Annotated in this window: 44 protein-coding genes and 1 tRNA gene (1 of these 45 only partly in view); 31 read left to right on the forward strand and 14 right to left on the reverse strand. The window is 32.2% G+C overall.

Going from position 1 to position 57671, the window contains the following annotated elements:
• The 9 genes from J8L88_RS01750 to J8L88_RS01790 form a co-directional block, all read left to right on the forward strand.
• A protein-coding gene (locus tag J8L88_RS01750) for a TonB-dependent receptor domain-containing protein (protein ID WP_211059789.1) crosses the window boundary here: on the forward strand, positions 1-1911 show its 3' portion. The gene continues 483 nt to the left of window position 1, outside the view; only the last 1911 of its 2394 coding nucleotides appear in the window; its start codon lies off the left edge, out of view; its stop codon occupies positions 1909-1911.
• Between the two features lie 11 nt (positions 1912-1922).
• Entirely contained in the window at positions 1923-2495 is a 573-nt protein-coding gene (locus J8L88_RS01755) for a type 1 periplasmic binding fold superfamily protein (RefSeq protein ID WP_108804690.1), read from the forward strand.
• A gap of 913 nt (positions 2496-3408) precedes the next feature.
• Positions 3409-5052 carry a helix-turn-helix domain-containing protein gene (locus tag J8L88_RS01760; protein ID WP_211059790.1) on the forward strand — a complete coding sequence of 548 codons (1644 nt, stop codon included), beginning with the start codon at positions 3409-3411 and terminating at the stop codon, positions 5050-5052.
• Positions 5053-5228: 176 nt separating this feature from the next.
• On the forward strand, positions 5229-5960 hold the full coding sequence (locus J8L88_RS01765) for a hypothetical protein (RefSeq protein WP_027394600.1): 732 nt from the start codon (positions 5229-5231) through the stop codon (positions 5958-5960).
• Positions 5961-5999: 39 nt separating this feature from the next.
• On the forward strand, positions 6000-6302 hold the full coding sequence (locus J8L88_RS01770; protein ID WP_118388209.1) for a hypothetical protein: 303 nt from the start codon (positions 6000-6002) through the stop codon (positions 6300-6302).
• Positions 6303-6432: 130 nt separating this feature from the next.
• On the forward strand, positions 6433-6990 hold the full coding sequence (locus tag J8L88_RS01775; RefSeq protein ID WP_027394602.1) for a hypothetical protein: 558 nt from the start codon (positions 6433-6435) through the stop codon (positions 6988-6990).
• Between the two features lie 230 nt (positions 6991-7220).
• Positions 7221-8714: a xylulokinase gene (locus tag J8L88_RS01780; protein WP_211059791.1), complete on the forward strand. Its 1494-nt coding sequence runs from the start codon at positions 7221-7223 to the stop codon at positions 8712-8714.
• Complete coding sequence (gene xylA, locus J8L88_RS01785; protein ID WP_211059792.1) at positions 8711-10036, forward strand: xylose isomerase; 1326 nt, start codon at positions 8711-8713, stop codon at positions 10034-10036. The genes J8L88_RS01780 and xylA overlap by 4 nt, the downstream gene beginning before the upstream one ends.
• A gap of 42 nt (positions 10037-10078) precedes the next feature.
• Entirely contained in the window at positions 10079-11101 is a 1023-nt protein-coding gene (locus J8L88_RS01790) for an aldose epimerase family protein (protein ID WP_081415661.1), read from the forward strand.
• Between the two features lie 23 nt (positions 11102-11124).
• Here the strand turns inward: J8L88_RS01790 and J8L88_RS01795 are convergent, their stop codons facing one another.
• Positions 11125-12156 carry a LacI family DNA-binding transcriptional regulator gene (locus J8L88_RS01795; protein ID WP_027394606.1) on the reverse strand — a complete coding sequence of 344 codons (1032 nt, stop codon included), beginning with the start codon at positions 12154-12156 and terminating at the stop codon, positions 11125-11127.
• A 514-nt stretch (positions 12157-12670) separates the two neighbouring features.
• On the opposite strand from J8L88_RS01795, the gene J8L88_RS01800 reads away from it, so the two are divergent.
• The 10 genes from J8L88_RS01800 (at position 12671) to J8L88_RS01845 (ending at position 34876) form a co-directional block, all read left to right on the forward strand.
• Entirely contained in the window at positions 12671-13393 is a 723-nt protein-coding gene (locus J8L88_RS01800; RefSeq protein ID WP_118388203.1) for a glycoside hydrolase family 11 protein, read from the forward strand.
• A 113-nt stretch (positions 13394-13506) separates the two neighbouring features.
• Positions 13507-14355 (forward strand): formylglycine-generating enzyme family protein, encoded by an 849-nt coding sequence (locus J8L88_RS01805; RefSeq protein ID WP_118388201.1) that lies wholly within the window; start codon positions 13507-13509, stop codon positions 14353-14355.
• 365 nt (positions 14356-14720) lie between these two features.
• Positions 14721-16337, forward strand: a complete 1617-nt coding sequence (locus J8L88_RS01810) for a sodium:solute symporter (RefSeq protein WP_027394608.1) — start codon at positions 14721-14723, stop codon at positions 16335-16337.
• A 101-nt stretch (positions 16338-16438) separates the two neighbouring features.
• On the forward strand, positions 16439-20596 hold the full coding sequence (locus tag J8L88_RS01815) for a hybrid sensor histidine kinase/response regulator transcription factor (RefSeq protein ID WP_118388199.1): 4158 nt from the start codon (positions 16439-16441) through the stop codon (positions 20594-20596).
• Positions 20597-21164: 568 nt separating this feature from the next.
• The gene (locus J8L88_RS01820) at positions 21165-23834 is read left to right on the forward strand and encodes a glycoside hydrolase family 3 protein (protein ID WP_211059793.1); all 2670 of its coding nucleotides are present in this window, start codon (positions 21165-21167) and stop codon (positions 23832-23834) included.
• Between the two features lie 127 nt (positions 23835-23961).
• Positions 23962-27111, forward strand: coding sequence for a TonB-dependent receptor (locus J8L88_RS01825; RefSeq protein WP_118388195.1), 3150 nt, complete (start codon positions 23962-23964; stop codon positions 27109-27111).
• 27 nt (positions 27112-27138) lie between these two features.
• Positions 27139-28689, forward strand: coding sequence for a RagB/SusD family nutrient uptake outer membrane protein (locus J8L88_RS01830; protein WP_158594441.1), 1551 nt, complete (start codon positions 27139-27141; stop codon positions 28687-28689).
• A gap of 13 nt (positions 28690-28702) precedes the next feature.
• On the forward strand, positions 28703-29905 hold the full coding sequence (locus J8L88_RS01835) for a hypothetical protein (protein ID WP_027394613.1): 1203 nt from the start codon (positions 28703-28705) through the stop codon (positions 29903-29905).
• A gap of 102 nt (positions 29906-30007) precedes the next feature.
• Positions 30008-31387: an endo-1,4-beta-xylanase gene (locus tag J8L88_RS01840; RefSeq protein ID WP_118388191.1), complete on the forward strand. Its 1380-nt coding sequence runs from the start codon at positions 30008-30010 to the stop codon at positions 31385-31387.
• 423 nt (positions 31388-31810) lie between these two features.
• Positions 31811-34876, forward strand: coding sequence for a glycosyl hydrolase family 8 (locus J8L88_RS01845; RefSeq protein ID WP_211059794.1), 3066 nt, complete (start codon positions 31811-31813; stop codon positions 34874-34876).
• Between the two features lie 71 nt (positions 34877-34947).
• Here the strand turns inward: J8L88_RS01845 and J8L88_RS01850 are convergent.
• Both J8L88_RS01850 and J8L88_RS01855 read right to left on the reverse strand, forming a co-directional pair.
• Positions 34948-35021 (reverse strand) — tRNA-Ala (locus tag J8L88_RS01850).
• A gap of 10 nt (positions 35022-35031) precedes the next feature.
• Positions 35032-35838 (reverse strand): universal stress protein, encoded by an 807-nt coding sequence (locus J8L88_RS01855; RefSeq protein ID WP_211059795.1) that lies wholly within the window; start codon positions 35836-35838, stop codon positions 35032-35034.
• 188 nt (positions 35839-36026) lie between these two features.
• Here J8L88_RS01855 and J8L88_RS01860 point away from each other — a divergent pair, with 188 nt between their 5' ends.
• From J8L88_RS01860 to J8L88_RS01870, 3 genes are all read left to right on the forward strand, one after another.
• A complete protein-coding gene (locus J8L88_RS01860) occupies positions 36027-36527 on the forward strand; it encodes a GNAT family N-acetyltransferase (protein ID WP_118388129.1) in 501 nt (166 codons plus the stop codon).
• Positions 36524-37855 (forward strand): MATE family efflux transporter, encoded by a 1332-nt coding sequence (locus J8L88_RS01865; protein ID WP_211059796.1) that lies wholly within the window; start codon positions 36524-36526, stop codon positions 37853-37855. Before J8L88_RS01860 ends, J8L88_RS01865 begins: the two co-directional genes overlap by 4 nt.
• Before the next feature lie 214 nt (positions 37856-38069).
• The gene (locus J8L88_RS01870) at positions 38070-38837 is read left to right on the forward strand and encodes an enoyl-CoA hydratase/isomerase family protein (RefSeq protein WP_027394657.1); all 768 of its coding nucleotides are present in this window, start codon (positions 38070-38072) and stop codon (positions 38835-38837) included.
• Between the two features lie 145 nt (positions 38838-38982).
• On the opposite strand, the gene J8L88_RS01875 is transcribed toward J8L88_RS01870, so the two are convergent.
• Positions 38983-39828 (reverse strand): NmrA family NAD(P)-binding protein, encoded by an 846-nt coding sequence (locus J8L88_RS01875; protein WP_211059797.1) that lies wholly within the window; start codon positions 39826-39828, stop codon positions 38983-38985.
• A gap of 124 nt (positions 39829-39952) precedes the next feature.
• On the opposite strand from J8L88_RS01875, the gene J8L88_RS01880 reads away from it, so the two are divergent.
• The 3 genes from J8L88_RS01880 to J8L88_RS01890 all read left to right on the forward strand — a co-directional run bounded on the left by J8L88_RS01880 (position 39953) and on the right by J8L88_RS01890 (position 41640).
• Positions 39953-40303, forward strand: coding sequence for a helix-turn-helix domain-containing protein (locus J8L88_RS01880; protein WP_247666395.1), 351 nt, complete (start codon positions 39953-39955; stop codon positions 40301-40303).
• A 70-nt stretch (positions 40304-40373) separates the two neighbouring features.
• Complete coding sequence (locus J8L88_RS01885; protein ID WP_027394659.1) at positions 40374-40829, forward strand: 6-carboxytetrahydropterin synthase; 456 nt, start codon at positions 40374-40376, stop codon at positions 40827-40829.
• Positions 40830-40866: 37 nt separating this feature from the next.
• Positions 40867-41640, forward strand: coding sequence for a UDP-2,3-diacylglucosamine diphosphatase (locus J8L88_RS01890; RefSeq protein ID WP_247666396.1), 774 nt, complete (start codon positions 40867-40869; stop codon positions 41638-41640).
• Positions 41641-41699: 59 nt separating this feature from the next.
• Here the strand turns inward: J8L88_RS01890 and J8L88_RS01895 are convergent, their stop codons facing one another.
• From J8L88_RS01895 to J8L88_RS01910, 4 genes are all read right to left on the reverse strand, one after another.
• Positions 41700-43241, reverse strand: coding sequence for an Ig-like domain-containing protein (locus J8L88_RS01895; RefSeq protein ID WP_027394661.1), 1542 nt, complete (start codon positions 43239-43241; stop codon positions 41700-41702).
• Between the two features lie 209 nt (positions 43242-43450).
• Complete coding sequence (locus J8L88_RS01900; protein ID WP_118388119.1) at positions 43451-44428, reverse strand: ABC transporter ATP-binding protein; 978 nt, start codon at positions 44426-44428, stop codon at positions 43451-43453.
• 78 nt (positions 44429-44506) lie between these two features.
• On the reverse strand, positions 44507-46675 hold the full coding sequence (locus J8L88_RS01905; RefSeq protein ID WP_211059798.1) for a prolyl oligopeptidase family protein: 2169 nt from the start codon (positions 46673-46675) through the stop codon (positions 44507-44509).
• Between the two features lie 296 nt (positions 46676-46971).
• The gene (locus J8L88_RS01910; RefSeq protein ID WP_118388115.1) at positions 46972-47346 is read right to left on the reverse strand and encodes a DoxX family membrane protein; all 375 of its coding nucleotides are present in this window, start codon (positions 47344-47346) and stop codon (positions 46972-46974) included.
• A 144-nt stretch (positions 47347-47490) separates the two neighbouring features.
• Between J8L88_RS01910 and J8L88_RS01915 the strand changes: the two genes are divergently transcribed.
• The gene (locus J8L88_RS01915) at positions 47491-50037 is read left to right on the forward strand and encodes a M14 metallopeptidase family protein (protein ID WP_118388113.1); all 2547 of its coding nucleotides are present in this window, start codon (positions 47491-47493) and stop codon (positions 50035-50037) included.
• An 83-nt stretch (positions 50038-50120) separates the two neighbouring features.
• Here the strand turns inward: J8L88_RS01915 and J8L88_RS01920 are convergent, their stop codons facing one another.
• The 4 genes from J8L88_RS01920 to J8L88_RS01935 all read right to left on the reverse strand — a co-directional run bounded on the left by J8L88_RS01920 (position 50121) and on the right by J8L88_RS01935 (position 53615).
• Entirely contained in the window at positions 50121-51113 is a 993-nt protein-coding gene (locus J8L88_RS01920) for an aspartate-semialdehyde dehydrogenase (RefSeq protein ID WP_027394666.1), read from the reverse strand.
• Between the two features lie 239 nt (positions 51114-51352).
• The gene (mscL, locus tag J8L88_RS01925; protein WP_027394667.1) at positions 51353-51760 is read right to left on the reverse strand and encodes a large conductance mechanosensitive channel protein MscL; all 408 of its coding nucleotides are present in this window, start codon (positions 51758-51760) and stop codon (positions 51353-51355) included.
• A gap of 102 nt (positions 51761-51862) precedes the next feature.
• Positions 51863-52975 (reverse strand): alanine racemase, encoded by a 1113-nt coding sequence (alr, locus tag J8L88_RS01930; RefSeq protein ID WP_027394668.1) that lies wholly within the window; start codon positions 52973-52975, stop codon positions 51863-51865.
• Positions 52968-53615, reverse strand: coding sequence for a thymidine kinase (locus tag J8L88_RS01935; RefSeq protein WP_027394669.1), 648 nt, complete (start codon positions 53613-53615; stop codon positions 52968-52970). The genes alr and J8L88_RS01935 overlap by 8 nt, the downstream gene beginning before the upstream one ends.
• Before the next feature lie 173 nt (positions 53616-53788).
• Between J8L88_RS01935 and J8L88_RS01940 the strand changes: the two genes are divergently transcribed.
• From J8L88_RS01940 to J8L88_RS01955, 4 genes are read left to right on the forward strand one after another with little or no spacing between them, the layout of a single operon-like run.
• Positions 53789-54592 (forward strand): hypothetical protein, encoded by an 804-nt coding sequence (locus J8L88_RS01940; RefSeq protein ID WP_118388111.1) that lies wholly within the window; start codon positions 53789-53791, stop codon positions 54590-54592.
• A gap of 56 nt (positions 54593-54648) precedes the next feature.
• Positions 54649-54996, forward strand: a complete 348-nt coding sequence (locus tag J8L88_RS01945) for a DoxX family protein (RefSeq protein ID WP_211059799.1) — start codon at positions 54649-54651, stop codon at positions 54994-54996.
• A 3-nt stretch (positions 54997-54999) separates the two neighbouring features.
• Complete coding sequence (gene rsmI / locus J8L88_RS01950) at positions 55000-55671, forward strand: 16S rRNA (cytidine(1402)-2'-O)-methyltransferase (protein ID WP_027394672.1); 672 nt, start codon at positions 55000-55002, stop codon at positions 55669-55671.
• Positions 55672-55674: 3 nt separating this feature from the next.
• Positions 55675-56022, forward strand: a complete 348-nt coding sequence (locus tag J8L88_RS01955; protein WP_211059800.1) for a HopJ type III effector protein — start codon at positions 55675-55677, stop codon at positions 56020-56022.
• A 6-nt stretch (positions 56023-56028) separates the two neighbouring features.
• Here J8L88_RS01955 and J8L88_RS01960 read toward each other — a convergent pair whose 3' ends face one another.
• A complete protein-coding gene (locus tag J8L88_RS01960; protein ID WP_211059801.1) occupies positions 56029-56346 on the reverse strand; it encodes a hypothetical protein in 318 nt (105 codons plus the stop codon).
• Positions 56347-56458: 112 nt separating this feature from the next.
• Here J8L88_RS01960 and J8L88_RS01965 point away from each other — a divergent pair, with 112 nt between their 5' ends.
• Complete coding sequence (locus J8L88_RS01965; protein WP_371813601.1) at positions 56459-57124, forward strand: M50 family metallopeptidase; 666 nt, start codon at positions 56459-56461, stop codon at positions 57122-57124.
• Positions 57125-57201: 77 nt separating this feature from the next.
• Here the strand turns inward: J8L88_RS01965 and J8L88_RS01970 are convergent, their stop codons facing one another.
• Positions 57202-57534 (reverse strand): hypothetical protein, encoded by a 333-nt coding sequence (locus tag J8L88_RS01970; protein WP_027394676.1) that lies wholly within the window; start codon positions 57532-57534, stop codon positions 57202-57204.
• Between the last annotated feature and the right edge of the window lie 137 nt (positions 57535-57671).

Below are 57671 nucleotides of genomic sequence, written 5' to 3' on the forward strand. Positions count from 1 at the left end.
ATTCAAGGTTTAAGTGGAAGTAGAGTATTAATTATGAACAACGGTGTACGTATGCAGGATATGGAGTGGGGAGATGAACATGCACCTAATGTAGATATTAATACTGCTGGTAGTGTAACTGTTGTTAAAGGAGCAGCAGCACTACGTTATGGTGGAGATGCTATTGGAGGAGTCATTGTTATGGAACCTAACAAGGTTCCGGCAAAAGATACATTGTTTGGAAAAACTGTCGTTACAGGAGCTTCTAATGGCCGAGGTGGAACGATTTCTTCCGAAATAATAAAAGGATATGAATCTGGTTGGTTTTGGAAAGCCCAAGGAACCCTAAAAAGATTTGGTGATGTAGAAGCACCTGATTATATCCTGTCTAATACTGGTATTTTTGAAAGAGGCGGATCTTTGTCCTTTGGAAATAATAAATTTACACAAGGTTGGGACGTTTATTATTCATACTACCAAAATGAAATAGGAGTTCTAGCTGCATCCCATATTGGAAATGCAGATGACCTTATTGAATCTATTAATAGTGGAGAACCATCTGTTATAGAAAATTTCACATATACTATCGATAATCCAAAACAAGATGTTACACATCATCTAGGTAGATTACGTTACTTTAAGAGATTCGAGAAATTAGGTAAATGGACTACTCAATACGATTTCCAACATAACCAACGTTTTGAATTTGATATTAGACAAACAGAAGAGTTAAGAAAAATTCCAAGTTTAGATTTGGAACTTACAACACATACACTGACTTCGGATTTTGTTCTAGATGCTAAATTTGATTATAATTTAGATTTTGGAATAGTAATGCGCTATCAGGATAATTTTGCTGACCCTAGTACAAGAGCAAGAAGATTGATTCCAGATTATGATAAATATGATGCGGGATTATTTATTTCTGGTAAATATGATATCAATGATAATGTAACAATTGATGCGGGTGTTCGATATGATTATAACCAAATTGATGCAAAGAAGTTTTATATAAAAACTAGATGGGAAGAACGAGGGTATGATCAAGAATTTAACGATCTTATTATTGCGGACGAAGGTACGCAATGGCTTACAAATCCTAAGTTTGATTATCATAGTATTTCGGCGACTACAGGATTTAATTATGTTTTCGGAGATAGTTATGAATTAAGAGGTAATTATGCATTAGCTCAGAGAGCGCCAAACCCTTCAGAATTATTTAGTGATGGGTTACACCATTCAGCATCTAGAATCGAACTTGGAGATCTAAGGATTGATCAAGAAACATCCCATAAAGTTTCATTTTCTTTTCAGAAAAATGATGATAATTTGAGTTGGGAAATAGCGCCATATGCTAACTTTATTAATGATTACATACTATTAGAGCCTACGGATGTTGAACTTTCTATAAGAGGAGCATTCCCAGTTTGGGAATATCGACAAACTAATGCGAGATTATTAGGTGTCGATGCTAAACTTACTAAGAAATGGTTTGCCAATTGGCAAACTAATCATAGATTCTCATTGGTTAAAGGAAAAGATACTGAGACTGAAATACCTCTTATCAATATTCCAGCAGCTAATTTTAGCAATAGTATTGTTTTTCAAAAAGAGGAGTGGATGGGTTTAGTGATGAGTCTTGAAAGCGATTATACTTTTAGACAAAATGAATTTCCTGATAATATCATTGTTTTTTCACCTCAAGAACAAGAAGACGTTCTTTTAGATATTAATACACCACCTGGTGATTATCATCTTTTACATATGAATGCAGATATTTCGGTTCCTTTTTTTAAACAAAATGAGTTGAATATTGGGATGACCGTTAATAATATTACAAATAAAAAATATAGAAATTATTTGAACCGTCAACGCTATTTTGCAGATGAAGTGGGACGAAACTTTTTATTAAGATTAACTTTTAACTATTAAATTTTAAAATGATGAACACACGTAAATTTTTATCAATGTTAGCAATTGCAAGTGTATTAATGTATTCTTGTTCTGACGATGATGATAACCCTGTAGTAGTAAATGAAGAAGAAGTTATAACTACTATGACTGTTACCCTAACTAATGGAACAGATGTAGTTACTTTAGTATCTCGCGACTTGGATGGACCTGATGGACCTAATGCGCCTGTGATTACTGTATCTGGATCGCTATCAGCGAATACAACATATGCTGGAGAGGTAGAATTACTTAATGAGAGTGAAACACCAGCAGAAAATGTAAACGAAGAAATTGAAGAAGAAGCTGATGAGCACCAATTCTTTTTTGAAGCAGCGGGTACTTTAAATGCAACAACAATGTATACGGATACAGAAGCAGATTATCCTCCTAATACTGGAACTAACCCAGTTGGGATTACTTTTGATCTAACGACAACAGATGCTAGTACAGGAAGTTTCACTGTAACACTACGTCATGAGCCTACAAAGCCTAATGATGGAACCTTAGCTGATGCTGGTGGAGACACAGATATTGCACAGTCATTTGATTTAACTATCGAGTAAAACTATAAGAAGTATAAAAGTAAGTTGAGTTTGTTTTTATAAAACAAACGTTTTTTCAAGACAAGGCTCTTGAGAAGTAGTTACCTCAAGAGCCCTGTATTTTGATTGCCAGCAAAAGAAATACATAATAGTATAACATAAAATATGTCATAATTGAAGCAGCCATAAATCATAGTATAATAATAAGTTGAGTTTGTGTATTTTATTATTAGTACAGATTTGTTTCAATTTAGACCCTTGGAGTATTTTATTCCAAGGGTTATTTTATGCTCTTATTTGGCTTAACACTCTTTGATTTTTTTTATCGTTGTAAAATACAAAAAAAGATAATAAAAAGTTCAATGGATTCTCGAGGTTAATTCCAAAGATATTTTTTGTCTCAAAATTTTAACCATAAAATATTAAGTTCGGTACGAACTTTGATTAATTCTTGTCAAATATTTATTAAAATATTCGCTTTAAGATTAAAAATAGCTAATAATATGGTAACAAATTAGTGAGAAAAGACACTAATATATAGTAAAGGTTGATTTTTAGTGGTTTAATCTCAAAGATTTTAATGAGATATTATGACATCGTTAAATATGTATTACCACTCAAAATTCGTAATGAAATTTGAAGATTAGAGCTTATATTCGCGGCGTAAAAACCTAACCAAAAAAACAGCAAAATTGAAACAATCATAATTATGTATAAGTTGAGTTTGTGTTAAATATTATAATTTAGTTTCAATTCAGACCCTCAGGAAGTAGTTAGCCTGAGGGTTGTTTTTTTAGGTATATGTTCAAATCTATATAATTTAGGTTGTTGGATTGACAGAAAGAAGTGCACTACTTGAAATTATTTCCTAAAAACATATATTCACCCTACATTTGTTTAGAACCTCAGTTTATCACCATTTGATTCTTAATAAATGCGCATCCTTTTTTATCTCACATTTTTTTTAGCCCCACTTTCTTTATTTGCTCAAAATGAATTGGATACAATTGCTATTATTAAGGAAGTTCAGTTCAGTTTATCTGTAGATAGTATTGCTAAATATCAACAGTTATCTGTAAAAGCCCATCAAAAAGGAGATTTTGAAACTTATAAGGAATACTGTGAGGCTATTTTAAAAATTGCTGACACCCACGAATTAGATGATTTAAGGAATCAAGCATTAGTTAATTTGGGAATATATTATAGCAATGTAGAGCAGTTAGATAAAGCGATCGAAAAATACTTAATGGTCTTGGATAACCTAAGTAAACTTCCACAAAATAAAAGAGCTGAACTTACAGTTTTAGCGAATTTAGGTAATTTATATAACAAAATAAATGAGTACGATAAGACGATTGAGACAATGAATCGAGTGATTGCTATTGCTTCAACAATCGATCAGTCTGATGTATATTTATTGACCGCCTATAATGCCTTAGGAAACGCTAGTTCTAGTAAAAAAGAATATTGCCAATCAGTAGAATATAGCCTAAGGGCAAAAGATCTGGCAGTAAAATTAAATCGAAAGAGCTCAATTATAAGTATTCTTTTAAATTTGAGTGATAACTTTTTGGCGCTCCAAGAATATGATAAGGTAGTTTTTTATTGTAAAGAGGTATTATCCGCTATAACCGAAGAAGATTCTAAGAAGCAACAGGCTAATGCTCTGATACTAATTGGGGATGCTTTGGTTCGTGATAATGAGCCATTAGAAGCTTTTCCATATTTAGTAGAAGCAAGAGACCTTTCTATAGCAGGAAATTTTTTTAAAATACGAAGGGACAGCCATAAATTACTTGCTAAAGTATATGAAGTGAAAGGAGATTTTGAAAAATCTTTGGAAGAGCAGAAGTATTATACAGAAGCTAATGAAGAATATCTCAATACACTTTCTAGAGCACAGAAAAAACAATTAGAACTAGAATCAGAAGAAAAGACTGAGCTATTAACTGAACAGACAGAAGAATTAGAATTACTTGCTAAAGAAAAGCAGCTGTATTTGTTTTTAGGATTTTTATTAGTTATTCTGTTGATAGGCTCTTTTATTATATATAAAAAAAGAAGAAAGAAACTTATTTTCGAATCTCTGAGACTAAAGGCAGATAAAGAACTTTTGACGAATGAGAACGAAGCGTTACAGGTGAAGCTAAAAAGGATTGCTAAAAACACGAAAAAAGAAAAAGACACCAACACTACCTCCTACCAGAATTCTTCACTTAATTTAGAAGATAGAAAATTATATATGCAACAAATTTTGGATTATATGGATACTAAAAAACCATATTTAAATCATGAAATTAAACAATCTGATATTGCAAGTGATTTGTCTATGAGTGTTCATCTTTTTTCTGAGGTGTTAAATGTATGCTTTCTTCGAAATTTCAATAGCTTTATTAATTTATATAGAGTAAGTGAAGCAAAGTCACTGATGAAAAACCCTAAATATAAACAGTATAAAATTTTATCTATTGGGTATGAGGCAGGGTTTTCTAGTAAAACTTCATTTAATCGAGTTTTTAAAAATCTTGTTGGATCAACACCTTCTGAGTATCAAAACACACACGCTACGTTGGATTAAGATTTAGGAGGTTATCCGGTTATTCTTTCTTTGTTCGTTAAAGCAAGCCTAACATATACAGGTTTCAAATTATAAAATGGAACCATTTTTACAGTATTTCTTTTTAAAATTGACTTAGCATAATGATGTGATTAAAAGTATGCATTTTGATCAGGTTAAAAAAGAAGAATACCCTAATGTTAGGAAGGAAAGAGAATATAGAACTATATAAAAGTTTTGAAAGTAAGTTTGTCTCTCCATATAACCAAGTAAGAGAGTTGATAAAAGTGCAATTATATAAACGAATTGTATCTTCTAAGATATCTGTGAATGTTAAAAAGAAGCCTTTAGTAGTTTTTTACTTTGCGTCCAATGGTATAGACTTGCCTGAAGAGGATTGGACATATGAAATGAAGCAAAGTGCCAGACAGTATGCGATAGACTATCCGGTTCCTGGTGCTGAAAAGAAATACTCCAATTATGGGAAGACTATGCGATTTTTATCAGTAGTAACAGCGATATCAATCAGTGTAATTATTTTATATATATATAATATAAATGCAATTGAACTTGAGAATGATTGTATTGAATTTACGAGTTTACCTAAAATAGAAGATAAATACTATGGTTTGCTGATTCAGCCAGTATCTGATTCGGATTTGCCCGAAAAAAGTTATGGTTGGATAAAAATAATAGATGTGAACCCAGCAGATAGTATTGTTAGTTATAGAATAAGCTTTGACTTAGGAACGGTTACCGTTAACACTTTAGATACTGATTATACGAATTTTGAATTCATAATTTTCGAAGGTAAGTTTGGAGTTATAGGAGATCGTGAAATAAAGATTGTGTCACCAGATAAAAAAATGAAATTCAAATCTCAAATGATTCAAGATGAAATTAGAAATTATAAAATTTCTGCTAATTAGTAATAAGATGTTAACTTGTAAAGTGAAATAGATTAACTTATGAAAGTTCCATTTTATGTTTTTTTGGTCTTTACTTTGCTCTTGCTAGGTTTGTTTATCTATAATGCATTTTTTGCATATCACGGAGCGGATGGTTTGAGTGGTTTTTTTGAAGGTATAATACTTGGAGGAGGTTTTATAATTTGTATGATTATTACAATATCATTTGGCAGTGTTATGTTTCTTCCTAAAATTTCGGCATTAAAGCGCTTTGGTATCGTAACAGGTCTTTCTGTTTTAGGCATTGTATTTTTTTATCAGCTTTTTTATTGTAATAACTGTGGATTAATATCTGTTCGGTAAATCCGTTTAAAGATTGTAAGAACTAATATCTATAGGATAACATTGAATAAAATGTGTAATAAAAGATCTTTAGAAGTAAAAGAAAGGTATTTAGATTTGAGGTAAACAATATGTAATTAATTTAGGTCTCATGAAATTGAAAACATTAGGAATATTAAAGCAGGATATTGGTAATTGGCCTTTAGAAAACGATTGGATAACTACACAACCAATTGCAACTCCTTTCTTTGATCAAAAAGAAGTATTATATCGATTGGATTTTACCGAGGTCTCGGAAATGGATCCAATTAGAGTAGACCAAGTTCTTTTCAATTTTATGAATATTGATGAATCTGTTAAAATAGAAGCGACTAAAAAAGCATTTGATGATTGGATAACATTTAATGATGCCGTAGGTTATCTGGATACAATAGAAACCTATCAAATGGCATCTAATAAACCAGGATGGATGATTAGTGCATTGAAACGAATGTTACCACTTTTAGATCTTACAGAACCTAATAAAGTTTGGGATCATATAACACCAATAGAAATTATTATTACCAAAGATCGACATGAGAGAAATGAAAACATTTACGTTCAAATCTTGTGTAATTGTCTATGGCAAGAAGAACATGGTTTACAATTTGTATTAAAAGAAGGAAACGAGCTAATTAGAGTTAGTGATCAAGACGGGGATTTATTTTAGAAGTTTTATACCCTAATATATTAAGCTTTCTGGCTTAATCCTTGAAAAATAGCAGCCAGAACTTTTTTGGAATATACCTGTATTAATTAGTTCTTTTATTACGAAGGTAATTGTTGTTCTATTTATTGTTTTTACGAAAATTTAACTACAAGTTTTCGTTTATATCCATAATTTATCCATTCTAATCAACATAGATTTTAGATTTTTATATCCAATAACGAAAATGCTACATGTATTATATAGGATTCGATATAGGAAGTTCATCGGTTAAAGCTGCATTGATTGATGCAGATAACGGTAAAAGTATAGCCTCAATAAATGAACCAAAAAATGAGATGGACATTATCTCAGTAAATAGTGATTGGGCAGAACAAAATCCTGATTTTTGGTGGGATAATGTTTGTAAAGCTTGTAAACGGTTATTAAAGGAAAATGCAGTCGCTTCAGAATTAGTTCTAGGAATAGGTATATCTTATCAGATGCATGGACTTGTTTTGATTGATGCTAATGGCGAACTATTACGAAATTCTATTATTTGGTGTGATAGCAGAGCGGTTCAAATCGGAAATAAAGCTTTTAAAGAATTAGGAGAAGAAAAATGTAAAGAAAACCTCCTTAATTCTCCAGCAAATTTTACTACATCCAAACTAAAATGGGTACGAGATAATGAACCGGATATTTATAAAAAAGCGTATAAATTTATGCTACCAGGAGATTATATAGCATATAGGTTTACTGATCAAATTAACACTACAAAATCTGGACTTTCTGAGGGAATTTTATGGGATTACAAAAAACAAGAACCCGCTAAATGGTTGTTAGAATATTATGATATTGATACAAGTCTTATTCCGGATATTGTTGATACATTTTCTAATCAAGGAGAACTTAGTAGTAAAGGAGCAGAAGAAAGTGGTTTAAAAGTAGGAACCCCCATTTTTTATAGAGCAGGTGACCAACCTAATAATGCACTATCTCTTAATGTTTTTAATCCAGGAGAAGTGGCGCTTACCGGTGGTACATCTGGAGTAATTTATGCTGTAACCGATAATTTATCAGGTAAAGAACCTGTAAAGTATAATAATTTTGCTCACGTCAATTACAGTGAACAAAAACCTGTAATCGGTAAATTGTTGTGTGTGAATGGAGCAGGTATCCAATATAGATGGTTAAAAAACAACCTTAATCTGGAGACAAGCTCATATCAAACTATGAATTCACTTGCTTCAAAAATACCCGTTGGGTCAGATAATCTGCAGTTAATACCTTTTGGTAATGGAGCAGAAAGAATGTTCGATAATAAAACAATAGGAACCCAGATCTGTAATATCAATTTAAATAAACATACGAGATCCCATATATGCAGGGCGGCTTTAGAAGGAATAGCATTTTCTTTTGTTTATGGGATGGAGATTTTAAGAAAAGATGGTGCCAATATAGAAGTAATACGAGCTGGAAATGATAATTTATTCAGGTCAGAAATATTTTCTAATACGGTTTCTACTTTAATCGACCAAGAAATTGAAATTTATAACACCACTGGCGCAGTTGGCGCTGCAAGAGCAGCAGGATGGGCAAAAGGAACATTCGATGATATTGGAGGTATGATTACTAAAAATGATAAAGTAATGACCTATCATCCTCTTCAGAACAAAGAGGATTATCAGTTGGCATATCAGAATTGGAAAAAAGAACTTAATAGAATTTTAATAGATAAAAAATGATTGTACTAGGAAACCAAGAATACTTTAAAGGGATTGATGAAATTAAATTTGAAGGAAAAGAATCTGACAATCCATTAGCATTTAAATATTATGATCCAGAAAGGATTGTAGCAGGAAAAACGTTAAGAGAGCATTTTAAATTTGCTATTGCGTATTGGCATACTTTCTGTGGTCAAGGTGCTGATCCATTTGGTTGGGGAACTCAGAATTTTTCTTGGGATAAGTCGTCAGACCCTATTCAGGCAGCAAAAGATAAAGCAGATGCAGCATTTGAGTTTATTAGTAAGATGGGGTTTGATTATTTTTGTTTTCATGATTTTGATTTGGTACAAGAAGCTCCAACATTTGCTGAGTCAGAAAAAAGATTGGCTACAATCACAGAGTATATAAAAGAAAAAAAGAAAGAATCAGGTGTCAAATTATTATGGGGTACAGCTAATTGTTTTTCGAACCCAAGATACATGAATGGAGCTGCCACAAATCCTGATTTTAATGTACTGGCTAGAGCTGGAGCTCAGGTTAAATTAGCTTTAGATGCCACAATAGCATTAGACGGGGAAAACTATGTTTTTTGGGGTGGTAGAGAAGGCTATATGTCTTTGCTTAATACAGATATGAAGAGAGAATTAGAACATTTGGCACGGTTTTTAACAATATCAAGAGATTATGCTAGAGCACAAGGTTTTAAAGGAACATTTTTTATTGAGCCAAAACCAATGGAACCAACAAAACATCAATATGATTTTGATACAGCGACATCAATTGGATTTTTAAAAGAACACGGACTGGACAAAGATTTCAAGATTAATATAGAAGTAAATCATGCTACGTTGGCACAGCATACCTTTCAGCACGAATTAGAAATAGCGGCAAGTGCAGGTATGTTAGGTAGTATAGATGCTAATAGAGGTGATTATCAAAATGGATGGGATACTGATCAGTTTCCTAATAGTATTTTAGAAACTACAGAAGCTATGTTGGTGTTCATAAAGGCAGGAGGACTTCAAGGTGGAGGCGTTAACTTTGATGCAAAAATAAGACGAAATTCTACAGATATGGAAGATGTGTTTTTAGCACATATTGGGGGAGCAGATGTTTTTGCCAGAGCTCTAATTACAGCAGACAAGATTATTACTTCGTCTTCCTATGAAAAATTAAGACAGCAACGTTATAATTCATTTGATACAGGAAAAGGTAAAGAATTTGAAAGTGGAACATTGCAATTAAAAGACTTATATGAAATAGCTATTAATAATGGTGAACTTTCTTTGCAAAGTGGTAAACAGGAATTGTTCGAAAACATTATTAATCAGTATATTTAGTCAGTTTATAGTAGCCTTAAAACTATAATACCATAAATTATTATGACTCAAAAAACTGGGGATGTCGCAAAGGATACAATTTGTGTTGCTATTACATTGCAAAATACCAATGGAGCTAGATTAAAACTCACTAATTATGGAGCATCAATTGTAAGCTTAGAGATTCCTAATAAAGAAAATCAATTGGTTAATGTAGTTTTGGGGCTAGAGACTGTAGATGAATATAAAGAAGTATCGTATCACCCAAGTGCTAAGTTTTTGGGAGCCTCAATAGGAAGATATGCAGGTAGAATTAGTAATGGAGATTTTGAGATTAACGGCTATAAATACGAAATACATCAAAATAATGGAGTTCATTTACATGGTGGACGTGAAGGCTTTGATAAAAAGTTTTGGAAAGTAGATTCAATTAATCACAATACCAATATGGCTATCTTTTCTTATAACAGTAGGCATTTGGAAGAAGGATATCCAGGGAATTTAGAGGTGAAAGCAATATATCATTTGTCAGAAGATAATGATTTAACTATCACTTATAAAGCTGTTTCTGATCTTGATACTGTAGTAAATCTTACCAACCATGCGTATTTTAACCTCAATGGTTCCGGAGGGATTTTAGATCATACATTATTATTAGATTGCCCCGAATATTTAGAAGTTGATACGAAACAATTACCAACTGGAAAAACAAAATCTGTAACAGGAACCAAATTCGATTTCTTAACTTCAACCTCTTTGCGAAGATTAATAAATTCAGGTCATATCGATGATACTTTTATTTTTAATATGAACAAAAGTAGCCATAATAGAATCAGCTTAGAGTCCTCAGTAAGTGGTTTAAAAATGGAAGTAAAGACAAACCAACCAGCTGTTGTAATTTTTACACCAGAAAATTTTCCGGATTGGAATTTTAAAGATCAGGTAAAATATGATCGTTTTCCTGCTATTTGTTTCGAAACTCAGAATTATCCTGATGCACCTAATCATAAACACTTTCCCTCTTCGTTGCTAAAAGCGGGGAAACACTATGAGAATAAAAGTGTTTTTAAGTTTTCTGTTGTTTAAAGAAAACGAGTGCTCCTACCCTATTAGTGTAGGCGTTTTGTAGAATCTCTTTCTATGAGATTTGTTTTTATTACTTTGGTTGTATATGACGTTTCGATATTTTCATTTTCTATTTTGTCTATAAGTATTTTTGCAGCAGCTTCTCCTAGATAAGTACTATGCTGACTTATCGTAGTTATTGCTGGTGTTACATGACGTGGAAGAACACCATTGGTAAAACCAATAATCGAAATATCTTCTGGCACTTTATATCCTTTATATAACACCATCTTAAGCGTACTAATTGCAGAATCTTCTTCTAGACATAAAATGGCATCTACTTTTTTAGCATCAAGAACTATTTTTAGTAAGGTATCTATATCATTAAATTCATCGACCTTAAGTATTAAATCTTCATCAATAGGAATATTGGCTTCTATAAGGGCTCTCTTGTACCCTTCTAATCGATGTTTTCCCACACTAAGTTGATGTATATTAGAAACAATGGCAATATTTCTGCAACCTGTTTTAATGAAATAATTAACGGCATTGAATGCTCCTTCATCATCATTTACAATAACTTTATCACATTCGATTTCGTCAGTAACTCTATCAATCATAACAATAGGAATCCCTTGATCTATCGCATTTTTAAAATGATTAAAATCTTTTTTTACCTGAGTCTCTTCTGCGATTGATAATATGAATCCATCTAAATCAGAATTCTTTAAGAGTTCCATAGCAGTAACTTCTTTCTCACGAGATTCATTAGAAATACAAGTAATTAAATTATATCCTTTTTCAGTTGTTATTTTTTCGATACCAACAAAAACTTTGGTAAAAAAATGGTTAAGCATATTGGGTATAATTACTCCAATAGTTTTGGTGTTTTTTTGTTTTTCATAAGTAAAATTGCTTTGATTCGATTTATATTGTAGTTCATTAGCATATTCCTGAATCATAGATTTAGTTCTATTACTAATTTCATAACTATCATTTAGAGCTTTAGAAACCGTAGCAATAGACACATTGAATTCTTTAGCAATATCTTTTAATGTAATTCTCTTTTTTTTCATACTAGTTTTAAAGACTGTTTTTAGCTAAGCAACAGTTATTCGCAGCTTATTTTGAGTTATCAAAACTTTATCTTTAATTTCAATAAATTATTCGCAAAAACTAAGTAAATCAACCTTATTCGTAAAGTAATCTTAATAATTTAATTTACCATAGAGTGTAATTCTAATTGCAACAAAATTTGCAAAGATTGCTTCAAATATTTTAGAATTCTCTTTTTTAAGTCAGTTATAAGTATTCTGAATATTTGTTTTTCTAAGAAAGAATCTAAAAAATATTTTTTTTACTAAATGTAGATTTAGTAACAACGAAAGTTAATGATTTAATTGCTTGACTATCAGTTTTTTAATGCCTAACGAAAAGTTTTCGTAGAATTTAATTTAAAACGGACTAAATTATCAATTGTTTTTATAATGAATCATAATTTTGAGCATTAACTAAATTTTTAACACAAATTCAGACGTATTATTAAAAAATACGATTTTTTGAATTATTCTAATTTAAAAACATGTAATTATGAAAACATTTTTAAGCATTTCAACATTTTGCCTGCTGTTCTTTACTAGTTGTTCCGATGATTTAGGGCAATCTAGTATCTTAGAAGACTTAGAAAGCGAGCAGAAATCGATTGATAGTAATGGTTATATTAGTGACAATCGCACCGATGGATATAATCAAGGTTATTTTTGGACTATTTATAAAGAAGGTGGTTGGGGTAGATTAAGATTTCCCTATGCGAATCAATATGGTGGAAATTTTGAAATTGAATACAAAAACAATCAAGATATCGTCGGAGGAAAAGGATGGTCAACAGGTAATGGTAGAAGAATAAATTATAATATTGGACTATTACAGGGGTCATATAATTTTGTCGGAGTGTACGGTTGGACCCAAACACCCTTGATAGAATATTATGTTGTAGAAAAAGGAAGTATTACGGGTCAAAATCAGAATAAGAATTATACTGTAAATGGCAAGAATTATAAATTTAAGAAACAACTAAGATCCAATGCTCCTTCGATTTTAGGAACTAAAACTTTTTATCAATACATAAGCGAACATGGGAATGCACCTACAGGTTCTAATCAGCAAGTTCATATGCAAGCACATATTAATCATTGGAATGCACATGGTGGCCACAAACCTCAATGGGGTAACCTAAGAAATTTCGATTATCAAGTCTTTGGTATTGAGTCGTACACTGGTGGATGGGGAAAAATCAATGCGAGTATATGGTAATAAGTACATGAAAAATTAGAGCATAAGGCCATAATATACTATGGTCTTATGTTTTGTTATTTCTAAATGTAGTAATCATTAAAAAGCATTATTAATTAATTTTTGACATTTTCATGCAGAAGATTTTATTCTATTTTGTTTTAGGAGTTTTAATACTATTCTATTCGTGTGTCTCAAAGGATTCTAAAAGCCATGTAAATGATAATTTGATTTTAATAAAAGGAGGATCTTTTGTAAACAAAAAATCAAATTTATATGGTAAAAATGTTGTTGTTAATGATTTTTATATAGGTAAAAGTGAAGTTACACAAAAGGAATGGAAGGATATTATGATAAATAACCCATCCAGATTTAAAGGGGATAGTTTACCTGTAGAAATGGTAAGTTGGTATGATTGTGTAGAGTTTTGTATCAAAAAAAGTATTAAAGAAGGATTGCTGCCTTATTATAAAATTTATAAGGACTCCGTGGATGAATTTAACAAATCCGAGTTCGATAGTATAAAGTGGCTGGTTAAGAAAAATCCTAAAGCGAATGGATATCGTCTTCCTACAGAAATCGAATGGGAATATGCTGCTGGAGGAGGCCAGTTAAGTAAAAACTATTCATACAGTGGTGATGATACTGTAGAAGAAATAGCTTGGTATTGGAGAAATAGTGGAGATACTATCTTAATAGAAAAATGGGATTATCGACGTTTAGAACAAAATCACTGCAGAACACATCCAGTAAGTTCTAAAAAACCGAATGAACTCGGTTTATATGATCTAACAGGAAATGTTAGAGAATGGTGTGATGATTGGTACGAGGATGATGGAATACCTCGTGGACATTTTCGTTCGCAAAGAGGTGGTGGTTGGATAGGTCTAGAATTACATTGCAAAAATGATGATAGAGGTTACTTTGAAGCAGACGGAATCGGTCCGGATCAAGGTTTTCGTGTATGTAGAAATAAAGTTTAGTATTATTAAAATATAACTACTGATCTTTTTAATAGATATAATCCTTTTGAGTTTTAGACATTCTTTTTCTTTTTTATTACCAAATCACTGTCAAAAAAAATAAAATTCGAAATACTTAAATAAATATAGTTTTCTACGCATCATAATTTATAGTATTCGCTTCAAATCTTCCATTTAATTGATGAGCCTCATAATAGTTTTGGTTTTTACTTAAAATTTTAAGTAAAAATTAAACGATTTGTTAAACGATGTTTCTGAAAATTGCTAATCGTTCATAGGTTTGCAAATGTTTTCTACAGTAACATAGTAGATCAGAGAATCATTTAAAATTAGATAATACAAATATATTTAACCAAAAAGGATTTATGGAATCAGTCTTAGAACAATTAGATTGGGTAGTATTAGGTGTTTACTTTTTAGCACTTATTGGGGTAGCTATCTGGGTGATATTACAAAGAAATAAGGATACAGCAGATTATTTTTTGGCTGGACGTAATGTTGGTTGGTTTGTGATTGGAGCATCAATTTTTGCTTCTAATATTGGATCCGAACATGTAGTTGGTTTGGCTGGTACAGGAGCAGAATCAGGAATGCCAATGGCACATTATGAATTACACGCGTGGATCGTATTATTATTAGGTTGGTTATTTCTACCTTTTTATATGCGAAGTAAAGTATTTACTATGCCCGAGTTTTTAGAAAAAAGATTTGACAGTAGGTCAAGATGGTTTTTATCGATTTTCTCGTTAGTTGGATATGTAATCACTAAAGTATCAGTAACGATATATGCTGGGGGAATTGTAGTCTCTGAACTCTTAGGAATACCTTTTTGGTATGGTGCAATTGGTATTGTAGTTTTTACTGGAGCATATACTATAGTAGGAGGTATGAAAGCAGTGATTTATACAGAAACTTTACAAACCGTAGTTTTAATTGCCGGGTCGTTAATTATTACGTATTTAGGATTACAAGAAGTCGGTGGTTGGGAAAACCTTCGGACTACAGTAGGTTCGGATCATTTTAATATGTGGAGACCGATGTCGGATCCAGATTTTCCTTGGACAGGATTGTTATTTGGTGGAACTATTGTTGGTATTTGGTACTGGTGTACGGATCAATATATTGTTCAGCGAACGTTAGCAGCTAATAATATAAAAATAGGTAGGCGTGGAGCTATTTTTGGAGCATACCTTAAGATTTTACCAATTTTTATTTTTCTGATTCCTGGTATTATTGCTTTTGCCTTAGCAAAACAAGGTGTTTTAACTTATGATAAAGCAGATGAGGTATTTCCAGTCTTAGTTAAAACGTTATTGCCTACAGGACTTAAAGGATTGGTTGCAGGTGGATTAATGGCTGCATTAATGAGCTCATTAGCATCGGTATTTAATTCTTGTTCTACGATATTTACAATTGATATTTACAAAAAATTAAAACCTACTACTCCAGAAAAGAAGCTATTAAATATAGGAAGAGTGGCAACGGCATTGGTAGTGGTTTTAGGAATCATATGGATTCCTATTATGAACAAAATAGGTGGAGGTGTTTTATATCAATATTTACAGAGTGTACAATCATATATCGCACCACCAATTACCGCCGTATTTATATTAGGAATAATCTGGAAAAGAGTAAATTCCAAAGCTGCAATTGTAACCTTGTTTTCTGGTCTTTTGATAGCTGCTTTTAGAATCACAGCGGAAATTGTAAAAGATGATTTGTCAGGTATTGCATATCAGTTTGCTACTATCAATTTTGCGCATATGGCTATTTTCATGTTTATCTTTTCGGTAATAGTCTGTATAGTTACTAGTTTAGTTACAACCGCTCCAGATTATACTACTATTAAAGGCCTAGCATTTGGAACATTGTCAACAGAACAGAAAGAAGCAACTAAAAATAGTTATACACCTACCGATATTGTTTTATCAGTATTATTGGTAGTAGTAGTAGTTTCTATATTAACTTATTTTACGGGTTGATAATGCTTTGATAAAATCTTGTTCTTTACCCTTAACTAGATTAAAAATTGATTAAGTATGATAAAACATGCTATATTTATTCCTAAGCCCTGGAATATAAAATGATGAATAGTAAAAGTTTTATAGCGTGTATATTGTTTTTTTGTTGTTGTCTAAATTACGTTTGGACACAGCAAAAATCCAATGATTTCAATTTTGTTAATATTGGGGATGGTATTTCAAAAATAGCAGTACCTGTAATTGCTCAGGATCATAATGGTTTTATTTGGATTGGAACAAGTGGAGCAGGTTTACATAGATATGATGGGATTGACTATGTTTCTTACAAACATGAATTAAAGGATACCACTTCGCTTAGTAGTAATTTTATTTATAGTTCGTTTGTTGATAAGAAGAATCGGTTTTGGGTGGGTACAGAAAATGGATTAGATCTTTATGATCGAGAAATGGATCAATTTAAGAGAATTGATATTGTGTCTCAAATAAAAGATTTTAATCAAATCAATATTGCGGTTGGTAGTATAATCGAAGATTCAATAGGAAACATTATTGTTGGTACTTTTGAAAGAGGGTTACTTACATTAAATCCGGAAACGGGAATAATAAAACAGATAATTAACCTTGATATTGATCACAAAAATGGCCTGCTGGATATAAATGATCTTGAAAAAGATAAGCAAGGAAATATATATGCAGCAACTAGTCTTGGATTGAGAATATATAATCCCAATACAAATACATTAAGTCTTTCTGTTTTTAATACCGAAAAAGAAAAGCAATCTGTAGCAGTTCCTATCAAATCTCTGTTAATCGATGATAACAATAATATATGGTTGGGGACTATATCTGACGGTATCTATAGAGTAAAAAAATCTTCTGATGTTATTTACGAGATTAATAACTTTCCTTTTACTACAAAACGAGTATTGTCAATGATCGCTAATGCCGATGGATCAGTAATATTTGGAACTGAAAATGATGGACTATTTCATATTGAAGCAGATGGTAATCTAATAAAAAATTATCTTTTTGATAAAAATAATGAAAACAGTATTCGATCTAACTCTATATGGTCTTTATTCTTAGATAGTAATGAGAGGATATGGATGGGGTATTATAATAAGGGTATCGCAGTATATGATAAATTATATGATAAATTTAAAAACATAGAAAGCCTAGCGAGTAATCCTAATTCTTTAGAGGCAGGATCTGTTACTGGTATTGTGCAGGATAGTTCTGGATTACTATGGATTAGTATGGATGGAGGAGGAATAGATGTATACAATAGAGATGATCAGAGATTTATTCATATTAATAAAAATAGTAATAAGGAATTCTCAAACCTAACAGCTTACGATATTCAGACCATATTTATAGATAGCAAAGAAAATGTATGGGCAGGAAGCTGGAATGGAGGTGTTTTTTTGCTTAAAAAAGGAACAAAACAGTTCGTTAATTATACAATAGAAAACACAGATGGTGCATTAGCCTCTAATAGTATATTAAGTTTTGCAGAAGATGCTAATGGTATTATTTGGATAGGTACTTTTTTTAGTGGAGTAATTTCTTATAATCCCACTACTAATAATTTCGTGCATCATAATTCAGAGGAATTTTCTAATTATGGTATCCATACTAGTGATATTCGAAAGATACTAATAGATTCTAAAAATAATTTATGGATAGGAGCTGCTAATGGATTATATAAAGTAACACAAAATAGTAATGGTCAATTCTCTGTAGAGTTTCTAAGAGATAAGATGAATAGTAAATATCAAAATGAATCCAACTCCAATCATATACTATCAATTTACGAAGCTACTGATGGATCTATATGGATTGGCACTAGAGGATCAGGTTTGTGTAGATACGATCCTAATAAGAATAGTTTTGTCTGGTATAACGAGTTGTATGAATTAAAAGATGAAAATGTATCTGCGATAATTGAAGATGAAGATAATAACATTTGGATGAGTGGTAATGTAGGAATCCATAAGTTAGATCTTAAAAAAGGAGAAATTACCGACTATAATTTTAATGACGGTTTATTATCAAATGATTTTAACTTTAATGCAACATTTAAAGATAATGAAGGAAATATTTATTTCGGTAATTATGAAGGTATAGATTATTTTAATCCTAAGGACATCAAAACCAATAGTAGCTCTACTAATTTATATTTAACTGATTTTAAAATTTTTAATAAAAAGGTATATCCTAATCAAGAAGGTTCTCCTCTAAACAAAGTAATTTCTGAAACTGATAGTATTTCTTTAAGTAACGAACAATCCGTTTTTACTATTGATTACACAGGTATTAACTATACACGTTCTGAGAAGAATCAATATGCTTACTATCTAGAAGGGCTAGAAGATTCTTGGAATTATGTAGAAAATACAAGAAGTGCTACATACACAAATCTAGATCCCGGAAATTATACCTTTAAATTAAAGGTAGCCAATAACGATGGTAAATGGAATGAAACACCATTGCATTTACAAATAGAGATATTACCACCTTGGTGGAAAACAAATTGGGCATTGATATCTTATGTTCTGTTATTGCTATTCGGAATATACCTTTTGAATAAGTTAACTCAAAATAGAATTAAGGAAAAACAATTAATAAAATACGAAAGAGAAAAAAGAATTAAAGAAGAAGAGTTACATAATAAAAAGCTACAATTCTTTACGAATATATCTCATGAATTCCGTACACCACTAACGCTTATAATTAATCCATTAGAGGATATTCTTAAAAACGAAGGGTTAAATCTTCCTAACGAAGTAAATGAAAAACACCTAATTATTCATAAAAACACAGATAGATTATATCGGTTAATTAATGAATTGATGGATTACAGAAAACTTGAGCTTAATAAACTAAGTATAAAAGCAATAGAACTTGATATCATTAATTTTGTTCAGGATGTGGTAAGCTATTTTGTAGTAGAAGCTTCAAATAAAAAGATAGATTTAAATATAACACACGAGGTTTCTGAATTAAAAGTATGGGTTGATATAGGAATGTTGGAGAAAATCATTTTTAATTTATTATCAAATGCTTTTAAAGTTACACCAGAAGGGGGAACTATTACCATTAGTATAGCGATAAAAGAAGGAGAGAAAACCCATCAGGATGCCATATCAGAGTCATTCGAAATAAGTGTGTCAGATACTGGTCCTGGGCTAAAAAAGGAACAATTAGAAAAAATATTCGAGCGGTTTTATCAAGTGGATAACCTAAATAAGTCATATTACGGTGGTACAGGAATAGGGTTAGAAGTGGTAAGAAGTTTTGTAGAACTCCATAAAGGAAAAGTAACCGTTGATAGTATCGTAAATCAAGGAACCACGTTTTCAGTAATTTTACCATTAGGGAAGAAACATTTCAGCGAAGATGAAATTGTTATTAGCGATAAAACTTCTGATATTCTAGTAAAAACAAAATTTATAGGTAACGTTCATAATAAGAATTTAGAAAATAAAATAGAAGAAGAACAAAAAACCAATAGGTTATTAATAGTCGAAGATAATACAGAATTACGAAACTATTTAAAAAGAGAATTGAGTAATAATTATAGAGTGTTTGATGCAAAAAATGGTACCGAAGGTCTCGAATTAGCCAAAAAAGAAGTGCCAGATATCATTATTACAGATGTAATTATGCCAGAAATGGACGGCTTCGAGTTTTGCTCAAATATTAAGAAAAATATAAAGACCAGTCATATTCCTATTTTAATGCTCACAGCAAAAACAATGGCAGATGATCGATTAAAAGGAATAGAATCAGGAGCAGATGTGTATTTGAATAAACCTTTTGATATGAGGGTTTTAAAATCATATTTAACGCAGATGCTTACTATAAGACAGATAGTTTTTAATAAGTATTTTAGTGATGTTAGTGATGCCCAAATCAATGAAAACAATACATCTCTAGATAAAGAGTTTATACAAAAAGTATTAAACCATATTTATGAGAATTTAAGCGATCCTAACCTTAGTGTAGAATCATTATCCTCAGAACTTCACCTTAGTAGAAGTCAGTTTTATAGAAAGATAAAAACACTGACAGGGCAAACGGCCAATCAGTTTTTGAGAAATATTAGACTTCAAAAAGCAAAACAGATTTTAGAAAGTGGTTCTACTAACGTTAGTGAGGTTTGTTATAAGGTAGGGTTTTCTTCTCCATCTTACTTTACAAAATGTTTTAAAACTCAGTTTGGAATCCTACCTACAGAAGTGCCAATAAACGAATAGTCTTATGTGTATAAAAGCATAAAAAAAGTTGCTTGATTAAACACATAATTCCACTCTTTTTTAGAAATTAACTAAACATATTTATAAGAAGGTTACGCAATGTATGTAATCAATATGCTTTATAAAAGCATAGCAGAAAGAAGCATCTATAAGATAGATGCTTCTTTCACCTTGATTTAAGGATATGTTCTTAGATTTTGTTAATGTAATACCGCATTTGTTATCGATATAATAATAAATAGAATTAAAAATTACATTGCTAGCAATTAGCTCCCTTTCTAACCATTCCCCCTGTTATTCTTGTTGCTCCCATTGGCTAAATTGTTGCAATTCACCTCTTTCAATGTTCGAATGCAACAAATGTTTTATTATATGCTTTATCTGTTGCATCCTTTTTTTAATCTCATACATAAATTGTTAAAAAATTGTGAATTAGTTAAATATAGTGAACAAGAAATATTCAAATATTAAAATTTTGGGCGAGATATTTTTAATTATCGTAGTGCTCGGATTGTTTGTTTTTATACTTGACATGATTTCATAAAAAAACCAGCTTTAAAACATAACAATGATAAGAAGAGAATCTAAAAATAGATTAAAAAAACCTTTAAGAATTAGTAGTTTAATTATTATCTCAATTATTCTTCAGTTGAGTATAGGGTGTGAAACGAAAAAAGAAACAACATACAAGTTTAAAGATCCTAAATTGTCTATTAATGAAAGAGTAAGTGATTTAATAAGTCATATGACACTTTCAGAAAAAGTATCTCAAATGAGATATGATGCACCTGCTATCGAACGCTTAGGTATTCCAGCTTATAATTGGTGGAATGAGTGTTTACACGGTGTGGCTAGAGCAGGTGAAGCTACAGTATTTCCTCAGGCAATTGGTATGGGGGCTACTTGGAATGCTCCACTATTATTCGATATAGGCACCGTTATTTCCGATGAGGCTAGAGCAAAACATCATCGTTTTATTAAAGAAGACAAAAGAGGGATATATCAAGGATTAACTTTTTGGACCCCTAATATCAATATTTTTAGAGACCCTAGATGGGGAAGAGGTCAAGAAACTTATGGAGAAGATCCTTATTTGACCGGAAGAATGGGAGTAAATTTTATAAAAGGGCTACAAGGAGATGATCCAAAATACCTTAAAGTGGTAGCTACTGCTAAACATTTTGCAGTACATAGTGGACCGGAAAAATCAAGGCATGAGGATAATTATCATACATCAGATAAAGATTTAAAAGAAACGTATTTACCAGCTTTTGAAGCAGCGATTAAAGAAGCTAATGTACAATCAGTAATGTGTGCATATAATAGATACCGAGATGAAGCTTGTTGCGGAAGTAATTTGTTACTAAATGATATACTTCGTAAAGAGTGGGGGTTTGATGGTTATGTGGTTTCAGATTGTTGGGCGATCAATGATTTTTGGGAACCAAATAAGCATGAATTAGTCGAAACCCCTGCTGAGGCTTCAGCATTAGCAGTAAGTAGAGGTACAGATTTAAACTGTGGAGATGTATATGATCCAAACTTAGGAGATGCTGTTCTTAAAGGCTTAGTAGATGAAGATAAGGTTGATCGAGCATTATCTAGATTGATGGAAGCACGATTTAAACTAGGCATGTTTGATCCTGAAGAAATGGTGTCTTGGTCCAAAATATCTTATGATGTGGTATGTAGTGATGCCCATTATAAATTATCTGAGAAAACCGCTAAGGAATCAATGGTCTTATTAAAAAATGAAGGTAAACTACTTCCATTAAGAAAAGATCTAAAATCCATTGCAGTAATAGGACCCAATGCCAATGCTAAACAAGTCTTATTAGGAAATTATCACGGAACTCCACTTAATAATATCACTCCGGTAAAAGCAATAAAGGAAAAATTACCAAACACTAAGGTAAACTACGCAAAAGGGAGTCACATAGCAAAAGGATGGCCGTTATTACAACCAATACCATCTTCTGTATTGCGAAATGGAGATAACGTTGGATTAAAAGGAGAATACTTTGATAACGAGGAGTGGAAAGGAAAACCAAAATTAACGAGAAATGATAGTATTGTTGATTTTATATGGGTTTCAAAAAAACCAATTGAGATTACTACTTCAGATAGTTTTTCTGTTAGATGGACAGGAAAAATTGTTCCAGAAGAAAGCGGTTCATATCGTATTGGATTAAGAGCTAGTAGTGCAGGTAAACTATATGTTGATGATTCTTTAAGGGTAGATTTTAAAGATGATCACGAGCCAAAAATGAAGTATTTAGATATGAGGCTTGAAGCTGGTAAATCATATGATATTAAAATAAAATATTACAATTATCATACAGATCCACAGGCCCAATTACTTTGGTCTAAATTAGATGAAGATCTATTGTCTCCAGCAATAGAAGCAGTTAAGAAATCAGAAGTTGTAGTACTGTGTTTAGGATTATCTCCAGATATAGAAGGTGAAGAAATGCCAGTAGTTTTGGAAGGTTTTGATAAGGGAGATAGATCAGAAATTTCATTACCACAATCACAGCTTATTTTATTAAAAGAAGTACAGGCTTTGGGTAAACCAACAATATTAGTGTTGATGAATGGGAGTGCCCTTGCTATAAACTGGGCAGATGAAAACATCCCAGCAATTCTTGAGGCTTGGTATCCAGGAGAATTTGGAGGGAGAGCAATTGCCGATGTTCTTTTTGGAGATTATAATCCAGCGGGTAGATTGCCTGTTACCTTCTACAAATCTGTTGATGATCTTCCAGATTTTAAATCTTATGATATGACCAATCGAACCTATAAATATTTTAAAGGAGATCCTTTATATGAATTTGGACATGGATTGTCATATACCACTTTCGAATACTCAAAACTAGAAGCACCAGATGCTATAAAAACAGATGAAAATATTCCTGTAACAGTTCAAATTACAAATACCGGGGATATGAAAGGTGATGAGGTTGTTCAACTTTATGTATCTCACGATAAAAAGCAATATACAGACGGGCCAAAACATTCTTTAATAGGATTTAAAAGAATCAACTTAGAAGTTGGAGAGACAAAAAAGGTAAGTTTTACGGTTACCCCAAAACAATATGCTGTGATTAATTCAGCAGGAAAAGAACAAAAAGCGTCAGGAGCAATTCAAATTTATGTAGGTGGAAAACAACCTAACAGAAATGATGATTCAGATACCGCAACTAACAAACATTTAAATAAAAAAATAGCACTTAAGTAATGCGTAAAAATGAAACCTAGATTAATTGCTATATCTAAACAATTGTAAGGGAAAAGGAATACTAATTAAAGGGAAACAAAAGGAGCTATCAAGCACTTTAAACTTAACTACATAAAAACAATGTCATATGATAAGACTTAAACTAGCAATTATTGTATTTATTTTAATTGGAACACAGCATGTTTTTTCGCAAGAAGATAATGTTAGTGGAACAGTTACGGATAAATCTAATTTGCCATTACCAGGCGTTACCGTTTTGGTAAAAGGCACCACCAATGGTGCTTTAACTGATTTTGACGGTAATTACGAATTACAAGGGGTATCGAAAGGAGATATTATAGTTTTTTCCTATGTTGGAATGCAAACGGTACAAAAAATTGTTATTGACTCCGTACAAATTAATGTTGTAATGATACCCGAAGCAACAGATTTAGAACAAGTTGTGGTTATTGGGTATGGACAAAGCAGAAAAAAAGATCTGACATCTGCGATATCTACAATTAGCGGAGATGTGTTAGATAAACAGACGGTTACTAATATCGATCAAGGGATTCAAGGATTAGTATCTGGAGTTACTGTGACTCGAAGTACAGGTAGACCAGGAGGAGCGGTATCTGTAAGAATACGTGGTACAACATCCGTAACTGGGTCTAATGAACCATTATATATTATTGATGGTGTAAACGTTCAGAATTCAGAGAGTGATTCATTTAATTTTTCGCGTTTTGGAGGAACTGGTGGACAGACGGCTATAAGTCCTCTTTCTGCGCTAAATCCAAATGATATCGAATCCATAACCGTTTTAAAGGATGCTTCTGCCGCGGCAATATATGGAGCGCAATCCTCTAATGGAGTGGTTTTGATTACTACAAAAAGAGGAAAGGCAGGAAAAGCTAAGATAAGCTATGAGACATATGCAGGAATTCAGACAGTTCCTAAGTTATTAGATATGATGAATCTAAGAGAGTTTGCGGCATATTCAAATGAGGTTAGACAGAGTCCGTCAACTAATTTACCACCAGCTCCTCAGTTTGAGAATCCAAATATTTTAGGAGATGGAACAAACTGGCAAAGAGAAATTTTTAGAGCAGCTCCAATAACGAATCATCAATTATCAATTTCTGGAGGAAAAGAGAAAACAAAATTTTATGCTTCAGCTAATTATTTTGATCAAGAAGGTATTGTAATCAACTCTGGTCTTAGAAGATTTGGATTACGATTAAATTTAGACTACAAGTATAATGAATGGATCAAATTTGGACATAACATAAACCTAAGTAGTTCGTTAGAGCAAATAGGATTAAATGATTCTCGAAATGGTACCATTATCAATGCATTAAGACAGACTCCTAATGTACCTGTAAGAAATCCTGATGGAACCTTTGGTTCTCCAGAAAACGGTTTAGGTAATACAGGAGCATTAAACCCGATAGCCGCTTCAGAAATAAGAAACAGTACGCTAGAAAGATTTAAAATGAATGGAAATATTTATCTGGATCTTAAATTGGCGAATAATCTTAAGTTCAGAACAGATTTAGGGTATGACTATAATACAGCTAAAACGCAAAGTTTCTTCCCGACTTATGATTTTGGATCACTTTCGAATCGCTTAAATTCGTCTTTTAGAGCAGCCAATGAAGGGTTATATTACCTATTCAAAAACTATTTAACCTATACTCCTAGTATTGGAAATCATAATTTTGATATTCTATTAGGAACAGAAGCTCAGAAAACCGAGTTTCAAGGATTGTCTGGGCAAAGATCTAACTTTCCTAGTAATGATGTTCCTGGTTTAAATACTGGAGATGCTGAGACATCCTTATCCGAATCATTCGAAGGTGCAGCTTCTCTCTTATCCTATTTTGGTAGAATTAATTATGATTATAATTCAAAATATTTATTTTCAGCATCCTTACGATATGATGGTTCTTCAAAATTTGGACCTAATAATAGATGGGGTTTATTCCCATCAGTATCTGCAGCGTGGGTAGTAAGTGATGAACCTTTTATGGAGAGTATTTCTAGCGCTTGGAGTTATTTTAAAATACGAGCTGGATACGGAACTAGTGGAAACCAGGATATAAATAATTTTCTATATCTGAGCTTTCTTAGAAATCAAAATACGGCACTTGGAAGTGGATTTAGTTTAGCTAATTTTAATAACCCTAATGTTGCATGGGAATCTTTAATTTCTCCAAACTTGGGAGTGGAACTTGGTTTCTTGGATAACAATATTAGATTAGATGTAGATGTGTATAGAAAAACTTCTAAAGATTTCTTAGCAACTAGACCTATACCAGGTTTCTTAGGTAGTTTGAACACCTTGTCTTTTATAGGAGTTAATGCTCCAGTAGAAAATTTTGGTGAAATGATCAATGATGGTATTGATTTAACTTTGAATACAAAGAACATTACGAATGAAAAATTTAGCTGGGATACCAACATTGTATTTAGTTTATATCGTAATGAGATTACTGAATTATCAGGTGAAAATGATGCTATCATTGGAACGCTACAAGATGAGGAAATTATTGCCAATCTAACAAGGTCAGAAGTAGGGCAACCTATCGGAATGTTCTATGGTTTTGTAACCGATGGGTTATTTAGAGATATAGATGAATTAACAGGTGCTGAACCTGCTGCTATTCCTGCAGAAAGCTCTGTGGATGAAGCTAACGGTACTTGGTTAGGAGATGTTAGATTTAAGGATTTAAATGATGATGGAGTGATTGATGATAACGATAGAACATTTATTGGAAATCCACATCCAGATTTTACATTTAGTATGACTAATAATTTCCGATATGGAATGTTTGATTTATCAGTATTCTTACAAGGAACTTATGGAAACGATATTTATAACTATACTCGTACCTATATCGAAGGAGTTAACCGATTTAATGCAAATCAAGCTACTTCTGTAATTGATAGATATAGCGCTACGAATACTGATGGAAGTTTACCTAGATATTCCGATGGAGATAAAAACGGAAATATTAGAGTATCCGATAGATTTATAGAAGATGGTTCTTACTTAAGAATTCAGAGTGTTACTTTGGGATGTACATTACCTAAAGGCACTTTTGGAGAAAAAATTAAGTTTTTTGATCAGATAAGAGTGTATACAACAATACAAAATTTATACACATTTACGAACTACTCAGGATACGATCCTGAAGTAGGATCACTTAATCAAAGTGCTTTATTTAAAGGTATAGATTTTGGAAGATATCCCGTTCCAAGAACAATGACACTTGGACTTAATGTACAATTTTAACATGAAAAAGAAAATAATATGTTTAGTATGAAAAGTATAAAGAGAATTTTTACATATGCTATTGTATTGACCTTTCTCTCATCTTGTGGTGAAGATTTTTTAGAAATAGAGGTTGTTGATTCTATTACTGAAGATAATTTTTATCAAACGGATGAACAATTATTAGCTGGAGCTAATTCCTTGTATGGGCAATCCTTTTTTACAACGAATGATAAGTTTATGTATTCATTGGATATGTTAGCAGGTAATTCTATTGGTTTTGAATCAGATGCCGCTTGGAGATTGTTTTCCGTTGGAGTAAATAATGGAGTATTATTAGAAGGTTGGGAAGGTTTCTATAAAGGAATTGCAGATGCAAATCAATTATTAAAAGTGGTTAGCCAACCATTAAATGCTGAAATTTCTGAAGATGTAAGAAATCAGGTAGAAGGTGAAGCTCGATTTGTGCGCGCTTTTTCGTATTTCTATTTAGTCCGTCTATGGGGAGAAATTCCAGTAATCGATGAGGTTACTTCAGATACTTCTACCTTATATCCGTTAAATACAGTTTCCAGTATTTATGATTTTATTGAAAATGATTTGCAAAAAGCAGCAGAGTTATTACCTGACGGAACAGCAGGTGGAATACGAGTTGGAAAAACAGCCGCTTGGTCTTATCTGGCAGAAATGTATTTAACACGTAAAGAATATAATAAGGCTAGAGATTATGCTCAGTTAGTTATTGATAGCGGGCAACACAGTTTGCAGTCTAATTATCAAGATCAGTTTATAAATCCGTCTGCAAGTGTAAATAGTGAAGGTATCTATCGATGGGTTTGGACATCCATTAATGGATTGTGGGGTATTCAGAATACTAACCAAGCCTATCTTATTGCTAGTGATGATGTGATTGGTAATGATGGATCTTTTGGTTCTGTAAATCCTAGTATAGATTTGTTTCTTTCCTTTGATAATGTTACTGATGCAGGAGAAGAAGATCTACGTAGACAATGGATTATTTGTGAACCTGGAAGATTCTACCCTGAATTGTTAACTAGTGAAGGCGGATGGACATTTCCAGAAAACGGAGATGATTCAGCTACAAAACTACGATATAGAAAATATGTAGTAGGATCATTAGACGAACATCCAAATGTGTTCTTTATGAGAACAGATATGAGTACCCAATTGATGAGATATGCAGATGTACTATTGATCTATGCCGAGGCAATAATGGGTGATGCAGATTCTACTGGAGATGCAGCAGCTGTAGAGGCATTTAACCAAATAAGAAGAAGAGCTGGATTATCCGAAAAAGGAATGATCACAAGACAGTCACTTACAGATGAAAGAAGAATAGAATTTGCTTTTGAAGCAGGTAAATTCTGGTTAGATTTAGTAAGAATGGATAGAGAAACTGCAAAAAACATTATTAGAAATCAAGATAGAGGAACTGTAAATACGTTAGTTCCATTTAATGTAGAATCGTTTTTTGTAGATAGCATTGATGATGATGACTTTTTATTACCAATACCATCTGCAGAGTCATCATTTATAGATACAGCTAGTCCTGCAATAGACTATATAATTAATGATTAATAAATAAGTAATGATGAAAAAAAATAAAGAAATGATGTATATCAAGAAGTTGCTTGTTTTGTGCTCAGTAATTGGCTTATTGGTATGTATATCATCTTGTGATGATGATAACGGAGATGGACTTCAATTTGGAGATCCACAAATAGTAAATATAGTATCACTTGGAGATGAACCCGCGATCAATGAAGGATTCCCTGCAGAGCTAGTAAGAGTAGAAGGTACAGGACTTAATGATATGAAAGAAATTATTTTTGATGGAACTGTAAATACCTTTTTTAACTCCACATTAAATTCTAATGTAGCATTATTTTTTAATGTTCCATTTGATGCGGATCAAGGAAGTCGTTTTGGAAATCAAACAGTAACCTTTACGAACCTATATGGAGAATCTGTTTCTACAGAGTTTACTATTAAGCAACCAGGCCCTACCTTAACAGTAGCAGATACATTTTCACCATCAAAGGGAGAAGGAGGTATCGAGATGAGAGCATTTGGTAATTGGTTTTTTAATGTAGAAGATGTACTTGTTGATGGAGAATCAGTTGGAGATTTTACCGTAGTTTCTCCACAAGAAATCTTATTTACTTTTCCTGAAGGAAAGACCGAAACTACCATTTTTACTGTAGTTACGGCTGGAGGAATGGTTTCTAAAGATTTACCTATCGTTGGAGGTATTGTTCAGATTTTATTTAGTGATTTTGATGGAAATGGAATACCAAATATTAATAATGATTACAATGCTGATTGGTTTTCTTATGGAGATAATATCTTTCAGGTTAGTAACGGTCTTGGTGTAGATGGTAGTGGAGGAGCAGAAATTGTTTGGGATGATACAGGTACAGATGGTTTTACAGGAAGTGGTCACCAAGAAGTAGCTCCTGTTACTACTTCAACTGATTCGGAAAATGCATTTATCCTTCTTGATATTAATGGAGATGATTATCCAGGGACCGTTATGGAGTTTATTTTAAAAGATGCAACTACAGACAACTGGATTTTTAAAGTTCCTTTAACAGGATCAGGGTGGCAAACATTAAGATTAAAACTATCCGATTTTGGATTTGGTTTTGATGTTAACAACCAAAGTATGGGTGATCCTAATCCTGCTACGCTCGTAGCGGTAAGAATGCAAATCAGTCACGAAGGTGATACCGGAGTAGTACCATCGGGTTATAGATATGATAATCTAAAATTAGAGGTATTGGAGCTTGATTAAAGCCCTTTTCAAAATAAAATAATAATAACACATATCCAGAGGGATTTCATCTAATTTGATTGGTTTTACTCCTCTAGATATGTGTTCTATAAAATAATTACAATGAAAATAGAAAAAGTATATAATAAGGTCATTTATGCCTTATTTTTTATTATGATGATGAACTTTGTAGCTTGCTCTGATGATGACAATACAGTAAGTTTTTCAGCAGTCCCACCGGTTGCACAAGATGCTTCCGAAATTAATTTTACAAGTTTTACCGCCAATTGGAGTAATGTGTTTTTGGCAAGTGGGTACGAGCTGGATGTAGCTACCGATCCTAATTTTGGATCCTTTGTACAAGGATATGAAAGTTTAGCGGTAAATCAGTTGTTTCAAGATATACCAGGTTTATCTTTAAATACCCAGTATTACTATAGAGTAAGGGCTATAGTAAATGGTGTTGTTTCCGAAAACTCAAATACTATAAGTGTAGAAACCAATGAGGAGTTTCCAGATGATATAACCCTAAAATCTGCTACAGAGAATAATTTCTTTGTTGGAGTTGCAGTATCTGAAGCTAGAACCAATATAACTGCCTATGATGATCTTTATAAGGGAGAATTTAGCAGTATTACTGCTGAAAATGATATGAAAATGGCTTCTATTTTTACAGGGATAGATGGTTCGGGAGATATAATTTATGATTGGAGTAAAATAGATGCACTAGTTGCTTACGCAGAAGCGAATAGTCTAAATGTACATGGACATACCTTAATATGGCATAGAAGTATTCCCGAAGCTTTAGAGAATTTTAGTGGTACGGATCAGGAGTTCGAAGATTTAATAGAACAATATATTACTGATGTGTTTACAAGATATCAAGGTAAAATTAATTCTTGGGATGTTGTAAATGAAGCTATAGATGATGATGCAGGTACTCAATGGAGAAATACTTTATTCTTACAGCGAATGGGAGATGATTATGTAGAAAAATGTTTTGCTTTTGCTAGAGCCGCTGACCCTAATGTAAAATTGTTTTATAACGATTATAATATGACTTTTGATGGCACAAAAAGAGGAAAAGTGCTAGTATTGGTAGATGATTTATTGGTAAACAATCTTATTGACGGTGTTGGTTATCAGATGCATATAGACTATAATTTCCCTAGTAGAGAGCAGATACAAGAAGCTACGGATGAATTAGTAGCAAAGGATGTATTGGTGCATTTTGCAGAATTGGATGTAAAGGTTAATGCAGCGAATGATTTAACAGAATTAACAGAAGAAAGATCTGAGGCACAAAGACAAAGAGTGCGAGAAGTAGTTGAGATTTTTAATGCAATTCCGCAGAACAAAAAATATGCAATAACGGTTTGGGGATTAAAAGATGATGATACTTGGTTAATTCCCGAAAATAACGGCCGACCAGAGTGGCCGCTATTATTTGATGCTTCCTTTAATAAAAAATCTGCGTATCAAGGATTTTTAGAAGGATTATAGTGATTTTATTCCCATAAACAATCGTCGTAAATGATCCCTGTAAATGCATTTTTACAGGGATTCTTATTTCTAATCATATTAATAAGTCTCTTTTCTAGTCATCTTTTGAGGTATCCTATGCTTTGTAATGTATTTTTTATAAAGATTTATACGTTTACTTAGGTATAGATTATATATAAATACTTCTTGGAATTTTTTACGAAAACGTTTTCGTAAAAAAAGTAGAAATTATATACTACAAGAATGATTATAAAAAACTGATTACCAGAAAATTAACTTATTTTCAAAAATTGTTTTTACGTTATCAAAAGGTGTTAGTTAATTACTTTTATAAGTGGTTTTTTATGTATTTAATTGTTTGCTAATTGTTTGTGTGAAAATATCATAGTTTAGATTAACTAAATTTCTAAACACAAACTTCTTATGAAAACAATTAAAACTTTTTTTTTGAAATTATTTTTACTCTGCGTAGTAATCGTCTCTGGACAAAACACTGTTCAGATTGAGGATTTGGGTATTAGCGGCCCATATGCAGGAATGATAGATTCACCTTTTGATGGTGTGGGCTTTTATGGTAATGGAGATAAGGCCGAAGGATCAATTAATCTTTCAACATTACCAGGTCTATATAAAGTAGAAATAAGAGGAGCATCCTCCACTGATACTGAGGCTAAGATTAATTTAAATATAGGTGATAATGTTAGTTCGTTTAGTTTTTCTGGAACTTCTGTTTCTAATAGTTCTAGAGAGATTAGCATTATAGGCAGTAATCCTCTTAATTTCTCTTTAGAATTGATAACAGATAATGGATCAAATGATACATTTTTAGATCGAATTACTTTTACATTTTTAGGATCTCCGCCACCACCAAGACAAGCTCCGGTTATTCCGTCAGTACCTTCATTCGAATCTGGAGTATACAGAAATATGTTTGTAGAATCTGGAAAAACCGAAACGGAAGTACAACAAAAGATGAACGCTATCTGGGAGCATTATTTTGTAAACGGAGATAGTAACAATGAAAGACTTTATTACGAGGTAGGTAATGATATGGCTTATATTTTGGATACAGGAAATAATGATATAAGATCAGAAGGAATGTCTTATGGAATGATGATCTGTGTTCAACTAGGAAAGAAAGCACAGTTTGATAAATTATGGCGTTTTGCAGAAACTTATAGTCAACACCCAGAGGGAACAGAAAGAGAAGGCTTGTTTTCCTGGCAATTAAGTCGATCAAATTTTTCTATGATTGACCAAAATTCTGCACCGGATGGAGAAGAATATTTTGTAACTGCTTTATTTTTTGCAGATGCTCTTTGGGGCAGTAATGGTTCTATTGATTATAGAGCAGAGGCAAATTATATTCTTGATAGTATGCTTAATAAACCAGCACCTAGTTCAGGAGGTTGCCCTACTAGTTTGATAGATGAGAATGAGAAACAAATAGTTTTTGGGATTTGTGGAAATTCTGCAAGTTTTACTGATCCATCGTATCATCTTCCGGCTTTTTATGAAATATGGGCTGTAGAAGCTGATAGTAATAATCAATTATGGACAGATATGGCGACAGTAAGCCGTACTTATTTACTTCCGAGAGCAGCACATCCCCAAACTGGATTAATGCCAGATTATTCGGAGTTTGATGGTAGACCTGTAAATCAAGGAAATCATGGTAATTTTGAGTTTGATGCTTGGAGAAATATTATGAACATGGGATTTGATTTTGCTTGGTTTCAAAAAAGTAAAAACGATATACAACCATTAATAAACAAGCAGATCAATTTTTTTAAAGATAAACCAGGGTATAGCACCTTATGGACATTGGATGGTTCATTTAGTAGAAACAATGATCATTCACCTGGTTTAGTAGCATGTAATGCGGTTGGGGCTTTGGCTCTAGAAGATCCAAAAGTATGGCCTTTTATTGATGAGTTTTTTGATACTCCAATTCCTTCAGGGCAATTTAGGTATTATGATGGGTTGTTATATATGATGAGTTTTATGCATTTATCAGGAAATTTTAAAGCAATTACGGGTAATGTAGATATTCCGGATTGTAATGGCACACCTTTTCCAACGGCTACTGTAACTGCAACTGATGAAACTACCCAAGGAGCTAATGATGGAAAAATCACCTTTACGTTTTCTGATGAACCTGATAGAGGAGCTATAGAGTTTAGTAGTGATGGAGGGTTAACATATCCTCTAGACGTAAATGATAATTTAGGTTCTGCAACTTTTGATAATGTTGCTCCAGGAATTTATAATGTATGGGTTCGTTGGGGTAATAACGATTGTCCTATTAGTTTAGGCAATGTGGTAATAGAACAAGGAGATATAGTAGATCCTATACAGTCACCATTTATAAATCATACTATTCCTGGAATAATACAAGCAGAAGATTATGATAATGGAGGGCAAGGAGTTGCTTATAATGATTCCGATTCAAGTAATAATGGAGGTCAAGGTAGAACAGATGAGGGTGTTGATCTACAGAATACATCTGATACTGGAAGTGGTACTAATCTAGGATGGACAAATAATGGAGAATGGTTAGAGTATACAATAGGAAATGTTACTCCTGGAACTTATGACATAGTCTTAAGAGTTGCAAGTACTCAAAATAATTCTAAATCACTATCACTTAAATTAGGAACATCAGAATTAGGTTCTACAGTTATTCCTAATACAAATGGATGGCAATCATGGCAAAGTGTACGTATAGAAAATGTACAAATTTCCAGTGGAAACGCAAATCAAGTATTACGATTAGACATTTCAGGAGGTCTTTTTAATATCAATTGGATAAGATTCGAAGAATCGGAAGGTGACACAGGAGGTTCAATCTGTAATAAAATACAAGCAGAAAATAATTCAGACAGTTTTTATCAATTGAATACTGTAAATGGAATAGTAACAAATATTGGTTATTCTCATTGGTTGAAGTTTGATAATATTGATATATCAGGTGGCAAGTTTACCTTTAGATATTCTAAGGGAAATAATGAAAACGGTTATATGAAAATAAGACTTGATAATAATCAGGATAGTAATAATATAGCAGAGATATATCCAGAAAGTACAGGGAGTTGGAATGATTATGTAGAAAAAACAATAGACGTCTCAGGAACTGGTAATCATGTTGTATACCTATATTTTCATAATGCAAGTAGAAATATTCAATTAGATTGGATTAGCTTTAAAGCTGAATGCGATCAACGAATTGATGATAATAATGGATCTAAAGAGGAGGAAGAAACTATAAGGGTTTTTCCTAATCCAAGTAAAGGGAATGTAAGCATAGAAGTATCAGATTACAATGATATAAGACAAATAGTTTTATTTGATTTATCCGGTCGAGAGATAAGAAGTATCAGAGAAATAAATCAAAAAGAATATAGTTTCAGTAATCTTAGTAAAGGTGTCTATCTTTTGAAGGTATATAAGAACAAGAAATCAGTAATAAGAAAATTAGTTGTAAACTGATAAAAAGAAATAATTTCATCAATTTTCAAACAGTTATGAATAGATGTTTTTCATAACTGTTTGTTTATCTGTGGAGAAGATGGGACTCGAACCCACGACCTCTTGACTGCCAGTCAAACGCTCTAGCCAGCTGAGCTACATCCCCTGATTATAAGTTAATCACGCAATGCACCCTTAAGGACTAATAAAGGAATCCTACTTTCAAAATCTTTTTTCAATATGGTATTCTCCTCCCATAGTTTAGCAAAAAAACCTCTACTACGCCTAAATACACATAACAAATCTGGATTGTTCTCATTAAGATGTTCTAAAACTCCCTGAAACAAGGTTGCGTTTTCTGAAGATTTATAGGATGTTATAATTTCTGCTAAATCTTTCTGAAATTCTGCGTCTTCGGGCAAAAATTCTTTTGTTTTAACCTGAAGTAATTTTATTTCTGAATCAAAAGCACTTAGAATTTCTTTTATAGGGTTCAATGTTTTTTGCTTTTTAATGACTCCTGATTTTATAGCCATTAATGTCCTATTGATTGGCTGAAAAACATAATTCTCGGGAACAATTAATACAGGTATCTCTGTTTTCTTTAGTAAACTTCCAGAGGTCTCTCCAAGGAAATAAGAATTTTTGATATCATGGCTTTCCGAACCTAGAACAATTAAATCTATAGAGTGTTTTAGATTAAATTCTGGAATAGCTTCTAAGAGATCACCTTCTAGCGGAAGGGCAATGACTGATATACCTTTTTTTTCTACTTGAGCAAATTTTTCTTCAATTGTTGTAACCGAAATATTTTTTAGTGTTTCATTTACCGAAGGGAGACTACCAGATCTAGGTAGTTCTTTAAAAACCTGTACGGCGTAAATGGTTCCTCCTAGTTCTTTTGCAAAATCAATTGCATATTGAAGTCGTGCTATACTTACAGAGTTTTCTGATAGTCCTAAAGGAACAAGAATATTTTTCATTTCTAAGCTTAATTTGTGTGTCAGGATGCAAAATTACAATTTTTGAGCAGTAAATCTCTCTTTTGATAGGTTGAAGATATACGGGTTATTATTTCTTTTCTTAAAGTTTATATAAAATGATGTTTTGTTATACTATAAGTCGTTTTCTTAGAAGGAATAGTTTGTATTTTTGGCATTTGTAAAAAAGTATGATTCGTAAAGCTACACTTTCTGATTTAGATGCTATTCATAAATTAACTCAATCTTGCGCTAGGGCTATGATAGCAAAAGAAATTTATCAATGGAATGAACACTACCCTACTCGATCACGTTTCGAAAAAGACATTGAATTACAAGAGTTATATCTTTTAGAAGAAGAAAATCTGATTAAAGGAATTATTGTAATTACTGAATTGATGGATGATGAATATATACCGATCGAATGGATTACCGAGAATAAAAATAATATCTATATACATAGATTAGCTGTACATCCTGATTATTGGGGTAAAGGATATGCTCAGGAACTAATGAGTTGGGCAGAAGCTTACGCAAAAAATAATAACTATGTATCAGTTCGTCTAGATACATTTAGTGAGAATAAAAGAAATCAAAAATTTTATGAAACTAGAGGATATAGGAAATTAGGAAATATTTTCTTCCCTAAACAAAGTGAACACCCCTTTTATTGTTATGAACTTGTATTGTGAGCAGTGTTATAAGTTTTAAAAATATAAACCGATTGGCAATTCCTGCGATCATTGCTGGAATTGCAGAGCCTGTATTATCAGCTACAGATACTGCAATTGTTGGTAATATTCCAATAAATGGAACAGAATCCCTTGCTGCTGTAGGAATCGTTGGTTCATTTCTTTCTATGTTGATATGGGTTTTAGCACAAACTCGAGCAGCAATTTCTGCTATTATTTCACAATATTTGGGAGCAGGAAAATTGGATGAGGTAAAGACACTACCTGCACAAGCAATTCTTTTTAATATTGGATTGAGTATTACCATTCTTTTAGCCACCGTTCCTTTTATTAAAGAAATTTTTATTCTTCTAAAAGCAGAAGGATTGGTATTGGATTATTGTATTTCTTATTATAGTATTAGAGTGTGGGGCTTTCCATTATCCCTTTTTGTATTTGCAATTTTTGGAATTTTTAGAGGATTACAAAACACATATTGGCCGATGATTATTGCCATTATTGGAGTTGTAGCAAATATTATATTGGATTTTGTTTTAGTTTATGGAATACAAGGTTTTTTAGAACCAATGTATCTCGAAGGAGCAGCATGGGCAAGCCTATTCTCTCAGATTTTAATGGCTGTTTTGTCATTAGTATTATTACTTAAAAAAACGGAGGTGTCATTGCGATTAGAAAAACTTTGGCACTCAGAGATGAAACGTTTTTTGGTAATGAGTGGAAATCTATTCATTCGTTCTCTTGCATTAAATACTACATTACTTTTGGCAGTAAGAGAAGCGACAAGCTTAGGAACAAACTATATCGCGGCTCATAGTATTGCGATACAATTATGGTTGTTCTTTGCATTTTTTATTGATGGATATGGAGGTGCTGGTAATATTTTAGGAGGGAGATTATTAGGGGCAAAAGACTATACCAACCTTGTTTCGATGGCTAAGAAAGTGAATATTTATGGAGTTATTGTAGCTTGTATCTTAGGAGGAATTTCGTTACTAATTCCCGAACGATTAGGTTTGATCTTTACTAAGGATCCGGAGGTACTAAATGTATTTACAGGTTTCTTTTATTTAGTTGTAATCGCTTTGCCAATTAATGCGTTAGCATTTGTAGGTGATGGAATATTCAAAGGGTTGGGAGAAACTGGTTTTTTACGAAATGTATTAGTAGGATCTACTTTTTTCGGTTTTATACCAATGTTATTTATTGCTAGATATTTTGATTGGAAACTTTATGGAATATGGATTGCAATTTCAGTTTGGATGTTATTTAGAGGGGTAGCTTTGGTTATTAAGTTTAGGAATAAGTATTATCCATTAGCAAATGTTTAAAATGCAAATTTCATAATTACCATCACGATAATGACGTATAAACAGATTAGAAAAGCTACTAATCTAAATTTTTCTAAATACTTTTTTTCCATAAACCAAATATAATTTATCAATTAAAAAACGTAAACCCGTGAAAATACGGGTTTTATATTGTGGTTAAGAATGTAGAATGAGAGTCTAAAATATTATTTATTTTTATCAAAAATCTAGCTTAATGACTACTACAAGAACTAACGGAAGTTTATATACACATTCGGATAATCATATTGCAACCATAGAGTTTGGACATCCGTCTAGTAATTCTTTTCCATCAGAATTATTAGAAAGATTAACAAAAGCTATTGATATTTTATCTGATGATGCATCAATTTATGTGATTGTTTTAAAATCGGAAGGAGAAAAAGCTTTTTGCGCGGGGGCTTCTTTTGATGAACTTGTATCAATTACAAATTTAGAGGATGGAAAAAAGTTCTTTTCCGGATTTGCCAATGTAATTAATGCTATGAGAAGATGTAAAAAACCAATCATTGGCAGAATACAAGGAAAAACTGTTGGAGGAGGAGTTGGATTAGCTTCTGCTTGCGATTATTGTATGGCTACAGAAGCAGCTTCTATTAAGTTAAGTGAATTAACGATTGGGATAGGACCGTTTGTAATAGAACCAGCTGTATCAAGAAAAATAGGATTAGCGGCTTTCGAAGCACTAGCTTGGGATGCTTCTCAATGGAAAAATGCCTATTGGGCAAAAGATCAAGGGCTATTTACTAGAGTTTTTGAAACGATAACAGAATTGGATAAAGAGGTACAATTGTTTGCCGAAAAATTAGCTAGTTATAATCCACGAGCTACTGAAAAAATGAAAGAAGTAAATTGGAAAGGAACAAGTCATTGGGATGAGTTATTAATTGAAAGAGCTGCTGTTTCTGGAGAGTTGGTGCTTTCTGATTTTACAAAAGAAGCATTAAAAAAATTCAAAAAATAAAACAAATGGATATTTTAAATTTTTTAGGAGGAAATGGACTATTCTTAATTCTGGGAATCATATTAGTAGTAGTTTACTTTTATAATAAAAGAAAGAGAAGATAAATATCAGGATGTAAGCATCCCGATATTTATACATTTGATTTTTATAAGAAATCTCTTTTTAAAACTGCTTCTAAACTTTCGGGTTCTTGTCCTGTTAGATCTTTTATAGCTGTTGTTACTTCGCTTACTTTCCCTTGTTTAATCATTCCGTAAACAGGAATCATATAATCCGCAATGAAATCTGGAGCACCAGATTCTTTTAACACCTCTTTATAGGTGTTTTCATCTGGATTTGGATATGTGATTTCTCTTTCTAATAGGTCACTTAGCATAGAGGCAACATCAAAATGAGAATAGGCTTTTGCTCCTGTAAGTATATGAGTTTCTTTAACTCTATTCTGATCTGTAAGTAATTCAGCGATGGCACTTCCAACATCTCTAGAAGAAACAAAGGATGATTTACCTTCTCCTGCAGGAGAAAAAATAATATTACGATCTTGAATATTTTCTCGCTCATAGTTACCGAAATTTTGCATGAAAAATCCAGGACGAACGATATTCCAATCTAAAGAAGAACCCCTTAGCTTTTCTTCCATTTTTTTATGAAAAGGTAATTCTTCAAGATTTTCCATTCCATTCCCCGATAAATATATGAGTCGTCCGTTATAGTTATCCTGTAAATAATCAACAAAAGGTTCTAGTAATTCATAGAGCCTAGGGTTTAATGGAGGGCCTAATAAGAAAATTCCATCTGACTGCAAAACTTCCTGATATGATGCTTTATCCTCATAATCAAAGTACGCTCCAGTAACCGAATTTTCAAAAATGTCTTTGACTTTTTGGGTATTTCGAGTACCTGCAATTATATGTTCTTTTTTAGTAAGTAGGTTGTTTACTACTTCTTTTCCTATAGTACCTGTAGCACCAGTAATAAAATAAGTTGACATAATGATGATCTTTTTTGTAACAAGGTAAATACATTAGTATCTTAGTGCAAGTAGGTACATAAAAGTGCAGTAGTTTCTTTTTATATACTAATATTGATTATCAGTATTTTAAAAATTGAATTTTATGAGTTTTTTATCAAAAAAAGAATGTGAGGGTCCGATAAAATGCCCAGTAATGACAACACTTAGTGTTATTGGAGGTAAATGGAAGCCTGGTATTTTATGGGAATTGCAAAACAATGAAATACTGCGTTTTGGTCAATTAAAAAAAAGATTGGGAACTATTACTCAGAAAATGCTGACACAGCAATTACGAGAGTTAGAAACTGATGGTATTATAATAAGAAAGATTTATCCCGAAGTCCCTCCACGTGTGGAGTATTGTTTATCTGATTATGGTAAAAGTTTGGCTCCTGTACTCAATGAAATGGCAAATTGGGGTACAGGACATTTACAAGCAATCACTAGTAAATAGCTCTTATTTACGTTTTAAAATAAAATAGAAAATAATCTTCACTAACTTTGCAAAAAAGTTTGATCAAAAAATGAGTAAGATTAGAATTACCAAGAAGTTTACTTTTGAAGCAGGGCATGCACTGTATGGATATGATGGTAAATGTAAAAATCTACATGGACATAGCTACAAGTTAAGTGTAACTGTAATAGGAGAACCGATTACAGATACATCTCATGTAAAGTTAGGAATGGTTATGGATTTTGGAGATCTAAAGAGAATAGTAAAGAAGGATATAGAAGATGTATTTGATCATGCTACTATTTTTAACAAAAATACCCCGCACTTAGAATTAGCCCAGGAGTTAGAAAAAAGAGGACATCATGTTATTTTGGTGGATTATCAGCCATCTACTGAAAATATGATCATCGATTTCGCTGCTAAAATAAAAGCTAAACTTCCTGAAACGATAAAATTACACTCCTTAAAGCTCCAAGAAACAGAAACTTCTTATGCAGAGTGGTATGCATCAGATAATGATGAATAACGAATATTTTTTCACTTCATAGTATCTATAGAAATTAATGAAAAAGATAAGTTTATCCGAAGGTAAAAAAATATACTTTGCATCTGACAATCATTTAGGAGCGCCAACTCAAGAAAAAAGTTTTCCTAGAGAACAAAAATTTGTAAAATGGTTAGATGAGGTTAAAGAAGATGCAGGGGCTATATTTTTATTAGGAGATCTTTTTGATTTTTGGTTCGAATATAAAACAGTAATTCCGAAAGGTTTTACAAGAACTTTAGGGAAACTTGCAGAAATTACTGATGCCGGAATCCCGGTTTATTATTTTGTCGGAAACCATGACCTCTGGATGAATGGATATTTCGAAGCAGAATTGAATATTCCGGTATTTCATAAGCCACAAGAATTTACTTTTAATGAAACTACATTTCTTATTGGTCATGGTGATGGATTAGGTCCTGGTGATAAAGGATATAAACGAATGAAAAAAGTATTTACAAACCCTGTTGCAAAATGGTTTTTTCGTTGGTTACATCCGGATTTAGGAGTAAAATTAGCACAATATCTTTCTGTAAAAAACAAATTGATTTCTGGAGACGAGGATGTCACTTTTCTTGGAGAAGAGAATGAGTGGTTAGTACAATACTGTAAACGAAAATTAGAGATAAAACATACAGATCATTTTGTTTTTGGTCATAGACACCTTCCAATGGAAATAAACCTAAATGATAAATCTAAATATACAAACTTAGGAGATTGGATCATACATTATACATATGCAATCTTTGATGGTGCTGAAATGAAGATGATGAAGTATACAGAAAATGAATAAAAAAAACGGATAATCATTTTTTGATCATCCGTTTAAGATATTTATAAAAGTAACTAAGATTATTGTTTCGCTATTTTCTTAGTTATTACAGTATTATCCAATTGTACTTTGATAATGTAAAGTCCACTAGAATGCATACTTCTTCCCATGTCATCTAGTGAGATTGATTTAGTTCCAGATTCCATAGCTCCAGTATTTTTCTTAGCGATACTGTTTCCTTTTAGATCTATAATTTCTATAGAAGAATAAGAAACTTTTTGAGGTAGTGAGATTGTAATGCTAGCATTATCTAAAGTCAACGGAACTGGATATACACTTATAGAATAAGATGCTTTACTCCCTTTTACTATTTCGTTTATTCTATTTGGATTTAGACCGCTAATTACAAATTTTTCCCAGGCTCCGATGGCATTTCTATTGCAATTAATGGCCTTGTTTCCATTTTCATGACTTACGTATTTACCATTATTTCCTTTGATCGCATAAAGATCACCTCCCAAAGACTCTAAAGTAAATTTTTCCCAAGACCCAACTGCATTTCTGTTACAGTTCATAGGCTTTCCTCCATTTTCTGAACTTACATACTTTCCATTACTTCCTTTAAAACTCACTGTTCCGTTTCCGGCAGATTCCATAATAAATTGTTCATCTGTACCAGCATTGTTTCTGTTGGCTTGCATGGTTCGCGTACCTCCTTCGGAGCTTACATATTTATTAATACTTTGCCCAAGTATAGTTACAAAATCATCCGTTCCGTTATCATTTCCAACGGTAAAAGAGATCGTTTTAGTGGTTTTAGCTCCTTTACTATCTGTTGCTTCAGCTCTTAACGTATAATTTCCTTCGCCAAGATTCTTTAAGGCGTTATCTTGATTATTGTTATTCCAAGTATAAGGGCTAACATTTTCTTGTCTGATAAAAGAATCATTAAGATATAATCGTACGTTACTAACACCGTCACTGTCAGTTGCAGTCACAATAGCCTCTATAGTTGCAGGAGCCGAAAAAGATGCATTGTTTGATGGAGTTGTGAATGAAGTGTTAGGACCAGTGTTGTCTCCGTTTCCGTCTCCATCACCTCCAAATCGAGGTCTAGAACTTAACCAGTCCATATCAAATTTAGGCCCTTTACATTGACACCCTTTGCTACCTTGGTCTACACGACCAGGACATACTTTTTCATCTTTAATTCTCTTACCTTGTATAGTAATGGCGTCATCATGCCCGGGTTCGTTGCCACATTGTATTGTATTATATCTGGGATCTCCATTTGCTAAATCTCTATAACTAGGGTGTTTTTTAAGCTCATCACAGATATCTTTAATATTTCTGCCTTGTCCATTAATATCAATTTTGAAATTGCCAACACCGTGATCAAAAGAGGATTTACAAAAACAAAAGCCATTTGCTTGATAACTATCTTTCCACGAATTTGCATTAGGAACAATTCTCACACCTTGGTCAAAAGTATCTTGACCAGTACAACCCGTATCTTCGACATTGGCTTTAGAACTATTGGTTGGGCTTGGTTGTTGGGCTATTGAAATATTGACGACAAATAAAAGTGCTAAAAACTTTAAAATAAATAGTTTACGTTTCATGGTATATTGGTTTTAAGGGTTAATATTTTAAAAGATAACAATAATTATCGGTGATATATATAAAAAACACCAACTTTAAAGATATCTTAATAGAGGGAATCAAAATGTAATTAAATAGAATCCGTAGAGGATTAATTAGTCTACGTAGGATCTGGTTCGATCAAGTATTCAGGATACTATTTTTAAGCTCTGAATTTGATAGTCTTAGACTAAATATTTTTTGTTCTAGAAGTAAGTGTTTTTTCAGAGACATGTATCGCTACTTCTTTAGAATTTTCTATTGCGTATGGGTGTTCAATAAAAATAATTTTATTATTAAAAATAGCTTCAATTAGATAATGATTTCCATTAAAATAGGACTTTTTTACCCTGACTTTTATATCAGAGTTCTCGACAATTTGTAATTCGTGAGGATATAATAGGATTGTTTGATCGTTATTAAAATCTGGTAAAAAAGTATTGATCGGTAATTGATTTACTTCGCCAAAAAGTGATGCAATGTAATAGTTTTCTGGATTATTATAAATATTTTTTGTATTCCCTTTACTGATAACCTCTCCATTGTGGATTACAATTGTTTCTTCGGCAAAAGAAAGTATATCAGTTTTATCGTGAGTAGCAGTGATACTAGTGATCTTATTTCTTTTTAGATACGTAAAAAGATTTCTTCTTAGGGAACTACGTCTGAAGTTATCAATATTACCAAAAGGTTCATCTAATAGTAATAATTCAGGTCTTTTAGCTAATGCTTTTGCCAATGCCACACGTTGTTTTTGGCCACCGCTTAAGTTTTCAACCTTGGTATCCGAAAATGGTAACATTTCTACTATTTCTAAAAGCTCATTAACACGACCAATTTTTAATTCAGGTTCAAAATTGGATAGATATTGTCCTATATTTTCAGAAACTGTTCTATATGCTTGTAGTTCGAAGCCTTGAGATAAGAATTTCATATTTTCTTGTCCTGGAACCAAGTTATAAGCAGGGCCTAATATTTCTTGATCATCCCAGAATAACGTTCCTTGGTTTGTGTCTAAGAGTCCGTAAATTATTTTTAACAAGGTGCTTTTTCCGCAACCACTTGCTCCAATAAGTGCAACGTGTTTTCCTTTTTCAATGGTAAAATTGATATTTTTTAAAACCGGAATGGTATTATAGGCAAAGGAAACATTTTTTACTGTAAGCATATTTCAAATATAAATAACTTCAATAAAAAAATCCGTCTCTTTTTAGAAAACGGATCTTTTAATTTTAATTATAAAAAATTATCCTTTTACATTGTCGTTTACTTGCTCGGGTAAAACTTCATATCCCATATTGTATAATGTAAAGCTAAAAATATCAGCATATTGCTCTATTGTTTTAGCAACCGGCGTACCAGCTCCGTGACCTGCATTTGTTTCGATTCGTATCAAGGTTGGATTAGTACCTTGTTGTTTTGATTGTAATTCTGCGGCAAATTTAAATGAGTGTGCAGGTACTACACGATCATCGTGATCTCCCGTAGTTACTAATGTTGCAGGATATGATACTCCTTCTTTTACATTGTGCACTGGAGAATATCCTTTTAGATATTCAAACATCTGTTGGTCATCTTCCGCAGTTCCGTAATCATAAGCCCATCCTGCACCGGCAGTAAAGGTATGGTAACGTAGCATATCCATTACACCAACAGCTGGAAGAGCTACTTTCATTAAATCAGGTCGCTGCGTCATGGTTGCTCCCACTAATAATCCTCCGTTAGATCCTCCTCTTATGGCAAGATATTCGCTGGATGTATATTTATTTTCTATTAGATATTCTGCAGCTGCAATAAAATCATCAAATACATTTTGCTTTTGCATTTTTGTTCCTGCATCATGCCATTTTTTTCCATATTCTCCACCACCTCTTAGGTTAGGAACTGCATAAACTCCACCTTGTTCCATCCATACTGCATTCGTAATACTAAAAGACGGAGTTAGACTAACATTAAATCCTCCATATGCATATAGGATAGTTGGATTTTTACCTGTTAGTTCAATTCCTTTTTTATGTGTAATGATCATTGGAATTTTAGTGCCATCTTTGGAGTTATAGAAAACCTGTTTGCTTTCGTAATCTTCAGGATTAAAATCTATTTTGGGTTTACGGTATAATTCTGAAGTCCCATTTGCAATATCATATTTATAAATGCTTCCTGGGGTCTTATAATTAGTAAAAGAATAGTATAATTCTTTATCCTCTTTTTTCGATCCAAAACCACCAATACTTCCCACTCCTGGTAATTCTACGTCGCGCACTAATTTTCCTTCATAATCGTATTGTAATACTTTGGATACCGCATCTACCATATATTCTGCAAAAAAGTAACCTCCACCTGTATTTGGGCTTAGTACATTTTCTGTTTCGGGAATAAAATCTTTCCAGTTCTCTGGTGTCGGATTAGATGCATCAACCGTTACAATTTTTTGATTAGGAGCTTGTAGGTTTGTAACTAGATATAATTTAGAGCCCACATTTTCAATTACATAGGTATCACTTTCAGTATTATCTAAAATAGTAACTAGTTTATCATTATTACTAGTTAAGTTTTTTATAAATAATTTATTTCCAGAAGTAGAGGTGCTAGCAGAGATAATTAAATACTTATCGTCTTCTGTTACACGTCCACTTATATATCGATGTTTTTCTTCTGGTGTACCTCCAAAAATTAGTTGATCTTCTTTTTGAGCTGTACCAAGTTTATGATAATATACTTTATGCTGATCTGTTTTTGCAGAAAGCTCACTTCCTTTAGGTTTATCATAGCTGGAATAATAGAAACCTTCATTTCCTCGCCAAGACATTCCAGAAAATTTGATATCTACAAGAGTATCTTCTATAATCTCTTTAGTCTCTGCATTTTTAACAATGACTTTTCTCCAGTCACTACCACCTTCAGAAATAGAGTAAGCTAAAAGTTTTCCATTTTTAGAAAAACTAACACCACCAAGTGAAGTTGTACCATCGTCACTAAAAGTATTAGGATCCAAAAATATTTCAGGTTCATCTCCTTCGTTTTTGAATCTATATATTACATATTGATTTTGTAAACCATCATTTTTATAGAAGTAGGTATAATCACCTTCTTTAAATGGTGAGCCAACTTTTTCATAATTCCATAATCCCGATAAACGATTTTTTAATTGATCTCTAAATGGAATACTATCTAGATATCCAAAAGTTACTTTGTTTTGTTCAGCTACCCAACTTTCAGTTTCTTTACTACGATCATCCTCTAACCATCGGTAAGGATCTTTGACTTCAGTGTCAAAATAAGTATCTACAGTATCTACTTTTTTAGTTTCTGGATAATTCAAAGGAATAATTGTTTTAGCAGTTTCTATTTTTGTTTCATTTTTACATCCTATTATAGATGCTAACAAAAATAGTATTAAAAGAGTTTTTTTCATGATGAGTTAAATTTTATAGATAAATAATTAAGTATTAATTATTCGTTTTTATTTTGGCAATACTTATAAAAACCAAATAAAGTAGTTTACAAAATTATCAAAACTTATAACTGTAAAGTGCTAAATAAAGCATAAAAAAAGACTGCTCTAGCAATGATCAGATAGCTATTACACATTTAGAGCGTTGCTTTGGGGTTTAGCAACTCAGTTGATCATTTTCGTAGAGCAGTCGGAATTTTCTGTCCTCTAAGAAACGAAAAATTTTACTTTTATACCAGTAATGTTTTAGAAGTAGTTTATCGAAACAGACTTTTAAAAGTATTCCAATTTTTGTAAATCAAGAACGCATTTGCGAGAAAAACAAATGCTCCAGGACCTATGTTAGCTGGATCAAGGGTAGCGTGAAATAGGATGATATTGACAGAAATAGGAGCCATCAATACCAGTGCAAATGGTACTGCTTTATTACTTACTAATAGCAATCCGACAATTATTTCAATAAGACCAACTGTTTTTAGAATATAACTATTTGCAAGAGCTCCAAATAGAATTCCTGCATCTGGATTTGTAAATTCAAAATCAGGTAAAAATCCTATAAATTTATTACTTCCAAAAACGATTAATAAGATACCTAATAGGATTCTTAAGGCTAAAATTATTTTAGTATTCATTGTTTGTTTTTTTATGATTAAGTGATTTATTAGAGGGCTAAATGTTAAAAACCTTACAAATGTTATTAAAAACTGAAGCTAAAAAAATATCTTACGGCTTCTGAAAACTAACTGATTGACCTAACTTTTTTAATCTTATTTCTAATGAAGATCACACAACTTTTCATACTCTCTTCCTTAATCTCTTTGTTCTCTATATCATCTATTGTAGGACAAGATTATTTTTTTAAGGATAAGGCTCCTTTTAATTCTGAAATACCGACACCAGAAGAATTTCTTGGATATCCTATTGGAGAACAACACACACGTCATGATCAAATTGTAGCATACTTAACTAAGCTGGCTGAAATATCAGATAGAGCCATTATAGAGAACTACGGAAAATCTCATGAAAACAGAAAATTAGTAATACTTACTATTTCTAAACCAGAAAACATTGGCAGTTTACCAAGTATAAAAAAACAACATCTTGCATTTACTGATGCTTTGGCTAACCCAACGAATTATAATGGCATACCTATTTTTGTTCAACTAGGTTATAATGTTCATGGAAATGAGCCTTCTGGTGCTGAGGCGGCTATGCTAACCGCATATACGCTTGTTGCTTCTAATAGTTCCGAAGTAAAAACATATCTTGATAATGCAATTGTATTTATTGACCCTACGATTAATCCAGATGGTCGAGATAGACATACGCAATGGGCAAATCAATTTAAGGGAAGTCCGTTGGTTAGTGACAAATATGATGCAGAACATAATGAAGGATGGCCTCGTGGGAGAACTAATCATTATTGGTTTGATCTTAATAGAGACTGGTTATTAGCTATTAATCCTGAGAGTAGAGGAAAATTAAAATGGTATCACGAATGGTATCCTAATGTGGTTACTGATTTTCATGAAATGGGAACGAATAGCACATACTTTTTTGAGCCAATGAAACCTATTGGTTCTTTAGATCCTATTATGCCAAAAGAGAATTATGAAGATTTAAACAATTTGTTTGCTCCTTATTTTTCGAAAGCATTGGATAATATTGGATCTTTTTATTTTACAAAAGAGGCATTTGACGGGACATATCCAGGTTACGGGTCGTCATACCCGGATCTTCAAGGAGCACTAGCATTATTGTTTGAGCAAGCTAGTTCTCGAGGACATTTACAAGATACTGATTACGGAACAATCTCGTTTCCTTTTACAATTCGTAATCAATATGTTTCTAGTATAGCCACAGTAAAAGCTGCAGTAGAAAATAAAGCTAGGTTACGAAAGTATCAGCAGGACTTTTTTAAATCATCGGAATCTGGGGTTGCTAAAAATAATTTTGCTGGTTATGAATTTGGAGATGCATATGATAATAATAGAAATAAAGCATTTATAGATAAATTATTACTACATAAAATAAAGGTTTATAAAAAAGGAAATAAATATGTAGTTCCTGTAAAACAAGCACAAAAAAGAATGGTTCAAACGGTATTTGAAACATACAACAAATATCGAGATAGTGTTTTTTATGATGCTTCTGCTTGGAGTGTAGCCAATTTTTATAACATGAAATATAAAGGGTTAAAATCTATTGATTTAGGGCAAGAAATAACATCTACAAAAGAGATAACCATCGTTTCTAAAGTATCTAAGTCCGATTATGCATATATTATGAATTGGGATGATTATAATGCACCGGCGGCATTGTATTACATGCAATCAAAAGGATTGTTAGTTGCTTCTGCATTTAAACCGTTTAGTATTATTACTTCAGAAGGAAATAAAAGCTTTAATTACGGAAGTATTTTAGTTCCGGTAAGTAAGCAGAAAAAAGATATTGATGAGGTGTTTGCTATTGTAAAAACAGCCCAAGAAAAATTTAACGTACCTATTTTTAGTACTAATACAGGATTTAGTTCATCGGGAATTGACTTAGGAAGTGGTAATTTTAGAAAATTAGAAACACCTAAAGCATTGTTGTTAATTGGAGAAGGTATTAATTCTTATGAGGCAGGAGAAGTATGGCATTTGCTAGATACCAGAATTCATATGCCAATAACTAAATTAAGAATGAATAGGTTTAATGGTATTCCATTAAAAGAATATAATACGCTAGTCATGGTGTCCGGAAGATATTATCAATTGGATTCTCTACAACAAAAAAGAATAAAGGAATGGGTTTCTCACGGAAATACGCTGATAACTATTGCAAATGCTTCTAAATGGGCTATTGATAAAAAAATCGTTAAAGAACAATTAACCAAAAAAGAAAAAGATACTTCTAAGAATAAAATTGTAAAACGATTACCATATGTAGATGCTGGAGAAAATATTGGGAGAGAGCAAGTAGGAGGTGCTATTTTTGAGGTGGATCTTGATACTACCCATCCATTAGGTTTTGGATATCGAGACAATTCATTACCTGTATATAAAAATAATGAAGTATTTATTTCGCCAAGTAAGAATCCGTATGCTACGGTGGCAAAATATACTAAAAATGCCCATATTGACGGGTATATATCGATTGATAATTATGAACATTATCTAAAACCTTCTGCTTCACTTGTTGTAAGTCCTATAGGAAGTGGCCGAGTTATTTTATTTGCAGATAACCCTAATTTTAGAGGTTCTTGGTATGGAACGAATCGTTTATTTATGAACGCTTTGTTTTTAGGAAAACATATGTATGTACCAAGAGTAAGAGAATAGATGTATTTCTAATCTAATAAAAATGAGAAAGCCCTTGTTATTTCTTTGATATAACAAGGGCTTTTTATAATAGTGGTTGGTTATTAGCCGATTAAATTATTTTCTACTAAATATTCTCCAATTTGTACTGCATTTGTAGCGGCTCCTTTTCTAAGGTTATCTGCTACAATCCACATGTTTAATGCATTTTCTCTAGAATGATCTCTTCTGATCCTACCTACAAAAACATCATTTTTCCCTTCCGCATAAATGGGCATTGGGTATGTATTAGTATCTGGGTTATCTTGTACTGTAACTCCAGAAGTGTTATTTAAGATTTGACGAACTTCATTTTCCTGAAACTCGTTTTCAAATTCTAGATTTACACTTTCACTATGTCCACCAACAACAGGAATACGAATAGCAGTGGCGGTAACTGCAATAGTTCGATCATCAAGAATTTTTTGAGTCTCATTAACCAATTTCATCTCTTCTTTTGTATAACCATTTTCCTGGAACACATCACAATGTGGAATTGCATTACGATGGATTGGATAAGGATAAGCCATTTCACCTTTTTCTCCAGCGTATTCATTTTCTAATTGTTGAACAGCTTTTACTCCTGTTCCGGTAATGGATTGGTAGGTAGAAATAATAGCACGTTTTATCTTGTATGATGAGTGTAACGGTCCTAGTGCCATTACTAGTTGTATAGTAGAACAATTAGGGTTGGCTATAATTTTATCTTCTTTAGTTAAATCTTTAGCATTAATTTCTGGTACAACCAACTTTTTGGTTGGATCCATTCTCCAGGCAGAAGAGTTATCGATTACCGTGATCCCAGCATCTGCAAATTTAGGAGCCCATTCTAGAGAAGTACTTCCACCGGCAGAAAACAAAGCTACATCAGGTTTCATTTCTATAGCTGTAGTTAAACCAACAACAGAAAACTCTTGACTTTTATACGATATTTTTTTTCCAATAGACCTTTCTGAGGCAACAGGAATTAATTCTGTTACTGGAAAATTACGTTCTTCTAATACTTTTAACATTACAGTACCTACCAATCCAGTGGCACCAACAACAGCTACTTTCATCTGCTTAATTTATTAATGACTTTTATAGACACAAAAATCGGTCTTTTTTTTAGATTCCAGCAAATGTGCTGATTATTTATAACAGTTTTATATTTTTTAATAAAATAATATTAATTTAAACAATTTGTTATATATAAAACAAATTGTAAAAAAGAACCACTCAATTTCTTGAGTGGTTTAGTTAGAATATGTAGTATAGCGGTAGCTATAGATAATTCATTTAATAATAAGATTAGGTGTTACTTTTTAAGTAGATCTCTTATTTCTGCTAATAACTCTTCTTGACTTGGTCCAGCTGGTTCAGCAGGAGCTTCTTCTACAGGCTTCTTAGTTTTATTATATGCTTTAACAATCATAAACATTACGAATCCAACAATGATTAAATTAATAATGGTATTAATCCAAGCTCCATAAGTTATTGCGTTTTCAGCGGTAGTTATGGCACCTGTAGCATCTACAACTGCTTCTTGAAGAATGATTTTTTTACTGCTAAAGTCCATTCCTCCTGAGAAATAACCTACAACAGGCATTACAATATTGGATACAAAACCTTTGACAACGCCACCAATTGCAGTTGCCATGATAACAGCGACAGCAAATTCAACGACATTACCTGTCATTATAAATTCCTTAAATTCTTTAAGCATGATTATTTTATTTTAGTTAGTATTATTGATAACAAAATACGTAAAAAATAAATCAATATTTAAAAAAGTGTTAAAAAAAATAGACTGTAAATTCGATCAAATTCAATTATTACCGATAATAACACGTTTTACTCTTGGAGAAATAGCTGTAAGGAGTTCATAAGAAATTGTTCCTGCACTTTCAGCAATTATAGATGCAGAAGAAATGTTGTCGAATATAATTACTTCATCTCCTTCTTTACAATCAATGTCTGTGATATCAATCATTATCATATCCATACAGACATTTCCAAGGATAAAAGCTTTTTTTCCGTTTACAATAAAGAAACCTTTCCTATTTCCATATTGTCTTCCGATTCCATCCGCGTGACCGATTGGTATAGTTGCCGTTTTGGTATAGCCATTAGAAACAAAAGCTCTGTTGTATCCTAAAGTTTCACCAGGCTCTAGTGTATGAATCTGTGAGATAATCGACTTAAGGGATGCTATAGGTTTTAAATGAGTATCATAATCTGCATCATTCCCATAACCGTATAATCCTATTCCGGCACGAACCATATCAAAATGCGCTTCGGGATAATTCAATATTCCTGAGGTATTACATTGATGAAGTATAGGTTTATAACCTAACTTATTAATAATGTCTGAGCTTATTTTCTGAAATGAGTTGACTTGACTCACTGTAAACTTTTTCTCATTATGATCCTCACTTGCTGCAAGGTGAGAGAATAGCGATTTTACTTTAATAGCGTTGGTTTGATGTAAACAACTCATTATATAATCTACATCATTCTCCCAAAAACCTAATCGATTTAAACCCGTATTAAACTTAACATGTACAGGATAATCTTTTTGATTTTCCGCTTCTGCAACCTTTATGAATTCTTGTATAATTCTTGGACTATATACACTAGGTTCTAAATTATATTCAATTAGTGCTGAAAAATTTATGGGTTGTGGGTGTAGTACTAATATAGGTGTTTTTACTCCTGCTTTTCGTAAAATAATTCCTTCTGAAACATAAGCAACAGCAAAATAATCAGCACCTATTTTTTCCAGATGTTTTGCTATTGTTACAGCATCACTTCCATATCCTGCAGCTTTTACTACAGCTAACAATTTAACTTTTGAATCAAGCTTACTTTTTAAGTATGTGTAATTATGAGTAAGATGAGTCAGATTAATTTCAAGAATTGTTTCTTTTACTTTACTCATCAGATTTTTTAGAATTTTCAGATAATTCTTTGGGATCGGTAACTTCTATTTGTTTTACTTTTTCTTTTAAAGAAGCTTTATAGTAAGCTGCACGACTTAAAGGTTCGTATTCATCAGTTTCGCCAAGTAGTACTAAATCATCTTTTTTAGATTTTCGATAACTAAATTGAGCAAGATTACCAGTTCTTGTACAAACTGCGTGGACTTTGGTTACGTATTCTGCTGTAGCCATAAGTGCCGGCATAGGTCCAAAAGGATTTCCTTTAAAATCCATATCCAAACCTGCAACGATAACCCGAATACCTTTATTCGCTAAGTCGTTACAGACACTTACGATTTCATCGTCAAAAAATTGTGCTTCGTCAATACCGACTACATCACAAGTATCTGCAAGAATTCTAATATTTGCTGCTGCAGGAACAGGAGTAGAACGAATTTCATTGGCATCATGAGAAACAACCATCTCGTCATCATATCTGACATCGATAGCTGGTTTAAAAATTTCAACTTTTTGTTTAGCAAATTGCGCGCGTTTTAATCTACGGATCAATTCTTCGGTCTTTCCCGAAAACATCGAACCACAGATAACTTCTATCCAGCCAAATTGCTCTTTATGATTTACTGTATTTTCGAGAAACATTTTGTATTTTTCAGCATCAATTAAAAGAAACCCTACTCTTTAATAATACCAATTGAATTTTAAGATGATAATGGAAATAATCCTTCATTTCATTTTTACTTTTTGGTATTGCTTTAAAGATGAGGTAAATTTATTAAAAAACAAAAAGCATAGCCCAAACGAATAAGAAAGTTATGAAGAAGAAATTGGAAGCAGAATTGATAAGTATTGCACATAGGATATTGCAACTTAAAGATAGATCTACCTTACCACAATTGCAGGAAGAGGCAAGGTTGTTATATGAAAAATTAAGTGTTTTAAATTTTGCAGAGTCTCATTTTGCAGATATTCAACCAACAATAGGGAGTATCAAGGAGGCTTTAGAAGTAACAGATACATCAGATACTCATACAGAGGATGTTTCAGATGAGATAAAACCTAAACCAATTGTTAGTTTAGATCAAGAAATAGAAACAAATGAAGTTGCAGAGACTATGTTTAGTCTGGAAGATAAAGTTGCGGAATCAATACCTGAAGTAATTGAGGAACAAAAACCAGAAATCGTAATCGAAAAGATTAATGAGAAAGTTACAGAAGATCTTTTTGTCCCTGCTCCTAAGTTTACAGAAGAGAATGTTTCTTTATCCGAACCTGTTTATGAAAAAAATGATATGGAAGAAATAGGATCAGTACCTCAAAGTATGCCTATTTTAGAAAAGATGAATGATGTAGAAGAAAAACCAAAATCACTAAATGATCAATTAAAAAGGGGAATCAATATTGGATTAAATGATAGATTGGCTTTTATAAAACATTTGTTTGATGGGAGTTCTACAGATTATAATCGTGTACTTTCACAATTAAATACACTTAATAGTAAAAGTGGAGCGAAGCAATTTATTAAAAATATGGTAAAGCCTGATTATAACAATTGGCAAGGAAAAGAAGAGTATGAAGAACGTTTTATGGAGATCGTAACTAATAAGTATGAATTCTAGGTAAGGATTAACATTCTTTTGTTACTAATAACCTTAATAAAAATAAAACTATTTATATGAAAATTATCTACTGGATTGCCACGGTAGCGATGTGCGGAATTATGTTGTTTTCTGCACAGATGTACTTTAGAAATACAGAAATGGTAAGAGGTTTTTTTGAAAACCTAGACTATCCAACATATCTGGTTATTCCTCTGGCGATAGCAAAAATAGGCGGGATTATTGTAATTCTTACTAATAAAATAAAATGGTTGAAGGAATGGGCGTATGCTGGATTCTTTTTTGATATGGTACTTGCTTTTACCGCACATTATATGAAAGATGATGGGCAAGGATTATTCGCAACTTTAGGATTAATATTCCTTATTATATCATATACAACAGGAAAAAAAGTAAGACCCTAAAATATGTCCAAATTATTTATCGTCCCTACTCCAATTGGTAATTTAGAAGATATGACTTTTAGAGCTATTAAAGTGCTAAAAGAAGTGGATTTAATTCTAGCCGAAGATACCCGTACTAGTGGTAAATTGTTAAAACATTTCGAAATTACTACTCATATGCAAAGTCATCATATGCATAATGAACATAAAACTATAGATAGTGTCATTAGAAAGTTGCAAAGTGGAGAAAATATAGCTTTAATTAGTGATGCTGGAACACCTGCAATTAGCGATCCTGGATTTTTATTGACCAGGGCGTGTGTAGAAAATAGTATTGATGTAGAATGTTTACCAGGAGCTACGGCATTTGTTCCAGCCTTGGTTAATAGTGGTTTGCCAAATGATAAATTTGTTTTCGAAGGATTTCTTCCAGTAAAAAAGGGTAGGCAAACACGATTGAAAATATTGGCAGAGGAAACTAGAACCATGATATTTTATGAATCTCCACATAAACTTATTAAGACTTTAGGTAATTTTGTAGAATATTTTGGAGCTGATAGAATGCTTTCTGTATCGAGAGAATTAAGTAAACTTCATGAGGAAACCGTTCGTGGAACTGCACAAGAAGTATTATCACATTATGAAAATAAACCTCCTAAAGGTGAAATAGTTATTGTCGTTGGAGGAAAAAAATAATATATGAATATATCTGATTTTATTAAGAGACTTAGAAAATATCCTACAGAAATTACATTCCAGAATACTATGGATATTATTGAAGCTCACTATAGTTTTGAGCCTACATCCTTCATTAATGGAAATGTAACTAATGAAACTGGACAAAACTCTGGTTCTTGTAAGTTATTTTTGTTTGCAAAAATTCACAATTTAGAAGTAGAGGAAACATTGAATTGTTTTGGAGAACATTATAGAAATGTTTTGCAAAACCCTGAAGGAACTGACCACCAAAATATTCGGAATTTTATGAAAACAGGTTGGAGTGGAATTTCTTTTAAAGATCAGACTCTTACTAAAAGACTTGGGTAATTTGACTTAATTGTTTTTCAAATTTTCTTTGATTTCTTTCAAGGTTTTTAAATTAACCTTCACTAAGGAATTCTTAGATTTAAATTCTAAAGAAAGATAAGGCTTATATATTGGCATTATAGGATCAGTATCATTAATGAGGGTGTTTTTTATTTGTTCATCTAACTTATAGTTGGGTTTATATATGGGCATTGTGGATTTTTCTGACGAAGATTTTTTGTTTGAAAAAAATGTTTCTTCTGTAACTTTTTCCTGGCCATATATACCAATAGTTAGGAAGCAAACTAGAATAGAAAGTAAATATTTGTTTTTTGGAGAGTTCATAAGAATGATTTTTGTGAATTTGAAGTTGCAAATTTTGCCTCTATACTATAAACTGTAAAATAATTTAAAAATTACAAGTATCTCTAAACGTTTCGATTATACTATAATTATCGTGGCTATTGTTGTAGTCATATTATGGCAGTTACCATATTTTGGATGGTTTCAATATCCCTTTAGATTATTGGGAACTTGGTTCCACGAAATGGGTCATGGCATTATGGCGGTATTACTAGGAGGTAGTTTTGAGCATTTAGAAATTTATGAGAATGGAGGTGGTGTTGCTTACTACCATTTAGGAGGAAGCTATGTTTCTCCTTTTATAGGTAATGCCTTAGTAGCGGCAGGAGGATTATTAGGACCAGCTGTAATTGGAGCTTTGTTAATAATGTCTGCAAAATCGCACAGAAATTCTATGATAGCACTTAGAGTATTAATAGGAGTTATGATACTTTCGTTGTTATTATGGATTAGATCTTTTTGGGGAGTATCTGTAATGAGTGGTTTTGCAATCTTTTTATTTGTTATTACCTTATTTAAGAGTAGAAAACTCGAAGTAGTTGTTATCTTGTTTTTAGGTTTACAATCTGCATTAAGTACATATCTTCAGCTGGATTATTTATTTACAAAACAGTTCGAAAGAGATGGAGCAATTCAGATATCAGATACGCAGGCTATTGCAGAAAATACCTTTGGTACTTATTGGATGTGGGCTATTCTTATTATACTTATGAGCGCTTATTTACTTTGGAAAAGTTTTCGATTTTACTTTAAAAAATAACAACCTAAATCCAGTGATAAAGGTTGCTATATGGTTATAGAAGTGTAAGATGATTTTTTTCAAAATCGTTAATAAAACTAACAAGAGATTTTTGCGTATTTAGGATCTAAGGTAGTACCATACACCTTATAGCATTCTGTTACGGGCTTATCGTAGCTCTTTGTAAAAATAGTTGACCATCCAAATGCCCAGTTTTCTTCCACTTTTAAGTAAATAGAAGTAGCACCTTCTGGGATAGTTTCGGATTTATTCACTCCTAATGATATATCTCCAGAGTGTTTACTAAACTCCTTGCCATTTAATGTATAAGATAACGTAAAACGGGCTACGTATCCACCTTCACACCTTATCAGAATAGAGCCTGTTTGTTTTGCATCTAAATGAGTTAATACTGCTTCTTTTAATTCCATGATTTATGTTATTAATCCTCTACTCTGTTTAAAATTAGGCTTTTCGAATCCGCCGATGTAATCAAAAAAGTAGCTACCCTTTAATGTGTTTTTTAATTACATTCAAAAGTATTGTAACTGGTTGTTTTTCAATAGCG

Origin of the sequence: Aquimarina sp. MMG015, assembly GCF_018100855.1 — a bacterium.
GTDB lineage: Bacteria > Bacteroidota > Bacteroidia > Flavobacteriales > Flavobacteriaceae > Aquimarina > Aquimarina latercula.

What these genes read in the sequence shown, in the direction of transcription:
- J8L88_RS01810 (WP_027394608.1), top strand. Translation starts at nt 14,721, where the DNA reads ATGGAATCAGTCTTAGAACAATTAGATTGGGTAGTATTAGGTGTTTAC.
- J8L88_RS01820 (WP_211059793.1), top strand. Translation starts at nt 21,165, where the DNA reads ATGATAAGAAGAGAATCTAAAAATAGATTAAAAAAACCTTTAAGAATT.
- J8L88_RS01755 (WP_108804690.1), top strand. Translation starts at nt 1,923, where the DNA reads ATGAACACACGTAAATTTTTATCAATGTTAGCAATTGCAAGTGTATTA.
- J8L88_RS01905 (WP_211059798.1), bottom strand. Translation starts at nt 46,675, where the DNA reads ATGAAAAAAACTCTTTTAATACTATTTTTGTTAGCATCTATAATAGGA.
- alr (WP_027394668.1), bottom strand. Translation starts at nt 52,975, where the DNA reads ATGAGTAAAGTAAAAGAAACAATTCTTGAAATTAATCTGACTCATCTT.
- J8L88_RS01800 (WP_118388203.1), top strand. Translation starts at nt 12,671, where the DNA reads ATGAAAACATTTTTAAGCATTTCAACATTTTGCCTGCTGTTCTTTACT.
- J8L88_RS01945 (WP_211059799.1), top strand. Translation starts at nt 54,649, where the DNA reads ATGAAAATTATCTACTGGATTGCCACGGTAGCGATGTGCGGAATTATG.
- mscL (WP_027394667.1), bottom strand. Translation starts at nt 51,760, where the DNA reads ATGCTTAAAGAATTTAAGGAATTTATAATGACAGGTAATGTCGTTGAA.
- J8L88_RS01915 (WP_118388113.1), top strand. Translation starts at nt 47,491, where the DNA reads ATGAAGATCACACAACTTTTCATACTCTCTTCCTTAATCTCTTTGTTC.
- J8L88_RS01900 (WP_118388119.1), bottom strand. Translation starts at nt 44,428, where the DNA reads ATGCTTACAGTAAAAAATGTTTCCTTTGCCTATAATACCATTCCGGTT.
- J8L88_RS01760 (WP_211059790.1), top strand. Translation starts at nt 3,409, where the DNA reads ATGCGCATCCTTTTTTATCTCACATTTTTTTTAGCCCCACTTTCTTTA.
- J8L88_RS01970 (WP_027394676.1), bottom strand. Translation starts at nt 57,534, where the DNA reads ATGGAATTAAAAGAAGCAGTATTAACTCATTTAGATGCAAAACAAACA.
- J8L88_RS01765 (WP_027394600.1), top strand. Translation starts at nt 5,229, where the DNA reads ATGTTAGGAAGGAAAGAGAATATAGAACTATATAAAAGTTTTGAAAGT.
- J8L88_RS01940 (WP_118388111.1), top strand. Translation starts at nt 53,789, where the DNA reads ATGAAGAAGAAATTGGAAGCAGAATTGATAAGTATTGCACATAGGATA.
- J8L88_RS01790 (WP_081415661.1), top strand. Translation starts at nt 10,079, where the DNA reads ATGACTCAAAAAACTGGGGATGTCGCAAAGGATACAATTTGTGTTGCT.
- J8L88_RS01935 (WP_027394669.1), bottom strand. Translation starts at nt 53,615, where the DNA reads ATGTTTCTCGAAAATACAGTAAATCATAAAGAGCAATTTGGCTGGATA.
- J8L88_RS01895 (WP_027394661.1), bottom strand. Translation starts at nt 43,241, where the DNA reads ATGAAACGTAAACTATTTATTTTAAAGTTTTTAGCACTTTTATTTGTC.
- J8L88_RS01775 (WP_027394602.1), top strand. Translation starts at nt 6,433, where the DNA reads ATGAAATTGAAAACATTAGGAATATTAAAGCAGGATATTGGTAATTGG.
- J8L88_RS01960 (WP_211059801.1), bottom strand. Translation starts at nt 56,346, where the DNA reads ATGAACTCTCCAAAAAACAAATATTTACTTTCTATTCTAGTTTGCTTC.
- xylA (WP_211059792.1), top strand. Translation starts at nt 8,711, where the DNA reads ATGATTGTACTAGGAAACCAAGAATACTTTAAAGGGATTGATGAAATT.
- J8L88_RS01845 (WP_211059794.1), top strand. Translation starts at nt 31,811, where the DNA reads ATGAAAACAATTAAAACTTTTTTTTTGAAATTATTTTTACTCTGCGTA.
- J8L88_RS01835 (WP_027394613.1), top strand. Translation starts at nt 28,703, where the DNA reads ATGAAAAAAAATAAAGAAATGATGTATATCAAGAAGTTGCTTGTTTTG.
- J8L88_RS01880 (WP_247666395.1), top strand. Translation starts at nt 39,953, where the DNA reads ATGAGTTTTTTATCAAAAAAAGAATGTGAGGGTCCGATAAAATGCCCA.
- J8L88_RS01825 (WP_118388195.1), top strand. Translation starts at nt 23,962, where the DNA reads ATGATAAGACTTAAACTAGCAATTATTGTATTTATTTTAATTGGAACA.
- J8L88_RS01920 (WP_027394666.1), bottom strand. Translation starts at nt 51,113, where the DNA reads ATGAAAGTAGCTGTTGTTGGTGCCACTGGATTGGTAGGTACTGTAATG.
- J8L88_RS01815 (WP_118388199.1), top strand. Translation starts at nt 16,439, where the DNA reads ATGATGAATAGTAAAAGTTTTATAGCGTGTATATTGTTTTTTTGTTGT.
- J8L88_RS01910 (WP_118388115.1), bottom strand. Translation starts at nt 47,346, where the DNA reads ATGAATACTAAAATAATTTTAGCCTTAAGAATCCTATTAGGTATCTTA.
- rsmI (WP_027394672.1), top strand. Translation starts at nt 55,000, where the DNA reads ATGTCCAAATTATTTATCGTCCCTACTCCAATTGGTAATTTAGAAGAT.
- J8L88_RS01885 (WP_027394659.1), top strand. Translation starts at nt 40,374, where the DNA reads ATGAGTAAGATTAGAATTACCAAGAAGTTTACTTTTGAAGCAGGGCAT.
- J8L88_RS01770 (WP_118388209.1), top strand. Translation starts at nt 6,000, where the DNA reads ATGAAAGTTCCATTTTATGTTTTTTTGGTCTTTACTTTGCTCTTGCTA.
- J8L88_RS01780 (WP_211059791.1), top strand. Translation starts at nt 7,221, where the DNA reads ATGTATTATATAGGATTCGATATAGGAAGTTCATCGGTTAAAGCTGCA.
- J8L88_RS01860 (WP_118388129.1), top strand. Translation starts at nt 36,027, where the DNA reads ATGATTCGTAAAGCTACACTTTCTGATTTAGATGCTATTCATAAATTA.
- J8L88_RS01795 (WP_027394606.1), bottom strand. Translation starts at nt 12,156, where the DNA reads ATGAAAAAAAAGAGAATTACATTAAAAGATATTGCTAAAGAATTCAAT.
- J8L88_RS01870 (WP_027394657.1), top strand. Translation starts at nt 38,070, where the DNA reads ATGACTACTACAAGAACTAACGGAAGTTTATATACACATTCGGATAAT.
- J8L88_RS01955 (WP_211059800.1), top strand. Translation starts at nt 55,675, where the DNA reads ATGAATATATCTGATTTTATTAAGAGACTTAGAAAATATCCTACAGAA.
- J8L88_RS01840 (WP_118388191.1), top strand. Translation starts at nt 30,008, where the DNA reads ATGAAAATAGAAAAAGTATATAATAAGGTCATTTATGCCTTATTTTTT.
- J8L88_RS01805 (WP_118388201.1), top strand. Translation starts at nt 13,507, where the DNA reads ATGCAGAAGATTTTATTCTATTTTGTTTTAGGAGTTTTAATACTATTC.
- J8L88_RS01875 (WP_211059797.1), bottom strand. Translation starts at nt 39,828, where the DNA reads ATGTCAACTTATTTTATTACTGGTGCTACAGGTACTATAGGAAAAGAA.
- J8L88_RS01890 (WP_247666396.1), top strand. Translation starts at nt 40,867, where the DNA reads ATGAAAAAGATAAGTTTATCCGAAGGTAAAAAAATATACTTTGCATCT.
- J8L88_RS01830 (WP_158594441.1), top strand. Translation starts at nt 27,139, where the DNA reads ATGAAAAGTATAAAGAGAATTTTTACATATGCTATTGTATTGACCTTT.
- J8L88_RS01855 (WP_211059795.1), bottom strand. Translation starts at nt 35,838, where the DNA reads ATGAAAAATATTCTTGTTCCTTTAGGACTATCAGAAAACTCTGTAAGT.